At 51.8% G+C, this 57,671-nt stretch carries 50 protein-coding genes, 1 tRNA gene and 1 other RNA gene (2 of these 52 cut by a window edge); 33 read left to right on the top strand and 19 right to left on the bottom strand.

Features of this window, described 5'->3' with window-relative positions; all coding sequences use genetic code 11:
- The 8 genes from K7H08_RS01655 to betI all read right to left on the bottom strand — a co-directional run.
- Positions 1–163, bottom strand: the 5' portion of a protein-coding gene (locus tag K7H08_RS01655) for a carbohydrate ABC transporter permease (protein WP_038484944.1). 734 nt of this gene lie to the left of the window's left edge; 163 of the gene's 897 nt are visible here — the first part of the coding sequence; the start codon lies at positions 161–163; its stop codon lies beyond the left edge, outside the window.
- A gap of 1 nt (position 164) precedes the next feature.
- Complete coding sequence (locus K7H08_RS01650; protein ID WP_231657043.1) at positions 165–1,052, bottom strand: carbohydrate ABC transporter permease; 888 nt, start codon at positions 1,050–1,052, stop codon at positions 165–167.
- Positions 1,049–2,146 carry an ABC transporter ATP-binding protein gene (locus tag K7H08_RS01645; RefSeq protein ID WP_231657042.1) on the bottom strand — a complete coding sequence of 366 codons (1,098 nt, stop codon included), beginning with the start codon at positions 2,144–2,146 and terminating at the stop codon, positions 1,049–1,051. The genes K7H08_RS01650 and K7H08_RS01645 overlap by 4 nt, the downstream gene beginning before the upstream one ends.
- Complete coding sequence (locus tag K7H08_RS01640; RefSeq protein WP_038484939.1) at positions 2,139–3,236, bottom strand: ABC transporter ATP-binding protein; 1,098 nt, start codon at positions 3,234–3,236, stop codon at positions 2,139–2,141. The genes K7H08_RS01645 and K7H08_RS01640 overlap by 8 nt, the downstream gene beginning before the upstream one ends.
- 445 nt (positions 3,237–3,681) lie before the next feature.
- On the bottom strand, positions 3,682–6,168 hold the full coding sequence (locus K7H08_RS01635; RefSeq protein WP_231657041.1) for an acyl-CoA dehydrogenase: 2,487 nt from the start codon (positions 6,166–6,168) through the stop codon (positions 3,682–3,684).
- 198 nt (positions 6,169–6,366) lie between these two features.
- Positions 6,367–8,043, bottom strand: a complete 1,677-nt coding sequence (gene betA / locus K7H08_RS01630; protein ID WP_231657040.1) for a choline dehydrogenase — start codon at positions 8,041–8,043, stop codon at positions 6,367–6,369.
- 99 nt (positions 8,044–8,142) lie between these two features.
- A complete protein-coding gene (gene betB / locus K7H08_RS01625) occupies positions 8,143–9,612 on the bottom strand; it encodes a betaine-aldehyde dehydrogenase (RefSeq protein WP_231657039.1) in 1,470 nt (489 codons plus the stop codon).
- Between the two features lie 10 nt (positions 9,613–9,622).
- Positions 9,623–10,246, bottom strand: a complete 624-nt coding sequence (gene betI, locus K7H08_RS01620) for a transcriptional regulator BetI (protein ID WP_193059614.1) — start codon at positions 10,244–10,246, stop codon at positions 9,623–9,625.
- A 191-nt stretch (positions 10,247–10,437) separates the two neighbouring features.
- Between betI and K7H08_RS01615 the strand changes: the two genes are divergently transcribed.
- The 5 genes from K7H08_RS01615 (at position 10,438) to K7H08_RS01595 (ending at position 13,020) form a co-directional block, all read left to right on the top strand.
- Complete coding sequence (locus K7H08_RS01615; RefSeq protein ID WP_231657038.1) at positions 10,438–11,370, top strand: choline ABC transporter substrate-binding protein; 933 nt, start codon at positions 10,438–10,440, stop codon at positions 11,368–11,370.
- Between the two features lie 103 nt (positions 11,371–11,473).
- Positions 11,474–11,550, top strand: a tRNA-Met gene (locus K7H08_RS01610).
- Between the two features lie 55 nt (positions 11,551–11,605).
- Positions 11,606–11,702, top strand: an RNA gene (ffs, locus tag K7H08_RS01605) — signal recognition particle sRNA small type.
- A 219-nt stretch (positions 11,703–11,921) separates the two neighbouring features.
- On the top strand, positions 11,922–12,347 hold the full coding sequence (locus tag K7H08_RS01600) for a cation transporting ATPase C-terminal domain-containing protein (RefSeq protein ID WP_231657037.1): 426 nt from the start codon (positions 11,922–11,924) through the stop codon (positions 12,345–12,347).
- Positions 12,348–12,381: 34 nt separating this feature from the next.
- Positions 12,382–13,020, top strand: a complete 639-nt coding sequence (locus tag K7H08_RS01595; protein WP_231657036.1) for a DUF2238 domain-containing protein — start codon at positions 12,382–12,384, stop codon at positions 13,018–13,020.
- A 60-nt stretch (positions 13,021–13,080) separates the two neighbouring features.
- On the opposite strand, the gene K7H08_RS01590 is transcribed toward K7H08_RS01595, so the two are convergent.
- Together K7H08_RS01590 and K7H08_RS01585 are read right to left on the bottom strand one after the other, a co-directional pair.
- Positions 13,081–13,425, bottom strand: coding sequence for a TraR/DksA family transcriptional regulator (locus K7H08_RS01590; RefSeq protein ID WP_198349617.1), 345 nt, complete (start codon positions 13,423–13,425; stop codon positions 13,081–13,083).
- A 166-nt stretch (positions 13,426–13,591) separates the two neighbouring features.
- A complete protein-coding gene (locus tag K7H08_RS01585) occupies positions 13,592–14,053 on the bottom strand; it encodes a hypothetical protein (RefSeq protein ID WP_231657035.1) in 462 nt (153 codons plus the stop codon).
- A gap of 550 nt (positions 14,054–14,603) precedes the next feature.
- On the opposite strand from K7H08_RS01585, the gene K7H08_RS18450 reads away from it, so the two are divergent.
- From K7H08_RS18450 to K7H08_RS01565, 4 genes are all read left to right on the top strand, one after another.
- Entirely contained in the window at positions 14,604–15,545 is a 942-nt protein-coding gene (locus tag K7H08_RS18450) for a DnaJ C-terminal domain-containing protein (RefSeq protein WP_231657034.1), read from the top strand.
- Between the two features lie 3 nt (positions 15,546–15,548).
- A complete protein-coding gene (locus K7H08_RS01575) occupies positions 15,549–15,878 on the top strand; it encodes a chaperone modulator CbpM (protein ID WP_231657033.1) in 330 nt (109 codons plus the stop codon).
- A 185-nt stretch (positions 15,879–16,063) separates the two neighbouring features.
- Entirely contained in the window at positions 16,064–16,504 is a 441-nt protein-coding gene (trxC, locus tag K7H08_RS01570; protein ID WP_231657032.1) for a thioredoxin TrxC, read from the top strand.
- 628 nt (positions 16,505–17,132) lie between these two features.
- Positions 17,133–17,561: a DUF488 domain-containing protein gene (locus K7H08_RS01565; RefSeq protein WP_198349621.1), complete on the top strand. Its 429-nt coding sequence runs from the start codon at positions 17,133–17,135 to the stop codon at positions 17,559–17,561.
- An 83-nt stretch (positions 17,562–17,644) separates the two neighbouring features.
- Here the strand turns inward: K7H08_RS01565 and K7H08_RS01560 are convergent, their stop codons facing one another.
- The 6 genes from K7H08_RS01560 to K7H08_RS01535 form a co-directional block, all read right to left on the bottom strand.
- The gene (locus K7H08_RS01560; protein ID WP_231657031.1) at positions 17,645–18,211 is read right to left on the bottom strand and encodes a YIP1 family protein; all 567 of its coding nucleotides are present in this window, start codon (positions 18,209–18,211) and stop codon (positions 17,645–17,647) included.
- 207 nt (positions 18,212–18,418) lie between these two features.
- Positions 18,419–19,912: an MFS transporter gene (locus K7H08_RS01555; protein WP_095603056.1), complete on the bottom strand. Its 1,494-nt coding sequence runs from the start codon at positions 19,910–19,912 to the stop codon at positions 18,419–18,421.
- A 56-nt stretch (positions 19,913–19,968) separates the two neighbouring features.
- Positions 19,969–20,427: a universal stress protein gene (locus K7H08_RS01550; protein WP_231657030.1), complete on the bottom strand. Its 459-nt coding sequence runs from the start codon at positions 20,425–20,427 to the stop codon at positions 19,969–19,971.
- A 92-nt stretch (positions 20,428–20,519) separates the two neighbouring features.
- Positions 20,520–22,112, bottom strand: coding sequence for an antiporter (locus tag K7H08_RS01545; protein ID WP_231657029.1), 1,593 nt, complete (start codon positions 22,110–22,112; stop codon positions 20,520–20,522).
- A gap of 238 nt (positions 22,113–22,350) precedes the next feature.
- Positions 22,351–23,019: a two-component system response regulator NarL gene (narL, locus tag K7H08_RS01540; RefSeq protein WP_089674621.1), complete on the bottom strand. Its 669-nt coding sequence runs from the start codon at positions 23,017–23,019 to the stop codon at positions 22,351–22,353.
- Positions 23,019–24,917 carry a type IV pili methyl-accepting chemotaxis transducer N-terminal domain-containing protein gene (locus tag K7H08_RS01535; RefSeq protein WP_231657028.1) on the bottom strand — a complete coding sequence of 633 codons (1,899 nt, stop codon included), beginning with the start codon at positions 24,915–24,917 and terminating at the stop codon, positions 23,019–23,021. The genes narL and K7H08_RS01535 overlap by 1 nt, the downstream gene beginning before the upstream one ends.
- Positions 24,918–25,094: 177 nt before the next feature.
- On the opposite strand from K7H08_RS01535, the gene K7H08_RS01530 reads away from it, so the two are divergent.
- From K7H08_RS01530 to K7H08_RS01520, 3 genes are all read left to right on the top strand, one after another.
- On the top strand, positions 25,095–25,664 hold the full coding sequence (locus tag K7H08_RS01530; protein WP_231657027.1) for a hypothetical protein: 570 nt from the start codon (positions 25,095–25,097) through the stop codon (positions 25,662–25,664).
- An 82-nt stretch (positions 25,665–25,746) separates the two neighbouring features.
- Positions 25,747–26,169, top strand: a complete 423-nt coding sequence (locus tag K7H08_RS01525; protein ID WP_231657026.1) for a ribonucleotide reductase subunit alpha — start codon at positions 25,747–25,749, stop codon at positions 26,167–26,169.
- 11 nt (positions 26,170–26,180) lie between these two features.
- On the top strand, positions 26,181–26,567 hold the full coding sequence (locus K7H08_RS01520) for a SirB2 family protein (protein WP_231657025.1): 387 nt from the start codon (positions 26,181–26,183) through the stop codon (positions 26,565–26,567).
- Positions 26,568–26,640: 73 nt separating this feature from the next.
- On the opposite strand, the gene K7H08_RS01515 is transcribed toward K7H08_RS01520, so the two are convergent.
- Together K7H08_RS01515 and hmpA are read right to left on the bottom strand one after the other, a co-directional pair.
- Entirely contained in the window at positions 26,641–26,991 is a 351-nt protein-coding gene (locus tag K7H08_RS01515) for a DUF488 domain-containing protein (protein WP_231657024.1), read from the bottom strand.
- 116 nt (positions 26,992–27,107) lie between these two features.
- Positions 27,108–28,280, bottom strand: a complete 1,173-nt coding sequence (gene hmpA, locus K7H08_RS01510; RefSeq protein WP_231657023.1) for an NO-inducible flavohemoprotein — start codon at positions 28,278–28,280, stop codon at positions 27,108–27,110.
- A 158-nt stretch (positions 28,281–28,438) separates the two neighbouring features.
- Between hmpA and K7H08_RS01505 the strand changes: the two genes are divergently transcribed.
- A complete protein-coding gene (locus K7H08_RS01505) occupies positions 28,439–29,650 on the top strand; it encodes an NnrS family protein (RefSeq protein WP_231657022.1) in 1,212 nt (403 codons plus the stop codon).
- A gap of 6 nt (positions 29,651–29,656) precedes the next feature.
- Here the strand turns inward: K7H08_RS01505 and K7H08_RS01500 are convergent, their stop codons facing one another.
- The gene (locus K7H08_RS01500; RefSeq protein ID WP_089038516.1) at positions 29,657–30,103 is read right to left on the bottom strand and encodes an Rrf2 family transcriptional regulator; all 447 of its coding nucleotides are present in this window, start codon (positions 30,101–30,103) and stop codon (positions 29,657–29,659) included.
- Between the two features lie 311 nt (positions 30,104–30,414).
- Between K7H08_RS01500 and K7H08_RS01495 the strand changes: the two genes are divergently transcribed.
- The 20 genes from K7H08_RS01495 to K7H08_RS01400 form a co-directional block, all read left to right on the top strand.
- Positions 30,415–34,212, top strand: coding sequence for a nitrate reductase subunit alpha (locus tag K7H08_RS01495; RefSeq protein WP_231657021.1), 3,798 nt, complete (start codon positions 30,415–30,417; stop codon positions 34,210–34,212).
- Entirely contained in the window at positions 34,209–35,771 is a 1,563-nt protein-coding gene (narH, locus tag K7H08_RS01490; protein WP_089038514.1) for a nitrate reductase subunit beta, read from the top strand. The genes K7H08_RS01495 and narH overlap by 4 nt, the downstream gene beginning before the upstream one ends.
- The gene (narJ, locus tag K7H08_RS01485) at positions 35,764–36,576 is read left to right on the top strand and encodes a nitrate reductase molybdenum cofactor assembly chaperone (protein WP_231657020.1); all 813 of its coding nucleotides are present in this window, start codon (positions 35,764–35,766) and stop codon (positions 36,574–36,576) included. The genes narH and narJ overlap by 8 nt, the downstream gene beginning before the upstream one ends.
- 13 nt (positions 36,577–36,589) lie before the next feature.
- Positions 36,590–37,282: a respiratory nitrate reductase subunit gamma gene (gene narI / locus K7H08_RS01480; protein ID WP_231657019.1), complete on the top strand. Its 693-nt coding sequence runs from the start codon at positions 36,590–36,592 to the stop codon at positions 37,280–37,282.
- 40 nt (positions 37,283–37,322) lie between these two features.
- Positions 37,323–38,144 (top strand): peptidylprolyl isomerase, encoded by an 822-nt coding sequence (locus tag K7H08_RS01475; RefSeq protein ID WP_231657018.1) that lies wholly within the window; start codon positions 37,323–37,325, stop codon positions 38,142–38,144.
- A gap of 35 nt (positions 38,145–38,179) precedes the next feature.
- Positions 38,180–38,758 (top strand): molybdenum cofactor biosynthesis protein B, encoded by a 579-nt coding sequence (gene moaB / locus K7H08_RS01470; RefSeq protein WP_231657017.1) that lies wholly within the window; start codon positions 38,180–38,182, stop codon positions 38,756–38,758.
- Entirely contained in the window at positions 38,755–40,017 is a 1,263-nt protein-coding gene (locus tag K7H08_RS01465) for a molybdopterin molybdotransferase MoeA (RefSeq protein WP_231657016.1), read from the top strand. The genes moaB and K7H08_RS01465 overlap by 4 nt, the downstream gene beginning before the upstream one ends.
- A gap of 115 nt (positions 40,018–40,132) precedes the next feature.
- Positions 40,133–41,122 (top strand): GTP 3',8-cyclase MoaA, encoded by a 990-nt coding sequence (gene moaA / locus K7H08_RS01460; protein WP_231657015.1) that lies wholly within the window; start codon positions 40,133–40,135, stop codon positions 41,120–41,122.
- A 397-nt stretch (positions 41,123–41,519) separates the two neighbouring features.
- A complete protein-coding gene (menA, locus tag K7H08_RS01455; protein WP_231657014.1) occupies positions 41,520–42,416 on the top strand; it encodes a 1,4-dihydroxy-2-naphthoate octaprenyltransferase in 897 nt (298 codons plus the stop codon).
- Between the two features lie 500 nt (positions 42,417–42,916).
- Entirely contained in the window at positions 42,917–44,149 is a 1,233-nt protein-coding gene (locus tag K7H08_RS01450; protein ID WP_231657013.1) for an O-antigen ligase family protein, read from the top strand.
- A gap of 150 nt (positions 44,150–44,299) precedes the next feature.
- On the top strand, positions 44,300–44,752 hold the full coding sequence (locus tag K7H08_RS01445; protein ID WP_095603041.1) for a low molecular weight protein-tyrosine-phosphatase: 453 nt from the start codon (positions 44,300–44,302) through the stop codon (positions 44,750–44,752).
- Between the two features lie 631 nt (positions 44,753–45,383).
- Entirely contained in the window at positions 45,384–46,535 is a 1,152-nt protein-coding gene (locus K7H08_RS01440) for a polysaccharide export protein (protein WP_231657012.1), read from the top strand.
- Between the two features lie 42 nt (positions 46,536–46,577).
- Positions 46,578–48,836 carry a polysaccharide biosynthesis tyrosine autokinase gene (locus K7H08_RS01435; protein WP_038484855.1) on the top strand — a complete coding sequence of 753 codons (2,259 nt, stop codon included), beginning with the start codon at positions 46,578–46,580 and terminating at the stop codon, positions 48,834–48,836.
- Positions 48,837–48,842: 6 nt separating this feature from the next.
- Positions 48,843–50,660, top strand: coding sequence for an ABC transporter ATP-binding protein (locus K7H08_RS01430; protein ID WP_231657011.1), 1,818 nt, complete (start codon positions 48,843–48,845; stop codon positions 50,658–50,660).
- A gap of 38 nt (positions 50,661–50,698) precedes the next feature.
- Positions 50,699–51,838, top strand: coding sequence for a hypothetical protein (locus K7H08_RS01425; protein WP_231657010.1), 1,140 nt, complete (start codon positions 50,699–50,701; stop codon positions 51,836–51,838).
- A gap of 73 nt (positions 51,839–51,911) precedes the next feature.
- On the top strand, positions 51,912–53,921 hold the full coding sequence (locus K7H08_RS01420; protein ID WP_231657009.1) for a polysaccharide biosynthesis protein: 2,010 nt from the start codon (positions 51,912–51,914) through the stop codon (positions 53,919–53,921).
- Position 53,922: 1 nt separating this feature from the next.
- Positions 53,923–54,771, top strand: a complete 849-nt coding sequence (locus tag K7H08_RS01415; protein ID WP_038484846.1) for a hypothetical protein — start codon at positions 53,923–53,925, stop codon at positions 54,769–54,771.
- 197 nt (positions 54,772–54,968) lie between these two features.
- Positions 54,969–56,162: a hypothetical protein gene (locus K7H08_RS01410; RefSeq protein ID WP_231657008.1), complete on the top strand. Its 1,194-nt coding sequence runs from the start codon at positions 54,969–54,971 to the stop codon at positions 56,160–56,162.
- 53 nt (positions 56,163–56,215) lie between these two features.
- A complete protein-coding gene (locus K7H08_RS01405) occupies positions 56,216–57,298 on the top strand; it encodes an NAD-dependent epimerase (RefSeq protein ID WP_231657007.1) in 1,083 nt (360 codons plus the stop codon).
- 51 nt (positions 57,299–57,349) lie between these two features.
- A protein-coding gene (locus K7H08_RS01400) for a UDP-glucose dehydrogenase family protein (protein WP_231657006.1) crosses the window boundary here: on the top strand, positions 57,350–57,671 show its start. Its footprint extends 1,061 nt past the window's final position; the window shows 322 of its 1,383 coding nt (coding positions 1–322); its start codon is at positions 57,350–57,352; its stop codon lies beyond the right edge, outside the window.

Genomic DNA, 57,671 nt, shown 5'->3' with positions numbered 1-57,671 from the left:
GCCAATAAAGGGGCAGTATCAGCAGCACGATATAGGTGCCAAGCAGAAGCCGCTTTCTCAGCCGAGAGCGTGAGTGGCGCTTGCGTCGCTCAGCTGCTGGCACCTTACTGAAAATAGTGTTGTATTTTTCACCCTGCTGGGTATTTTCAAGTTGGTAAGACATCTTACACGCCTCCCTGTGAATTCTTGTCTTTCTGCAGATGCATGATGGTGGTATAGAACACCCAGCTGACTAACAGAATGACGAGGAAGTAGATGATCGAGAAGGCGGCGGAAGGCCCCAGATCCTGCTGGCCGATAGCCATGGTGGCAAGCGATTGGGTTAGGAACGTGGTTGAACTACCAGGTCCACCTCCGGTTAACACAAAGGGCTCGGCGTAGATCATGAAGGAGTGCATGAAGCGCAGCAGTACGGCGATGACCAGAACGTTAGTTAGCTTCGGTAGCTGAATATAGCGAAACACTGCCCACTTAGAAGCACGGTCAATCCTTGCCGCTTGATAGTAGGCTTCAGGAATAGAGCGCAGCCCGCTATAGCAGAGCATTGCGACAAGCGGCGTCCAGTGCCAAACATCCATTAAAATAATGGTCGCCCAGGCGTCACCAGCATTACGGGTAATATTGTAATTAATGCCTAGCTCGCGCAGCCCCCAGCCCATTAGCCCAATATCGCTACGGGTAAAGATTTGCCAGATACTGCCAACGACGTTCCAAGGAATTAGCAGGGGCAGGGTAATCAGAATTAGTACGGCGGACGCCTGCCAGCCCTGTTTTGGCATAATCAGCGCTATTCCTATTCCCAGTGGGATCTGGATAGCCAGAATGATCAATGAAAACAGTATCTGCCGACCAAATGCAGCTTGCAGCGCTGAATCGTTGAGCATAGTGCGAAACCACTCGGTGCCGGTAAAGAAGCTAGCGTTGGGGCCTAGCACGTCCTGTACCGAGTAGTTGACCACTGTCATCAAGGGGATAATGGCGGAAAACGCCACGAGCACTAACATTGGTAGAACTAATAGCCAAGCGCGGTTGTTATAGACTTTATTATTCATGAGGTAACCTCCACCCGGTATTCGTCCACAAACAGCCCTAACTGATCATGGTCAAAGGTGAGATAAATATCGTCTCCGAATTCAGGGTGACCTTCCGGCAAGCGTGCCTTGAACGCCTGACCACCCAACTCAAAGGTAACAATTGAGTAGGTGCCTAGATCTTGGACTTGCCGTTTACGAGCGGGCAGGGCACCTTCACGTTTGCTGGCATGCACGGTTACAAACTCGGGGCGAATGCCGATTTTTATATTCGAACTTTTGGTATTGGCAATGGCGTCAACAAACGCCTGCGGTATGGGGAGCGGTATATCAGCAAAGATGACTTCCCCCGCATGGTGGTGTACATCCAGAATGTTCATACCGGGGCTGCCAATAAAGTAGCCAACAAAGGTATGCGCAGGGGTTTCAAAGAGTTCTTGAGGAGTGCCGAACTGAACCACCTGACCTTCATACATCACAGCGATTTTGTCGGCAAAAGTTGCCGCTTCCAGCTGGTCATGGGTGACGTAAATCATGGTGATATTGAAGCGCTGGTGTATCTCCTTCAGCTTACGGCGTAATTTCCACTTGAGCTGAGGGTCGATAACCGTTAACGGCTCGTCAAATAGAATTGCCGAGACATCATCGCGCACCAAGCCGCGACCCATTGAAACCTTCTGCTTCTCATCGGCGGTCAGCCCTTTGGCTTTACGCTTGAGCAGTGGGGTTAACTCCAGAATCTCGGCGACTTCCTCTACCTTTGGCGTGATGCGGTGACCTGGAATGTTGATGTTACGCAATGGAAAGGCGAGGTTATCAAACACCGTCATGGTGTCGTAGATCACCGGGAACTGAAAAACCTGAGCGATATTACGTTCCTCAGGCGGCAACTCGTTAACTCGCTGGCCATCAAACAGCACATCCCCTTCGGAAGGTTCGAGCAGCCCGGAAATAATGTTCAGCAGGGTGGATTTGCCACACCCCGATGGCCCCAGCAGGGCATAAGCGCCGCCTTGGTGCCAGATATGTTCCATCTGGCGAATCGCGTAATCTTCAGGTGATGTCGGGTTAGCGCTATAAGTATGCGCGAGAGCCTTTAGTATGATCTCAGCCATGTTGATGCACTCCCCGTGTTTCCGGCGTATGAACAATAGAACCCTGCTGATCGAAGACAAACAGCTTGTGGGTAGGGAAGTAGATCTTTATGCGCTGATTGACTTTAGGTGTATGAATACCAAGCAAATGGAGTACTAAAGAAAATAGGTTGTGCCGCACGTGGAGGAAGGTTTCCGAACCGCTGATTTCAGCCACTTCAACTTCAACTTCAAGCTCTAGATCATCTGCTGCATTAGGCTGTAGGCTGACATGAGAGGCACGGACTCCAAATCGGTATGCTCCCGCGGGTAGGTTACGTAGCGCGACATCGCAGGGGAAATGGATATCCTGGTCGAAGGTGATTTCATTGGCAGTAAGATGCCCAGGCACAATATTGATAGGCGGTTCTGAAAACATCTCAGCGCTTAGGATGCCGTTAGGCTCGCGATAAATTTGCTCGGTTGGGCCATATTGCAGCAGCTTGCCTTCATGCAATACGGCAGTGTTGCCGCCTAACGCTAGCGCTTCGTTGGGCTCGGTGGTGGCATAAACGGCAATGCAGTTTCGCGCCTTGAATAGCCCGCGAAGTTCATCGCGCAACGCTTCACGCAGTTTATAGTCAAGATTGACCAACGGTTCATCAAACAGGATCAGGTCCGCATCCTTAACCAAAGCGCGGCCCATGGCGGTACGCTGCTGTTGCCCACCAGAAAGCTCAAGCGGCAAGCGGTCCAGCAAGTGGTCAATCCCCAGCATGGCGGCAGTTTCACGCACACGCTTGTCGATTTCCTGCTTGGATGCCTTAGCCAGTTTAAGTGGTGACGCTATATTGTCGTAAACGTTAAGGCTTGGGTAATTGATGAATTGCTGATACACCATGGAGACATTGCGCTTGCGGACGGATACGCCCGTGACATCCTTGCCATCCATGTAGATTCGCCCCCGGGTAGGTTGCTCCAAACCCGCCATTAATCGCATGAGCGTTGTTTTACCTGCCAGGGTTCGCCCTAGCAGCACATTGAAAGAACCCGGCTCCAGCTCGAGGTCCACCCCACTGATATGGGATTCACCACCGACGATGTGGTCGATATTTTGCAGATGTAAGGACATGCCGATCTCGCTAACGTCATTGTTATAGATAAATGTTATTGGTAGAGGTCTTGCGTTGATCGCTATTGATGAAAGTGAAGCAATACTCGCTTATTCGAGATGTTAGCCTTGGCTGTTTGCACTTTATTGTCAGCCAACTATCAAGCGGACTTCCATTTACTTTATTTTCAATAACGAAAGGCTAGTTGATCATTTGCGAACTTGCAACGACTTTTGTAGCTGTTTGTATTCGCTTTTAGGCGTATATCGCTGCTGCTCCGGCGGTGGGGGAGTGCTGGATGCCGGTTGTTTTGGTGAGAAATTGGCATTAAAACGAGGTGTTTAGAGAAGGAAAGCAGCCGCTGAGTGAGATAAGCGAATGTTCGTTTGTTTCGTTTTTGAAAATATACGTAAAAAAACCGGCCTGGAGAGGCCGGTTAGGATCGCTAGTTAAAGCGAGAAAGGACTACTTAACGCTGGTTTCTGCTTGCTGCGGCGTGGCCACAGGCGCTGCATTGTGATTAATCAACGTCGATTTATCATTAGCAAACGCGTCATAGGCGAAATCATCAACCGTCAGCATCTCGAGTACTTCCGCCTCGAAAGTGCGCATAAACTGTGCGTCGTCTTCTTTGATAATCCCTTTGTCCAGTGCGGCTTCAATGCGTGCTTCAGGGTGTAGTGCCGTTTGTGGCAGCTCACCTTTGGCATAGGCTTTGTTCACCGTACGGTAGAGGGTTTCGGCACGGTCATAATCCACCAGCAGCGCGTTGTAGCGCGCAAGCGGGTTAGACTCTGCGCCATCATCTTTATCCCATGTATTGGAAAGTAGCTTGCTGCGCAGGGCGCTATGTGTGGATACGCGCTGTGCGATATCGCGAGCCAAGTCGTCATGCGGTTTATTCCAGCGGCGGCCGGTCGGCATTATGATAACTTTCAATGCCTTGCCTAACGCGCGGTTCGGTAGGTTATCGAAAATTTCAACGAACGCCTGTTCGGCACGGTTTAGCAAGAACCGCAGGCTATAGTGTAGCAGCGCTTCTTCACCCTCTACTTGGTCACCGGTGTGCCACTGCTTCAGTACCATGGAAGCTAGATACAGATTAGACAGAACATCACCCAAGCGTGCTGACAGCATTTCGCGCTTCTTGAGTTCAGAGCCAAGGCTGGCCATGGCGGCGTCGGCACATAGGCCAAAGCCTGCTGAAATGCGTGCAATATCCTGGGCGTAGGTAGCCGCAGGGCCACTAAAAGGTACATTTGCTTTGCCCAAGCCAAACCCAAGCGTAAAGGCACGAGCAGCATTGCCGAAAATCAGCCCTGCGTGACCAAAGAAGGCTTTGTCGAAGGCTTTAACGTCGTTGGCGTCTTTAGCGGCTAGCTCGTCCAGTACATAGGGATGGCAGCGAATCGCACCTTGACCAAAGATCATCAGGTTGCGGGTCATAATGTTGGCGCCTTCCACGGTAATTGCCACCGGGTTAGCACTGTAGCCAATGCCTAGGTAGTTGCGTGGGCCAAGGGTAACGGCTTTACCACCGTGAACATCCATTGCGTCACTAAGCAGCACGCGCTGGAACTCGGTCAATTGGCTCTTCAAGATGGCTGAAGGAACGGCGGGTTTTTCGCCATGATCGATCAGGTTGGCGGTTTGATAAACCGTAGCAGCAGAGATGTAAGCCAGCGAGGCCATGCGTGCTAACGGTTCCTGTACGCCTTCCATTTCAGCGACGGGTACGTTGAACTGACGACGTACGCGGGTAAAACCACCGCTCCAGCCTAGCGCGTAGCGGGCGGTGCCGGTCGCACCAGAAGGTAAGGTAATGCAGCGACCAATCGAGAGGCACTCGACCAGCATGCGCCAGCCTTGGCCGATCATGTCTGGGCCACCAATAATGGTATCCAGCGGCACAAACACGTCGTTACCTTTAATCGGGCCGTTCATAAACGGGCTGCCGATAGGGTGGTGACGGCGGCCGATGTCCATACCCTGAGTATCCCGGGGAATGAGTGCAAGGGTAATACCGCGGTCTTCTTCGTCACCGAGCAATTTTTCTGGATCGAAAAGACGGAAGGCTAGGCCTACCACGGTGGCGATGGGAGCCAGGGTAATCCAGCGTTTTTCGAAGTTAAGGCGTAAGCCAAGCACTTCTTCGCCATTGATAACTTGCTTGCAGACAACGCCTGTATCCGGTAACGACGTGGCATCAGAGCCAGCACGCGGGCCGGTTAGGCCGAAGCAGGGGATTTCGCGGCCATCAGCAAGACGCGGCAAGTAGTGATCTTTCTGTTGTTGAGTGCCGTATTTAAGCAGCAGTTCGCCCGGGCCGAGTGAGTTCGGTACGCCAACGGTGACCATCAGCGTCTCATTAGCGGAGAGCTTCTGCAGCACCATGGACTGTGCCTTAGCTGAGAATCCGAGGCCGCCGTATTCCTTCGGAATAATCATGCCGAAGAAGCCTTCTTTCTTTAGATAATCCCACAGTTGTTGGGGGAGGTCAGCGCGTTCTTGGGCGATATCCCAGGCGTTACACATGCCAGCTGCTTTCGCACACTGATTATCCAGAAACGCTTGTTCTGCCTCGCTCAGGCCGTCGTCTTTATAGTTAAGTAACGACTCCCATTGAGGTTTGCCAGAGAAGAGCTCGCCATCCCAGGAGACGCTGCCCGCTTCTAATGCCGTGCGCTCCGTATCGGACACTTTCGGCGCTACCTTTTTGAAGGTGGCGAAAATGCGCGGCGTCAGCCACTTGCTGCGCAATGCTGGTAGACCAGCAATTGCAACGGCGGCAGCCGCAATCAATAGCAGCGTGCCAATAACGCTTGCGCCAAGCACTAAGCCTACTAAGCCCAGTACGCCAAGCAGGGCGAGTGCTGGCGTAGCGCCTGCTTCGCGGCGCATCACCACGAGCAAGCCTGCAACGGCAAGCACAATGAGTAGTAAGGTGAGCATGGATGTTTCTCCGTGGGTGGTTAATTGTGGACGTATTTAAACGTATGTTTGAATATTGTCAGAGTCACCTATATCAGTGCAAGCATTTCACTCTTATACATTCGCTATAGTCTCTTTACTGTAGCGTAAATAGGCCATAAAAAAACGCCATGGCGAGTGGCCATGGCGTTGAGCGTGTTGCATGCAGGTGTGAGTGAGCTACGAAGCCTGTTTGGCGGGTGCGCCGTGAGCGACGTAATAATCCACGTTGGCGCGTGGCAAAGGTTCACGTCCACGGATGCAGTCAGCAATTTTCTCCGCCAGCATAATAGTAGGCGCGTTTAGGTTGCCGGTAGGGATCACCGGGAACAGCGAAGCATCGACAACGCGCAGGCCTTCGAGCCCATGTACGCGGCCTTGGCTATCGGTCACTGCCATCTCACCTTCGCCCATGCGGCAACTGCCACACGGGTGATAAGCCGTTTCAGCGTGTTGCTTGACGAAGTTATCGAGTTCTTCATCGCTTTGTACGCTAGGGCCGGGGGAAATTTCACGGCCACGGTACTTATCAAACGCTGGTTGCGCGATGATGTCGCGGGTTAAGCGAATCGCATCGCGGAACTCTTGCCAATCTTTCTCTTTGGCCATGTAGTTAAACAAGATGCTGGGTGCCGCGTGTGGGTCTTTCGAGGTTAAGCGAATTCGTCCACGGCTTTCCGAGCGCATCGAGCCAACGTGGGCCTGGAAGCCATGTGCCTGAACAGCGCTTTTACCGTTGTAACTGATCGCGATGGGCAGGAAGTGGTACTGCAGGTTTGGCCACTCTTCCTCATCATTGCTACGAATAAAACCGCAGGATTCAAACTGGTTGCTGGCGCCAACGCCAGTACCTTTAAATAACCACTCGGCACCAATTTTTGGCTGGTTGTACCATTTCAGCGCCGGATACAGCGAAATAGGCTCTTTGCATTCGTACTGAATGTACATCTCAAGGTGGTCCTGGAGATTTTCGCCTACGCCGGGTAGCTCATGGACGACTGAAATGCCTAATTCCCGAAGCCATTCGGGGTTGCCTACGCCAGAGCGCTGAAGAATCTGTGGTGAGGCAATGGCACCGCCACACAGCAGTACTTCCCGGCGAGCGTGGGCCTTGCGTGGCTGACCTTTTTGCTCGTAACGCACGCCAACGGCACGTTTGCCATCAAATTCAATCACATCAGTGACTGCGTGGGTTTCAATGGTCAGGTTACTGCGCTGCTTGGCAGTGTCCAGGTAGCCGCGTGCAGTCGATGCACGGCGCCCCTTGGGCGTGACGAAACGGTCCATAGGGCCAAAGCCCTCTTGCTGGTAGCCGTTAACATCCTCGGTTTCTGGATAGCCCGCTTGCTTCCCCGCTTCGATAAACGTGCGGTAAAGCGGATTATTGCCAGCTTTCGGCGTGGTCACGCTGACCGGGCCGTCGCCGCCGTGGTAATCATTAGGGCCAATGTCGCGGGTTTCGCACTTTTTGAAATAGGGCAGGCAACTGAGGTAATCCCACTCTTCCAAGCCGGGTTGCTTGGCCCAGTTATCGTAATCCAGGGCGTTGCCGCGGATATAGCACATGCCATTGATCAGTGAAGAGCCGCCCAGGCCTTTGCCTCGGCCACACTCCATACGGCGGCCATCCATATAGGGTTCGGGATCGGTTTCAAATGCCCAGTTGTAGCGTTTGCCTTGTAGCGGGTAGGCCAGTGCGGCAGGCATTTGGGTGCGAAAATCGAAACGGTAATCGGGGCCGCCTGCTTCAAGCAGCAAAACGCTGACGTCACTGTCTTCGGTGAGGCGGGTAGCTAGTACATTGCCGGCCGAGCCTGCACCGATAATGATGTAATCAAATTCGCGTGATTGAGACATGCTTTTACCTTGGAGGAGCCGAATGATGGGTAATGAGCCGGTAGGCATAAAAGAGATACTTCTCTTCGATATACCTACCGGGAGCGTCCATTACTTCGCTTAGAACACCGACCCAAACGGCCCCATCTCGATCTGTACTGACTTGGTCTGGGTGTAGTGATTGAGCGTCTCGACGCCGTTCTCACGGCCAATGCCCGACTCTTTGTAACCACCTACAGGCATCTCAGAAGGAGACTCGCCCCAAGTGTTGATCCAGCAAATGCCGGCTTCCAACTGGTGAATAACTCGGTGAGCACGGTTTAAGCTTTCGCTAAACACACCCGCTGCTAGACCGTATTTGGTGTCATTAGCGCGACGAATAACGTCATCTTCGCCTTCAAAGGCGAGTACGGACATTACTGGGCCAAAAATCTCTTCTTTTACGACGCGCATATCGTCAGTGCAATCGGTGAAAATGGTGGGCGCAGCCCAAGCGCCATTCGCCCAGTCACCGCTATTCCACTCATCGCCACCTGCCAATACTCGCGCGCCTTGCTCTTTGCCCAGGGCAATATAGGAAAGCACTTTTTGCTGATGTTCAAAGCTTACTAGCGGGCCGAAGTTAACGCTTGGGTCCATCGGGTTACCCGCTTTGATACGCTGAACGCGTTCAACCAGCTTCGCCTCAAAGGCGTCTTTGACGCTGCGCTCCACGAACACGCGAGTGCCGTTAGTGCAAATCTGGCCGCTGGAGTAGAAGTTGGCCATCATGGCGGCATCGGCAGCACGATCTAAATCAGCATCGGCAAACACGATCAGCGGAGACTTACCACCTAGTTCCATAGTGACGTCTTTCAGCGTAGAGCCACCCGCAGCGGCCATCACTTTTTTGCCCGTGCCGACTTCGCCAGTAAACGATACCTTGGCGATACCTGGGTGCTCAGTCAGCATCGCGCCAACGCGGCCATCGCCTTGAACGACATTGAAAACACCGTTAGGCAGGCCTGCTTCAGTGAAAATTTCAGCCAGCTTGATAGCGGTTAGCGGCGTTACTTCACTGGGCTTGAAGACAATGGCGTTGCCCGCCGCCAGCGCAGGTGCGGCTTTCCAGCAGGCAATTTGAATGGGGTAGTTCCAGGCTCCAATGGCGCCAATGACGCCGAGTGGCTCGCGACGGGTATACACAAAGGAGCTATCACGTAGCGGAATCTGGCTGCCTTCTATAGCGGGGGCAAGGCCTGCGTAGTACTCCAAAGCATCGGCACCCGTCACAATATCGACACTGGCGGTTTCACTAATAGGCTTGCCGGTATTTTGAGTTTCCAACTCGGCAAGCTCATCGTTTCGTTCTCTTAACAGTGCAACAGCGCGCAGCAGAACACGTGAGCGCTCCATGCCCGTCATCGAAGCCCATTGACGCTGCCCGCGTTGGGCGGCTTCTACAGCGCTATCAACATCAGCTTGGCTTGCCTGACCAATCGTGGCAAGCAGGCTGCCATCGTAGGGGTTTGAAACGGTAAATGTCTCGCCTGAAGTGGCGTCTACCGGACGACCATCAATATAAAGTGGCTGAATATCTTGAGCGGCCATGTTGGTCTCCTTACTGTGTGTCTGCAGTGGATGCACGTTGCTGGCATCCATGATGAATAAGCAATTGGTCGAGATAGGTGTGCGCAAGATGTCGCGCTTCAGCGGCATCGAGCCCTTCTGGTGTAAGTGCACCACGCAGCCATAGACCATCAATCATCGCGGCTAGGCCACGGGCGGCATTGCGAGCGTCTGCGCGGGGCATGACGCGCTGGAATTGATGACATAAATTGGCATACAAACGGCGATCGTTGACATTCTGAAGCCGCTGAAGCACAGGCTTATGCATGCTGCTAGCCCAAAAGGCGAGCCATGTTTTGGCGGCAGGACCGGTCACCTGGGTGCGATCAAAGTTACCTTCGATGATGGCGCCAATATGGGCACGGGGGGAGTCGTCTTCTAACGCACGGCGGCGTGCTGCAACGGCGTCACTAAGATCGGTTAAGATCTGCCGCATCGTTGCTTCCAGCAGGCCATCCTTGCCGCCAAAGTAGTGACTAATAATGCCCGCCGAAACACCAGCATGACGGGCAATTCGCATGACGGTTGCTTCTGCTAAACCAACTTCGTCAATGGCCGCCATGGTAGCCTTAATTAACTGCTGGCGGCGTATCGGTTCCATTCCCACCTTAGGCACAGCTATCTCCTACTGACGTTGAATGCCCATTGGCTCCTGTCCTTGAAAACCAGGAGTAGGCATGATTACCTGACCATGATGACATTTTTTTATTGAACGTTCAATCAATAAAAGCCTGCGTTGTTTTCTCGTCTCTACGACTGTTACGTATAGGGCGTGTTCATATAAAACCGATAATGGGGAAGATCAATATGAAACGGACATACACACGAAGCCTAAGTACATTATTACTGACTGCCTGTTTACCGGCAGCTGCCTATGCTAATGAGTGTAGTAGTGTTCGCTTTGCAGAAGTGGGTTGGACTGATATTACAGCAACGACAGCATTGGCTAGTGAAGTACTGGAAGCACTTGGTTATGAAACGCGAGTCGATACTGTCTCGGTGCCGATTGCTTATGCGGGCATGGGTAATAATGATTTTGACGTCTTTTTAGGCAACTGGATGCCGTCGATGGCCTCTATCAGCGACCCCTATGTGGAGCGTGGCGAGGTTGAGCGCTTAGTGGTCAACCTTGAGGGAGCTAAGTACACCCTGGCAGTGCCCCAATATGTCTATGATGCGGGTGTGACCTCCGTTAATGATCTGGCAGAGCATGCTGATCAGTTTGAGCAGCGTTTACACGGCATTGAAGCTGGCAATGATGGTAACGAGCTGATTGAGCAAATGATTGATGATAACGCCTATGGGCTAGGTGATTGGCAAGTCGTCGATTCGAGCGAGGCGGGTATGCTGGCTGAGCTTCGCGCGAGGGTGCCCAATGAAAAATGGATGGTGTTTTTAGGCTGGGAACCGCATCCAATGAACACTAATTTTGATATGGCGTATTTATCTGATGCTGGCGACTATTTTGGCCCTAACCTGGGGGGCGCAACCGTACATACCAATACTCGTGCGGGGTTTGTTGAAGCGTGCCCTAATGTCGGTGAATTGCTAAAAAATATGACATTCACCCTGGAAATGGAAAACCAACTGATGAGTGCCATTATGGACGATGGGGTAGACCCGCGAGAGGCAGCACGCAGTTACCTCAATGAAAACGATGATGTGCTAGCAGCATGGCTCGAAGGGGTGACTACTCGAACTGGCGAAGAAGCACTGCCAGCAGTCCAAGCAGCTTTATAAGCACACTATGCACTTAACAGGGTAGTTGAATGAAAGGCAGGTCGTTTTTGGCTTGCCTTTCATAGTTAAGATAGGCATAATCTGCACCCGTTGATGAGGGAAAGGCTACGTAGCTCAGCTGGTTAGAGCACATCACTCATAATGATGGGGTCCCCTGTTCAAATCAGGGCGTAGCCACCACATCAGCATTAGTACACTCACTTAGAAATATCAGAGTGTACCGTTATGGTGGCCCCTTAGGTCCTCCCGCAACGCTAAACTGCAAACCCCGCCAGGCCCGGAAGGGAGCAACGGTAGTGGTGGCTGCGTGTGCCGGGATGTGGCTTTTGGGGCCGCCTCCATTTCTGTCGTTCTCACCTAAATCTAGCATAACTTCTTTTGTAGTAGTTCTACGAAAAGCTGCGATGTTCTGTATTGTTGTAAGCCTCCTCATATCTTCCTTCTAAATAAACCTCGCTGCGTTCGGAACTCTTTTACTACATCTCTTCAATAGGCATCTTCTGCAGCATTGATTCAGCAAGAAGCATCGTAATCCGCGCGTTTCGGCTTTAGTGGCAAACCTGCCAGCCAGCAGGGACGGAAGCTTAGCGCTATTCAATCTGGGGATGACGTCGGCGGCGCTGGGTATTTTCTTTTACTCACTTAGCCGAGGTGATGAGCTTGTACTGGCCCGCACTCTGGTGGTCAATGTCATCGTGGTATTAGAGATTTTTTATCTATTTAACGTGCGTTACCTACACATGAGTTCATTTAACTTGCTTGGCGTGCTGAGGAACTCCACTGTGTTGATAGCGATCACAGTAGTCTTTATTTCTCAACTTGCTTTCACGTATCTGCCGATCATGCATAGTCTATTCGATACTCGGCCACTAGATTTTATGGATGGTTTATTAGTGATTAGCATGGGAATCGCTATGATGTGTGTGCTGGAGACCGAAAAATACCTAGTTCGAAGGGGTGGTTGGTTCGACCATTGAGTAGGGAGAGAATAGTGTGCCGAAGAGTGATCAAATGAAGCCTCAGCGCTTAAAGCGTGACCCTTATCTTCTCTGGCTCTTCTTTGGCTTTGTGTTCATATGGACATGGTTAGCGCTTGGGCCCCATTATCGGTCTGATTGGTTACTTGAGAATATATTGGTGTTTATGGCAGTGCCTGTGTTGGGGTGGATCTGGTATTGGCGGAATATCTCACGTCTAGCGTGGAGTTGTATTTTTCTCTTCCTGGTATTCCATGAAATCGGTGCTCATTACACTTATTCCGAGGTGCCATATGATCTATGGTGGCAAGAACTGTTTGGTTTCTCTTTAGATCATTGCCTTGGCTTCGAGCGTAATCAGTATGATCGATGGGTGCATTTTCTCTATGGTTTATTAATACTGCCACTTGTGGCAGAGCTGATGGAAAGGCTTTTCCCCTTAGATTCCTTTCTGCGATGGCTTATTCCGGTGATGATTATTATGTCCCATTCCTCACTCTATGAACTTATCGAATGGTTTTCAGCAGAAGTATTTGGCGAAGAGTTAGGCCAAGCCTATCTGGGGGCACAGGGAGATATCTGGGATGCTCAAAAAGATATGGCACTGGCACTTATGGGAGCACTATTAGCCTGTGTGGTTTATTTTATGAAACGGCGATTTGAAAAAAACTAATCAATTCAACCATTATTTGCTAACTTAAGTAATCGCAAGTATCGATCATAAAGCTAACACTTACTTGTATATAATACTGCAGTCTTTGCAGCGTGTAGCATAGGGCAGTGCTTTCAGGCGCTCAGGCGCAATTAAACCGCCACATTCCTCGCAGTAATCACCCAGTTGCGCCTCAATACGTGCTAAGGCGAGTTCTATCTGGGTCAGCTCCGACGTAGCTTCATTTTCAAGTTGGTCAACCACTTCGTCGTTCTGAACTTGCGTTGCCTGCTCTTCAAGGTCTTTCTCCAGGGCACCACTGATTCGATGCTGATGCTCTTTGTAGCGCTGCAGCCTCTCTTGAAGTTCTGTCCTTAGGCCTTCTAGTAGGGCCTTTCTGGCTCGTGTACTGTCTTGTATGGCCATATAGCCCCCAGCGGTACAAGTTAGTAATTAATTCATAATAGATCAATTTGGAAACATGGCTCTTGATATTGTTCACTCTTGATGTACATAGCTACCTGGGGCATCCGCGAGAGAGGGGTAGGTCTTAGACCCGACGTTGGGCGATTTAGCAAACGGCCCTGAGCGTTCAGCTAGCCATGCTAGCCACGCAGGCCACCATGAACCAGGCTGGCACAATCAGCAAAGGCATCGAGTGAACCTTATCAGTGGCAGGTGAGTACTGGATCAGCTCAATCAAATGGTTGAGGTATACGACCTTGCCTGGTGTCACTGCGAGGTCACGCCCAACTACAAAATTTTCGGACCCCTCCGGCTTCTTACCAAGAGTATGATTCTGAATATCTTCCCACCAGTGCTGTATTCCATAGAGTAAGTTTGCACCGCCGTTATTCAAGGTTTTCCTGATGACGACAGGGTTGGTCAGCAGGTAATTTGAAGGCGACAGCACATCAAGCCATTGGCGCGCACCAAACTCAACCGCCTGTTCTTGATGAGGTGATAGCCCACGTAGACCGATTGTAGCGTTATACCACCACTGCTGTTGGAGTAAAAAACTTTGGTAAAGCAAGTTGTAGGGAAGAGTCGCCAAGCAGGGTCTCGAAAACGTCGGTCTTGAGGTAATGGCTCTATACAGGGTTCAGCGTCAGGGTCGAGTGTTGAATGGCTTGCCCAAGAAATTAAGCGTAGCTGTTTTCTCATGGCTTTATGCACAAGGTGAGTCTGAGTCCCAGGCGAAATACCAAGGGTCAAGCCCGCCAACGAAGCACGCACAAGCCTGTCTTGGCTTTCGTGCTGAGTATCGTTGAAAAACATGCGCATGTGGCCTCAAGTGGTATTATTTTTCTAACTATATCTATTTAATTATATTGATTTTAAAAACATTTTTCCATATTTATAGTCAACATTAATCAATAATTTTTTTGAATTTTTAAATAAATTGAGCTATCTCAATTTTATCGCTGTTTAAGGCTTTTTTACTATTTTAAATTGCTTCTCGTCTGAAAAATCAGGCTAGACTTATCTATAAGATGTTCCCTTGACCCACCGCAATAAACTGCTGAAGCCAAATAAAATACAACTACCAATCTTCTTAGTATGAACGGGGTCTTTTATACGGTTCTTTGCTGGAGCTTTCATAAGTGGAATTTAAGGATTACTACCAAGTGTTGGGGGTATCGAAGACTGCGACGGCCGAGGAGATCAAGAAGGCTTACCGTCAGTTGGCGCGTAAGTTTCATCCCGATGTCAGTAAAGAACCCGATGCTGAACAACGCATGCAAGAGGTTAACGAGGCTAAGGCGGTGCTATCCGATCCTGAGAAGCGTCTCGCCTATGACCAGTTGGCACAGCAGTATCGATCGGGGCAGGATTTCCAGCCATCTCCTGAGTGGGATGCGGGCTTTGAATTCAGTGGGCGTGGATTCGAGGAGGCTGATCTCAGTGAGTTCAGTGATTTCTTTGCCAACCTGTTTGGTCAAGGCGGCCGGACTAGGCAAAAGGGACGCAGCTATCAAATGCGTGGCGAAGACCGTCATGCCAAGATTAATGTCGACTTGAAAGATGCTTTCCACGGCGCTAACCGTACGATCATCCTGCAAGTGCCGCAAGTTGATTCTCAGGGGCGTGTGGCCTCTCGGGAGCACACCCTCAGTGTTCAGATACCCAAAGGTATCAAGGCAGGCCAACATATTCGCCTTATAGGGCAGGGCAGCCCTGGCGTTGGAGGGGGCCCATCAGGTGACCTCTATTTAGAGATTCACTTCACGCTAGACTCACAATATCGGGTCGATGGGCGGGATGTGTATCAAACGGTGCCGATAACTCCTTGGGAAGCAGCTTTAGGGGCGAGCATCGAAACGACAACACCTTCAGGAATGGTGAGATTCAAAGTACCAGCTGGATCTCAAACCGGTCGTAAGCTGCGCCTCAAGGGGCGTGGTATTCCAGGGCAGGAGCCGGGTGATCTTTATATGGAACTTGAAGTGGTGCTACCTCCGGCTGATACCGATAAAGCACGAGAATTATATAAAACCATGGCACGTGAATTCGCTTTTGATCCGCGCCAACGAAAGGGAGGCTAGCGCATGGCACAGCAGCATACCGTTAGCGGCGAATTGATTGACGAGGTGACCCTTACGCTTGAAGATCTGGCTCGCGCCTGTTCGGTGAAACCTGATTGGATCATAGAACGCATTGAGAGCGGTTTGTTAGCCGATGGTTCGCACTATGTAGCGAACTGGCGTTTTACCAGCCACGACCTGACCCGTGCTCGACGAATGTGTCAGTTGGAACGTGACTTTGAGGCAGTGCCCGAGCTAGCAGCCCTGGCGGCTGACCTGATAGAGGAGAACCAGCGTTTAAAGAGCAGATTGCGAGCTGCTGGGCTCATTGATGACGCCGATGGCCCTAGCTGACCTTTCCCCTAGACCTAGATTAGTATCACTGGTTTTTTATGCGTGCTCTTTCCAATACTCCTTGCACCCAGTTTCTGCGGCCAAGGGGTTTGGGGGGTTGTCGAATCAAAGGAAGGGGTTCGATGACCCTTTGTTTTTGTTGTTGGATTCGCGCTGGTTTACGTGCAATTAGAAGGAGTCCTGCCATGTACATAGTCTGCTCGTCCTGTGGTACTACCAATCGGATACCCGCCGAACGTCTTTACGATGCACCTATTTGTGGGCGATGCAAAGCTATATTGATGGCCGCCGAGCCTGTTGCCCTTAGCGATGCATTATTACCTAAATTTATCTCAGTTACAGAACTACCTGTGCTCGTTGACTTCTGGGCCACTTGGTGTGGGCCATGTAAGGCGATGGCGCCCCATTTCGCCGCCACCGCCCAACAGATGCCAGAGGTACGGTTTGTCAAAGTGGAAAGCGACGCTGCACCAGAAGCCTGCGCGATCTACAATATCCGTAGTATCCCAACACTGATCTTGTTTTATAAGGGCGTGGAGGTTGCGCGCCTCACTGGTGTAGTGTCTGCAGCTGAGCTTAAAACGTGGATTCAGCAGCAACTGAGTAAAGAAAGAAAGGGTCGTTAATCCTGTAGGGCAGATGAGGACAGTGTTGGAATTGATTTAATATTGCTATGTATCATCAAAATTTGCGAATTGGCCAGCAAGTAATGACTTTCTTTCCACAACTAACACCGTTAAATTTATAAGATTTTCAGTTAACGTTGGTTAATGGACGTCTTGAATGACATAACCTATTTTTATAGAAAATTAACGAAATAGGGTGTCACGTATAGGCGTAAGCTCCATCATTCCTATGTCAATAATTCCTATAGACGCGTCAGCGCGAAACATAGCTACAGCGTGCTACTTATTGAATTTTTCGATTCAGTTTGATGCTGGTTTTATTTTGAGTATTTTGATGCTGCTATATCTTATGGAGCGAAGCCTAGTTTTTTATGTTTTTAAATATTTAAAATTAATTTATATGTTGATTTCTATTTTCTCTTAGACGATTTTTTCTATGTCGCCATCTTCGTTTGGATTAAATCAAGTTTTTGAAATGGTTGTTAATTAATAATTATTGATAAATAAGTTGCAGGGGGTTAAAAGTGTCGATTGATAGCAAGTGTTATATGATGTTAGGTCTATATTGCTGCTATGCTATAAATTGCTCGTTTAAGTTATGGGCTCGCTGGCAGAGGGTATATAGCCGATGTCTTATGAAATCATGCTCAAGCAAATATATGCGCCGATAGAGGCTTGTGACGGTACTCGTGTATTGGCTGATTTATGGCCTGGAAGCCTATCACGTCGTTTGCTTGCTCTAGATGAATGGTACCCGGAGATAGCACCTGCATCTCAACTATGCCGTCAGTATCGTCAGCAAAAAATCAGTAAACCACTCTTTCTTGAGCGATACAGGAGTGAGCTGAAGGCGTGCCCTGATAAGCTACTGCCTTTAATGAGATTCGCACGCGCGGGGCGAGTGACCCTGCTCACTGCCGCTCGTCAAATTGACGATTCCCACCTTTCGGTAATAAAAGAACTGACGCTATTAGCGCTTGCAGAGGAAGACGCAAGTGATCGTGAATTTTGCTCCTCTCCCTGCCTAGCGCACACTTTACCCACTTCCCAGCGTTAGGCCATTTGCTTAACGCGTCATCATTCGGCTTGATGATGATGGGATTAGTGCCCCTGTAGGCCAGTGCACCTAATATTCATGGCTTAATAAGCCCAGATAACAGCAAACAAAATACCCCATCCCAGAGCACTGGCAGCCATAATTGTGTAAGTGGCTGAGATAGTAGCAACATCAACTTCTTGCTGCGTACAGAGTGCTTGTAAACCGTGATAAATCAAGCTGCAAGAGATGCCCAGCCCGCTGAGTATAATCACGACATTAAAAAATAAGTTGGGTACCAGGAGTGCCAACGACGAGGCAAATAAAGGCAATGGAGCAAACCCGGCAAGCAAATAGGCATCTTGATAGCTGATAGATAGCTCTTCAGTTCCATTGACTACAGCGTAGATTACCCACCCGATCACAAAAAAACTCACTATCTCTGCAAGGAAAATAATGGAGGTGATAAAACGCCACTCTCGGCCAGCAAAACCAGTCATAAATGTATCGCCGTAATGGCTGCCCGCATAATAGAGCAGTATTGGCGGCAAGAGCGACATAGGTAAAACTACCCGCCACGCTAGTAAAGGAATGGAGGGGCAGGAAGTCTGTAACTCTTTCCAGCCTTCACGATGGTTGAAGGGTAATTTGAGAAAAGTGAGTGCTCGCACTTCAGGACTCCCTTGGAGGTGTAATTTCAATGATTAGGTGCTCTAAATTAGCGAGTTAGCCATAGTTGAGTATGTGGTAAACAGCGTTGGGAAAACGACTAAAAAATTAAGTGTGCTGTGTGGCATTTCGGTTAGTTGCTGAACAATAGAGGCACTGTCCGAATCCAATCGACGCGAACAGTACCGTGCTACAGATGATGCTAACGTTTAGTGCTTGGCACTCTGTAGAGCCTGTTCTTCGATGTCTCTATCAACAGAAGAGACGTAGTACTCGTCATCGAAAGCGCCTTCTGGCTCCTTGAGCCACACCAAGCAGATAACCCAACTGATGAAAGCGCCGGTGGCGATGATGTAGAAGAACTGCGATGGAGTGACAAACGTAAAGATGGTTAGGTAAACCACCGCGCCAACATTGCCGTAAGCGCCGGCCATTCCGGATATCTGCCCAGTGATGCGGCGCTTGATGGAGGGAATGATACCGAAGGTTGCTCCCTCAGCCCCTTGCACGAAAATCGAGGTGCCGATGGTCACCGCAATGGCCAGAATCAGTGGCCAACTTGAATTGAGCAAAGCCATCAGTAAGAACCCAACGCTAATGCCAAACATGTAGCACAGCATTACAAAACGCCGGTTGCCCATGCGGTCGGAAACCATGCCGCCCATGGGGCGCGCCACCAGATTGACGAACGCGAATGACGCAGCAATCAGGCCAGCGGTAGCGGCATTCAGGCCCCAAGTCTCCTCAAAGAACATGGGCAGCATCGATACCACTGCGAGTTCAGCGCCAAAGTTGGCAAAATAGGTGCTGTTAAGCGCCGCCACACTGTTGAACGAGTACTTATCATCCTCCGGTACACCCTTACGCAGGATCGGTAGGTTGACTCGCAGTATCTGGACAATTTGATAGATGACGATAGCGATAATGGCTAGGTAAGCGATGGTCGCACCGGTAACAGATAAGTAGCCCATATACTGAATACGCCAGACCAGAATGGCGAGTACGCCAACCAGTGGGATCGTCCAGATGATTAGCTTGATCATATCGCCCCAGGAACTCACTTCCATGGCAGCGGATTTGCGTGGCTTACGGTGAGCCTGAGCATCCGGGCCATCGGTAATCGCGAACCAGTAGTAAATACCGTAAGCGGCCATAACAATAGCACTCTGGGCGATTGCCCAGCGCCAGCCATCGGCGCCGCCGTACAAGCTTAGAGCGATGGTCGGCAGCGACATGGCCGCGACGGCGGAGCCGAAGTTACCCCAGCCAGCGTAGAAGCCTTCGGCGAAGCCGATGTCCTTGGGCTTGAACCACAGCGCCGTCATGTGGATACCGACCACGAAGCTGGCGCCAATCGAGCTCAGTACCAGGCGTGCCACTAGTAGCTGCGTCATGCTGTTACCGAAAGCAAACGCCAGCGCCGGTAGCGACATAGTGACCATGAGCACCGAGAACACCCGTCGCGGGCCGAATCGATCCAGTGCCATACCAACGATGATACGCGCGGGAATCGTTAAGGCGACGTTGCAGATGGCGAACAGCTTGAGATCATCCGTGGTTAGCCAGTCGACGCTCTTGAGCATGCTCGACGCGAGCGGCGCCATGTTGAACCACACGTAAAAGGTAATAAAGAAGGCAATCCAGGTCAGGTGCAAGGCCCGAATTTCGGGGCTGCGAAACTTGAATACAGCGGAAACTTTCATGGTCGTATCGTCCTGTGTCCCAAATGTGGTCTATGCCAAAGGGAGGGAAAGGCTACTCAAGGGCTGGGTAGGATCAATAAGGGACACTCGGCGCGCCGGGCCAGGAACGAGCTGACGCTGCCAAAAGTCATGTAGTCGAGTTCATCAACAAAATAAGTCAAAGACTTGGCGATGATGCCGCCGTCCGGCTGATGGCTATGGCGGGCAATCACCAGTAGGTCTGGCGAGAGTTTGCGAGTGGCCTGAAGCAGCATCTTGCGTGCGTCACCCTCGGCAAGAAGCTGCTCGGCTTGGAAGCCCTCGCCGATAGCGAACGCCATACCCTCCTGAAGGTGCTGTTTAACCTCATCGTGCTCCTGCTGAAAAAGCACCTCGTTGTTATCGGTAGCGTCGAGTGGGTTTTCCACCACGCCGACCAGTATCAGCAGAGGTTGGTTACAGCGGAACATATTGACGACCTGAGCAAGAGCCAGCTTGGCGTTTCGCGAACCGTCATAGGCGATCATGATTTTCATGGTGTCCTCCCGCAGTGGGGTAGGGGATCAAGACCCGGAGCTTGGCTCCGGGCGTAAAGAAGCAAGCCCTATTTAGGGGTTCTAAACGTAGCTCAGGGGTTCTTTACGTAGGCACTTTTGCGTAGATAGAACCACCAGTTGATGACCAGGCAGATGGTGTAGAAGACCGCAAAGCCATACATGGCAAGTTCTGGTGTGCCGGCCTGGATTTGCTCGCCCATTACCCGCGGGGCGATGAAGGCGCCATAGGCAGCGACGGCAGAGGTCCAGCCAAGAACCGGGCCTTTCTGCTGCTGGTCGAAAATAACCCCGATGCTGCGGAAGGTAGAGCCGTTGCCGATACCACTGGCAGCGAATAACACGATGAATAGCAGCAGGAATAGCCAAAAGAATTGATTAGGATCAGTGGCGTTATAGGCCTGCATCATTACGTAGCCAGTGGCGACAGAGGCGACCACCATGATCGCAGAGATTATTTGGGTAACGATGGAGCCGCCCACTTTGTCGGAGATCCATCCGCCCAGCGGACGGATCAGAGCGCCCACGAAGGGGCCTATCCAGGCCCAGGTTAAAGCGCTGGGCGCCTCTGGGTTGGCCACGCGAATCAGCGTGCCATCGGCAGTGGCTTCCATCATGTTGCCGAAGATGACGTTGATAGAGAGCGGCAGGGCTGCAGAGAAGCCAATAAAGGAGCCGAAGGTCAGGATATAGAGAATGGTCATTGACCAAGTGTGCTTATTGGAAAATATCGCGAATTGCTTCTGGATATTGGGCTTGATATCGCCAGGAATCAGGCGCAACAACACCAGGGTTAGAACAATGGTTAGCGGCAAGGCAATCCACATATTAAGCCAGCCTAGAGCCAACATGCCGATAACCGCGGTCACCATGCCGACGCCGTAGAGGCCTAATATTTTGCTGAAAGCCGCCAGCGGCGAACCAGGGTTGGGCGTAATAGTGCGGAGATTATTCATGCCAAACCAACCGGCGAACGCTAATGGGATCAGAAATACAAGCCAGATAAAGCCAGCATTCTGGATCCAGGTATCAGTCCCTGCTTCGATCCGGCCGATCAACGTACCGCTAGCGCTTTGCAATTCCATTGGCGAACCGGCTATAGCGCCGAAAATTCCGACGGTCATTACCAGTGGGATGACAATCTGCATGGTAGTGACGCCGAAATTACCGAGGCCTGCATTCATGCCCAGGGCGTAACCTTGCTGTTTGCTGGGATAAAAAGTGGAAATGTTGCTCATTGAACAAGCGAAGTTACCGCCACCGATACCGGACAGTAGCGCCAACGCCTGGAATACCCAAAACGGCGTGCCTGGGTTCATCAAGGCGATACCAGTGCCAGCAGCGGGGATCATCAATAGCGCGGTGGTCAGGAAGATAGTGTTACGCCCGCCAGCGATGCGGATCATGAACGATGCTGGGATGCGCAGTGTGGCACCTGCTAGACCGGCAAGCGCCGTCAGTGAAAATAGCTGGTTAACCGTGAACGAAAAACCCAGGTTCTGCATTTGGGTGGTAATCATTCCCCACATCATCCAGACAGCGAATCCCATCAGCAGGCTGGGGATGGATATCCATAGATTGCGGTTGGCAATGTGCTTGCCTTCCTGTTCCCAGAATTGGGCGTCTTCGACATCCCACTTCTCAATGTCGGCATTTCTCTTGCTCATGGCGATTTCCCCTTGGCATCGAACCTTTCTGCATCTAGCAGTTAGAAAGCAACATACGCTGGAGGAAGACATTGGGAAATAGGTGAAAATGACATTAAAAACAGCGACATACCTCTTGAGAGGTAGTCGCTGAAAAGCCTCGATTCGTTGATTTTAAAGAGAAAAAATCGACAGGGGGTAAAGGCGGGTCAGGGCAGAAGTACTCTGTGAGTCTTTGGAGGTAACCACACAGAATCGACTAGTGATCGATACCTTCTTGGACTGCCCAGACGGCGGCTTCGACACGGGAGCGTAAGTTGAGCTTTTTGAGCAGATGCTTGACGTGAACCTTGACCGTGCCTTCGGTAATATCCAGCTTGCGCGCGATGAGCTTGTTGGAGAGTCCGCTAGCAAGCTGTTGTAGAATTTCGCGTTCACGCTGCGTCAGACTATGAATATCCGGAGTGGTGGGGGCATTGCGCTGATTACGCAGCGCTTCAGCGAGTAGGGCGGTTAGACTTTCGCTGATGACCATGCGTCCCAAAGCAGCTTGACGCAGCTGGCGCACCATGTCTTCAGGCTCCATATCCTTTAGCAGATAACCGTCGGCACCGTTGCGCAGCGCCGCGACCACATCATCCTCATGGTCGGAAACAGTGAACATCACCACACGGCCGCTATAGTTGGCTTCCCGTAGGCGGCGCAAGGCTTCTAAGCCATTAACGCCCGGCATGTTTAAATCCAGTAAAACCAAGTCAGGCTCCAGTTTGAGAGCCAGTGCAATGCCCTCTTCAGGGTCGCCCGTCTCGCCAACCAGTTCAAGATCGTCCTCTAGTTCAAGCAACTGGGCGACGCCACGCCTCAGTAGCGGGTGGTCATCAATAATCATTAGAGTGGCGGGTGTATCGTTGGCAGTGGTCAGCGTCATTAAGAAGCCCCTGTACCTAAGTGAGAGTCTGAGGCAGCCGTAACAGGCTGCTGCTGAATTAAGCGTGCAGTCAACGGGGTGAAGGCTATCTCAATGCTGGCTCCCCCAGCGGGGCGATTGGTGATACTCAGCTCCCCGTTCAGGGTAGTGGTTCGGTCGCGAATGATCACCAAACCGTAGTGCATAGGCGGCGAGCTATCGTCTTCCAGGCCGATACCATCATCCTCAATACGCACTAACAGGCGAGCATCGGCGAAATGCACAGTGACCCCAGCCCAGTGGGCTTGGGCGTGCTTGTGGGTATTAGCCAGCGCCTCGCGAATGATCTGCAGCACGTGAATTTCTTCATTGGGATTAAGTAGGTAAGGCGGCACATCGTAGTCAAGCTCAACCGTTATCTCCATGCGCTGGCTAAACTCTTCGATGGTTTGGCGTAAGGCAAATTGCAGCCCTGGCCCCTCTAGTTTGAGCCGGAAGGTAGTAAGCAGTTCACGCAGTTGACGATAGGCGCTGTTTAAACCGGTACGCAGCTCGTCGAATACCGCAGACTGCATCTCTCGAGAGGCTTCTTTTTGCTGCATACGTTCGAGTCGCGCCACCTGCATCTTTAGATAAGAGAGCGATTGGGCTAGCGAGTCGTGAAGTTCGCGGGCAATGATGGTTCGCTCGTTGATCAGCGTGACGTGCTGCTGCTCCTCGATACGCCGCTGCAGGTACACCGCCGTGGCCAACTGGTCGGCTAACATGGTGAGCAACCGACGGGTGCTATCGTTGAGCCGCTCCTGGTGATACCACACTTCCAGGGTGCCAAGCAGCGTGTCGCCGACGCTGATAGGTAGCAGTAAACATTGGGACTGGTTATTGGACACCATCTCCAAGGGGCGGGGATCAATCAGGCAGGCGTGGCACTCCTGGTCACGGCAATACTCTGGCCGGGTACGTGAGTGGGTTTCCAAAACCGGCATTTCCCGTTGGTCGAAAGGATCGTTGAGGGAAAGCCGAATCGGCCCGATATCCAGCAGGTTTTCCAGTTCGCGCAGCATAGGTGCTGCGCTAGAGCAAAGGTCGTTACCGCCGCCATACAGTGAACGGCTGGCATCATGCATTACTCGCAGCGCCTGATTGCTGCGCTCAAGCTCCTGTTTCTTGCGCGATACCTTGTCTTCCAATGCGGCGTAGCTGGTTGCCAGCTCGGCAGACATCTTATTAAAGGTGTGGCCCAGCAAAGCCAGCTCATCACTGCCGCGTAGCTCTGAGCGTGGCTTGAAATTACGTTGCGCCGCCTCGCGGGCAAGCACCATCAACTGGCGCAGCGGCACTACCAGGTTATGGCGAACATCGTAAAGGGCTATCGAAACCACGATAGCGATCAGCACCAGAAAAAGCAGTTGCATCATCCCCAGTAGCCGCACCTTAGCCTCGGTGCTCTGCTCCAGATAGGTCACTAGCACTTCAATGTCACTGACCATCTCAACGATCATCATTTCTAGCGTAGCGAGGTCTAGCGCCGTGGCAGTGGCCGGAGCCTCTAGTGCCGGGCGAAGCGAGTGCTGCCAGTAGTTCTGAAGTTTTTCCAGTTGACGGCGGCGCTCATGACGATCATCAATGGGGATCGTTTGTTGTAGCGTTGTGCCATACAAGCGTTGATCGAAGCTCGAAATCAGTCCTTCGAGCTGTTCTGCGCTTGTCTCCTCTGGAGCATACTCCAGGCGTTGCAAGGCTCCCATAATCTGATAGGCATTCATGCGTAATGAGCCAGCGACATTAATGGCAGCCGCATCGCCACGGCTGCTGTTAGACATTGTCATGGTCAGGGTGATACTGATGAGTGCCATCCCGCTAATGGCAAGCAGGGACGCAATGATGCGAGCAACCAGGGAGCGCTGAAGTAATTTCATGGCATTTCCGATAGCGCGAAAGAGGTAAGCGAGTGTGGCACTGTCTGCATTTCGATACGAGGGCTATTCCTTTGGGGTTATCCAGCCTACCTCCGATGCCTTTTTGACCTATGCCCAGTATTTACCGACAATTCTGGCATGTCTTCCGATGTCTTTATACCCTCGCTGGGAAACGCCATGCCATCATCTGTGCCGCCTCCCACGTTGGAGACATCAATAAAGTCAGTGAATGGTTATCAGTCGCTGGTAGCCATGCTGCTAATGCCGCTAGCAAGCGCTTTAGCGGTGGCTAGCTGGACACTTTATGCCCTGCTTGCAAAGCAGCCTGTCTATGTGTTGGTACCGTTTATGAGTGGTGTGCTGTTGGCGTGGCCGGCCTGGTATATCGCCAAACGGGGCGACACCTGCCGCTTGATGCAATGGTTATTACTGGGGCTAGCGTTGGCGCTGGGCGGATTTGGGATGGCTAGCCAGCCGTGGGAGTTTTTGTTGGTGGGGGCTGGGCTTGGACTGGGAGGGGCGGTGATTACCACCGGCATCGCCCACGCCAAAGGCTGGATGCCTGGCCGTGGGGTGTGTCTTTGTATCGCCCTTTGTGTGGCTTTAGCGGCAGGGGTCGGGCTTTCCCAGCGAATAGCACCGCTGGTAGTTCAAGCCTATGGTTGGCGCGCGGCGCCACTTAGCCTACTGATCCCTCTGTTTATGGTAATGCTGCTGCTGTGGCTTTTCGTAGCATCACCCGAGTAATGCCGCCTATGAGTCTCACCTGTTCATTCTTACCTACTCTCTCTCCTTCTGATTCTAAACTACTAGCGATAAGGCTCACTTTATGACCACAGTTGTTATGACCACCGGTTTTATGACTATAGCGACGTTTGCCGATTTACTGCAGGAAGCACGTAAACAACCTAATCCCCAGCGCCTGCTGTTTGTGTTCGTTCGCGCAGAACTGCCCGATTTCCCCGATGCTGAACAGCGCCGTCGCTTCGAGCAGGGTGAAGGGGGTGTATTGGTGCCGGTAGTATGCGTAGATAAGTCGACGCAGGAACTGAGCAGTATGGCGGCGTTGGTCGAGGAGTCACGCCGTACCGAGATCGAATGGGGTTTAGTCTTCACTGCTGCCATGGACGACCCAAAAGATGATGCCGAGGTTGAACGCCAGCTTCAGCGTATGATGGAGTCGCTGCAAATGGGTAATATCACCGCCTATCTTGCCTTCGATCATCACGGCAATGCGGTTAACGTCGGCTAGGGACGGTTACCATGGAGCACTATTTCCTCATCAAGCACCTGCACATGACGGCCGCTGCGCTGAGCATCACGCTCTTCGTAGTGCGTGCCTGGTGGTCGGTGCAGGAAAGTCCGCGACTCAACGCCCGTTGGGTCAAGATATTGCCTCATCTTATTGATACGGCTCTGTTGGGACTGGGGGTGACTTTGATGGTATTGCTTTCCGTATGGCCCTGGCAGCTTCCTTGGCTTGGCGCCAAGTTACTGGCGCTGCTGGCCTATATCGGTATTGGCACCATTGCGATTAAACGTGGGGCGACGCCAGCGGTGCGAGCCCTAGCCGCGGTAGCGGCAGTGGCTATCTTTGCCTATATGGTGGGGGCCGCTATTCATCACAGCCCGCTTTCCTGGTTGGCCTGAAGCGCGGTCACTTTGGCTACTTACTGCTTTCTTTAGTGAGCGCTATAACTCCTCTAGGCATAGGTCGGACCGATTATTTCAGCATTCTTAAGTACTGGCGAAGTACTTCGGCATTGTTGTGGCGCTCCTCCTTGGAGGCGAACACGAGAGTGACTCTCGCTTTCCTGGCACGTTGTGCAAGGTCCCGAAGAGTCTCGCGATAGGACGTTAATTCTTTGAGATAGCGTCGGCGGAAGTCATTCCAATCGAGTGAGTCAGTATGAAACGCTTTGCGAAGCTCGCTGCTCGGTGCAATTTCCTTACGCCACTCATTAATTTTAGCATCCTCCTTGGACACCCCGCGGGGCCAGATACCATCGACGAGAACACGATAACCATCCTTGTTGTGTGGTGAGTCGTAGGCACGCTTTAATTCGATTTCCATAGCCACCTCCGTATTACTTTGGCCTCTGTTTAAGCCTAGTAAAGTTGAGCAGGGGTTCATAGGACCCCCTGCCTTTAATAGGTAGCCAAGAACTAGGTGGCCCTTACCGGCCATTATTAAGCTGCGTCGAGTGGGCGGGAGGGGCCAAAGTGCTCAAAGTGTCGACGATCTTCGTCAACCCCCAGTTCGGACAAAGCGCTGTTAATCGCTGTCATAAACCCTTGAGGGCCGACGAAATAGCAGCGCGCCTTAAGATCAGGCAGGTAGTGAGCTAATAAGCTGCGGTCGATACGACCAATATGTTCGGCTTCGTTGCCACGCTCATGAATGCGGACAGCCTTAAGGCGTTGAGGATACTCGCTTTTCAGCGTCTCTAATTCACCTTTAAAGGCCTGATGTTCGGCATCCAGGGCAGCGTGTAGATAGATAACTTGCCGCCCAAGGGACAGGGCATGGCGTGCCATGGGGAGCAGGGGCGTTTGCCCAACGCCGCCGCTGGCAAGCAGCAGAGGCTCGTCACCTTCAATCAGCGTGAGGTCACCTGCTGGTGGTAATAGTTCCAAGGTGTCGCCGGGTTGTAAGACATCGTGGAAGTGGCGGCTGACTTGGCCCTGTTCTTCGCGTTTGATCGAGATTCGATAGCTTTGACCATTCGGCGTGTCTGAGAGGCTGTAATGCCGATAAGCCAGCTCGCCATTAATGGTTAGACGTACACCGATATACTGCCCCGGCTCATGGTCAGCCACACGATCACCATCCTCGGGCTCAAGGATAAAAGAGCGAATTAAAGCACTTTCCTGCTGGGTACTGGCAATCTTGAAACGGCGTGTGCCACGCCATCCGCCAGGGCGCTGTTCAAACTCACGATAGCGCTGATCTTCCAGGTCAATTAACAGGGCGGCAAGCTCGTTATATAGAGCGCCCCATGCGTCGGCGATTTCCGGGGTGACAGCTTCACCCAGCACTTCGCCAATGGCCGCCAGTAGGCATTCACCGACAATAGGGTACTGCTCGGGAAGAATGCCTAGCGAGACGTGTTTACTGACCACGACATCCAAAGTAGCACGCGCCTGAGCTGGATTACTGCGTAGTTGCACATAGGCCAACACGGCGTTGGCGAGAGCACGAGGCTGGCCGCCGCTTTGCTGATGAACTTCATTAAAGAGGGGTTTGACCTCTGGATAACGGGTAAACATCAGCGGATAGAAGCGTTGGGTAATCGCATTTAGGTGTTCGGCCACGATGGGAGCTGTCGCGTTGATCAGCTTTTCCTGCTCATGTGTTAGCACTATTACTACCTCGGTATATTAAGATGTATTCAAAATGCATCTTAACGATACGGGTCTACAAAAGCTAGCCATAAGATGTATTTTTGATGCATGTCATGGTCTTTGTTGATGTCTAGGCGCACACTCATATTTCCAAGTAAATTAGTCGGGATTACGCCATGCCAACGATCACCTCATCCCAGCCTGTTTCTAAGCTTAAGCATTTACCCTTAATGCGCTTGGCTTTTAGGCCTTTCTTTCTGCTGGCCGCGCTGTTTAGTGTGGCGTCCCTCTTGGTGTGGTTGGCCTTCTGGCACGGCACTATTTTGCTGCGACCTTATGGCGGTCTGGTTTACTGGCATCAGCATGAAATGTTGTTTGGCTTTGCCGCGGCGGTGGTAGCGGGATTTTTACTAACCGCTGTGCGTAACTGGACAGGATTGCCGAGTTTAAACGGCGGGCCGCTGCTGGGTCTGGTGGTGCTATGGCTATTAGGTCGGGGGCTGATGGCTTTCCCCATGGGGCTGCCGGAGTGGCTGCTGCTGGCGGTTGACCTAGCGTTTCTGCCAATTGTCGCTATTGTTATGGCGCGTCTAGTTATCACCGCAAAGCGTTGGCGCAACTTGATCTTTGTACCTGTGCTGTTGCTGTTTGCCACGGCTAACCTGGCGATGCACTTAGGGGTGGTGCAAGGTGACGCCGAGCTGATCCGCCAAGCCGCCTACTTAGCCGTACTGTTAATCACACTGATGATGACCGTAGTGGGCGGACGCGTGATTGCCATGTTCACTGCCAATCGTTTGGGCCGCACCAAACCTGAACCTATTGCTTTGCTCGAAGGAGTGACGCTGTTGAGTACGGCTGGCGTAGTCGTGCTGCAGCTGGTCATCATGTTGGGGGTTGCCATTCCTACTTTATTAATTGGGGGAGTGATGCTCTTAGCAGCGTTGGCCAACACTGTTCGCATGGCGCGTTGGGGTGGGTTGCATAGCTGGCGTGAACCTTTACTTTGGGGGCTCCATGGTAGTTACGCCTGCATTCCGCTAGGGCTTGTCATGTGGGTCTTGGCACTCATGGGGCTGATGCGCGTTGAACTTGCCGTGCACGCTCTGACCATTGGTGGCATGGGCACCATGATGCTGGCCATGATGGCCAGGGTTTCGCTAGGTCATACGGGCCGCCCCATACGCACATTGCCTGGTATTGGTGTGGCGCTGGGCTTAATGCTAATAGCCGCCTTGGTGCGCTCACCCGTCTTGGCGTTATTTCCTCAGATTACCCACTGGACCTATACGCTGAGCATCATCTTCTGGTGCTTAGCCTACGCAATATTTCTCGCGCACTACACTTGGCCGCTGATGCAGGCGCGAGTCGACGGTCAGGATGGCTAGGGAGTGCTATGCGCTGACGGTAGGAATGCGCATAAGTTGCGCCAGTTGAGATTGTTGACTGCCCAGCAGGTCGGCCAATGTGTAGTGGTCGAGTACACTTAGAAATGCTGACAGTGCATCATTAAGAATCGGTTGAAGGCGACATGCCGGCGTAATGATGCAAGCGTTGTCGCTATGAAAGCACTCCACTAACGCCATGTCATGCTCCATCTCGCGTACTAGCTCGCCTAACCCAATGGTGGCGGGGTCCCGTGTCAGCAGTAAGCCGCCATTCTTGCCACGAATGGCGGTAACGTAGTTCTTTTGACTTAGCTCTTGAACGATTTTCATCAAATGATTGCGTGAGATATTAAAGGTCTCGGCAATCTCGTGAATGGTAGAGCGCTCCTCTCCCTTGGTAGCAAGAAAGATTAATACGCGTATCGAATAATCAGTGAATCGGGTGAGGTGCATGGAGTGCGTTTTGCTCCGAGAGTAATCCGGCTATAAAAAGCATGTTGTATGAATGTTCAGTGAGTTGCAATGTAAACGTAGTTGAAGGCCTGCGAGCATATTCCGCTCCGCTACAACAAGCATTCAAGCACGGTGTAATTTCAACAGCGCCAACCGTCTATTCCTTTACGTTGGCCGCTCTATCACCTTGGGGGTAGATAGGGTGTATATGGAGGTAATCACGCAGTAATTCCCTTGTCGATCACGCAGAATCCACTCCATGGAGCCCGCCTGGCGGGTACGCAAATTTCCGAGGAGCCTGGAGATCGACCATGAGTCACTTCATAGATCGGCTGAATTTCTTCCGCAAGTCCCGTGAGCCTTTTGCCAACGAACACGGTGAACTACGCAGCGAATCCCGCCAGTGGGAAGATAGTTATCGTGCCCGCTGGCAGCACGACAAAGTAGTACGCAGTACCCACGGGGTGAACTGCACCGGCTCCTGTAGCTGGAAGATCTACGTCAAAAACGGTTTAGTTACCTGGGAAACCCAGCAGACTGACTACCCCCGTACCCGTCCCGACCTGCCTAACCATGAGCCGCGTGGCTGCCCCCGCGGCGCCAGCTACTCCTGGTATCTGTACAGCGCTAACCGCCTCAAGTACCCGTTGATTCGTAAGCCGTTGCTGGCGCTATGGCGCGAAGCGCTCAAGGCTAATCCAGACCCGGTCGACGCCTGGGCGTCTATTGTTGAAGACCCTGCCAAAACTAAACAGTACAAGCGTGCCCGCGGCATGGGCGGCTTCGTTCGCGGTAACTGGGATGAGCTCAACGAGCTGGTCGCTGCCTCTAACGTTTACACCGCTAAGCAGTACGGCCCTGATCGTATCCTTGGCTTTTCGCCGATTCCTGCCATGTCGATGGTCAGCTACGCCGCGGGTAGCCGCTACCTGTCGCTGATAGGCGGCGTCTGCATGAGCTTCTACGACTGGTACTGTGACTTGCCGCCGGCCTCGCCAATGACCTGGGGTGAGCAGACCGACGTACCTGAATCCGCTGACTGGTACAACTCCGGCTATATTATCGCCTGGGGCTCTAATGTGCCTCAAACGCGTACCCCGGATGCCCACTTCTTTACCGAAGTACGTTACAAGGGCACTAAGACGGTCTCGATCACTCCGGATTATGCCGAAGTCTCCAAGCTGACCGACGAGTGGCTTTCCGCCAAGCAGGGCACCGATGCCGCCCTGGCGATGGCCATGGGTCACGTCATTCTCAAAGAGTTCCACCTCGATAACCCGAGTGCTTACTTCACGGACTATGTGCGCCGCTATACCGACATGCCGTTCCTGGTGGAACTGGAAGCGCGTGAAGATGGCAGCTTCGCACCGGGTCGCCAACTGCGAGCCAGTGATTTTGATGCTGCCCTGGGCCAGGAAAACAATCCCGAGTGGAAAACCGTCGCCTGGGACGAAACCCGCGACCAGTTGGTGGTGCCGCGCGGTTCCATCGGTTTCCGCTGGGGCGAAACCGGTGATGAAGTGGGCAAGTGGAATCTGGAGTCGCTGGACGCCGCAGGCACCGAGATCAAGCCGTTGCTCAGTTTGGTCAACCACCACGATAGCGTCGCGCGCGTTGCGTTTCCTTACTTTGGTGGTATCGAACACGAACACTTTGAGCACGTAAAAGGAGCCGGTGTTGGCGCCGCCGATGACCTACTGTTCCACAATTTGCCCGCCAAACGCTTAAAGAGAGCCGATGGCAGCGAAATGCTGGCGGTCACCGTTTTTGATCTGATGTGTGCCAACTACGGTATCGACCGTGGCTTTGTTGGCGACGGCGAAGATGATGGCGCGACCTCGTTTGATCAGATTCGCCCCTATACCCCCGCGTGGCAGGAGAAAATCACCGGTGTCCCTGCAGAGCAGTGCACCCGCATTGCCCGTGAATTTGCCGATAACGCCCATAAAACCAACGGCCGTAGCATGATCATCGTTGGTGCCGGTATGAACCACTGGTACCACATGGACATGAACTACCGCGGCCTGATTAACATGCTGGTCATGTGTGGCTGTATCGGTCAGAGCGGTGGCGGCTGGGCCCACTATGTTGGTCAGGAAAAACTGCGTCCGCAGACTGGCTGGACGCCTTTGGCCTTTGGCCTCGACTGGCAGCGCCCGCCGCGCCATATGAACTCTACTTCCTTCTTCTATAGTCACTCCTCCCAGTGGCGCTACGAGAAGCTTGAGATTAAAGAAATTCTTTCGCCGTTGGCCAAGGCCGAGGATTACCCCGGTAGCCTGATTGACTTTAACGTGCGTGCTGAGCGCATGGGCTGGCTGCCGTCAGCACCACAACTGGACACTAACCCGCTACGCCTAGCGAAAAAAGCCGAAGCCGCGAGTATGTCGACAGCCGATTATGCGGTTCAGCAGCTCAAGAGCGGTGAACTGCGCTTTGCCGCGGAAGACCCGGATGCGCCAGAGAACTTCCCACGCAATATGTTCATCTGGCGCTCCAACCTGCTGGGTAGCTCCGGTAAGGGCCATGAGTACATGCTCAAGTACCTGCTGGGTACTCGCCACGGTATTCAGGGTAAAGATCTGGGCGACTTCGGCGGCCAGAAGCCCGAAGAAGTGGTATGGCGTGACGAGGCGCCGGAAGGCAAGCTCGACCTGCTGGTGACGCTGGATTTCCGTATGTCCACCACCTGCCTTTACTCGGATATCGTGCTGCCTACAGCGACCTGGTATGAGAAGGACGACCTTAACACTTCTGACATGCACCCCTTTATTCACCCCTTGACTGCCGCCACCGACCCTGCCTGGGAATCGCGTAGCGACTGGGATATTTACAAGGGTATTGCCAAGGCGTTTTCCAAAGTGTGTGTAGGCCACCTGGGCGAAGAGACCGACCTGGTCACGCTGCCGATGCAGCACGACTCGCCAGGAGAATTAGCCCAGCCGGCGGTGATGGATTGGAAGAAGGGCGAATGCGCGCCGATTCCCGGCAAGACCATGCCGTCGCTGATTGAGGTCAAACGCAACTATCCCGAAACCTATGAGCGCTTCACCTCCGTAGGGCCGTTGCTGGAAAGCATCGGTAACGGCGGCAAGGGCATCGGTTGGAATACCGATGCGGAAGTCGAGCTGCTGGGCAAACTCAACCATCGCAAGCTGGATGGCCCGCATAAAGGGCGCCCGTTGATCGACAGCGCCATCGATGCCGCCGAGATGATTCTCACCCTGGCACCGGAAACCAATGGCGCCGTGGCAGTAAAAGCGTGGGATGCGCTTTCCAAGATTACCGGGCGTGATCACACGCATTTGGCTAAGCCTAAGCACGAAGAGAAAATTCGCTTCCGCGATATCGTCGCTCAGCCACGCAAGATTATCTCCAGCCCGACCTGGTCCGGCCTTGAGGATGAGCATGTCTCCTATAACGCCGGTTACACCAACGTTCACGAGCTGATTCCATGGCGCACCGTGAGTGGTCGTCAGCAGTTCTATCAGGATCATGCCTGGATGCGCGCATTCGGTGAAAGCCTGCTGGTCTATCGTCCGCCCATCGATACCAAGGCGGCCAAAGGCTTCCAGCTTCCCGCCGACAACGGCTTCAAGAGCAAGGCGCTGAACTTTCTTACGCCGCACCAGAAGTGGGGTATCCACTCCACTTACTCGGACAACCTGCTGATGTTGACGCTTAACCGAGGCGGCCCGGTGGTGTGGCTCTCTGAGGCGGACGCGGCTGAGATCGATATCGAGGACAACGACTGGATCGAGGTCTACAACGCCAACGGCTCGATTGCCGCGCGGGCAGTGGTCAGCCAGCGGGTCAAAGCGGGCATGGTGATGATGTACCACGCCCAGGAGCGCAACGTGAACGTGCCTGGCTCTGAGATCAGCGGTACGCGGGGCGGTATTCACAACTCGGTCACCCGTGTCTGCCCCAAGCCAACCCACATGATCGGCGGCTACGCGCAGCTCTCTTACAGTTTTAATTATTACGGCACCGTCGGCTCAAATCGCGATGAGTTCGTGTTAGTGCGCAAGATGAAACACGTTGACTGGCTGGATGGTGAAGGCAATGACAGTGTTCAAAAGAACAGTGCTCAGGAGGCCGTGAAATGAAAATTCGTTCCCAGGTAGGCATGGTTCTCAACCTTGATAAGTGTATCGGTTGCCACACCTGTTCGGTGACCTGCAAAAATGTCTGGACCAGTCGCGAAGGTATGGAGTACGCCTGGTTCAACAATGTCGAGACCAAGCCCGGTATCGGCTATCCCAAAGAGTGGGAGAACCAGGCCAAGTGGAAGGGCGGCTGGATGCGCCGTAACGATGGTCGGATTGAGCCGCGTATTGGTGGCAAATGGCGGGTGCTGGCGAACATTTTCGCCAACCCCGACTTGCCCGAGATGGATGACTACTATGAGCCGTTCACGTTCGACTACCAACACCTGCATACTGCCAAGATCGGCGAGCACCAGCCGGTGGCACGTCCGCGCTCGCTGATTTCCGGTCAGCGTATGAAAAAGATCGAGTGGGGCCCCAACTGGGAAGAGATTCTTGGCACCGAGTTCGCCAAGCGGCGCAAAGACGCCAACTTCGACAAGGTGCAGGCAGATATCTACGGCCAGTTCGAAAACACCTTCATGATGTATTTGCCGCGGCTGTGCGAGCACTGCTTGAACCCCACCTGTGTAGCGGCTTGCCCCAGCGGTGCGATCTACAAGCGGGAAGAGGACGGCATCGTTCTAATCGACCAGGACAAGTGCCGTGGCTGGCGTATGTGTATCTCCGGCTGCCCCTACAAGAAGATCTACTACAACTGGAAAAGCGGTAAGTCCGAGAAGTGTATCTTCTGTTATCCGCGTATCGAGGCCGGCCAGCCGACCATCTGCTCCGAGACCTGTGTGGGCCGCATTCGCTATCTCGGCGTGCTGCTGTATGACGCTGATCGCATCGAGGAAGTGGCAAGCTCGCCGGATGAGCGTGACCTCTACCATCGCCAGTGCGAGATTTTCCTAGATCCCAACGATCCGGAAGTGATTGCCCAGGCCAAGCGGGATGGCATCCAGGATAACGTCATCAAAGCCGCCCAGGCCTCTCCGGTCTACAAGATGGCTATCGACTGGGGGTTGGCGCTGCCACTGCACCCGGAATACCGCACGCTGCCGATGGTGTGGTACGTGCCGCCGCTGTCGCCGATTCAGTCCGCCGCTGAGGCGGGGCATGTGGAGTTTGACGGCATCCTGCCCAAGATTGAATCACTGCGTATCCCGGTGAAGTACTTGGCTAACCTGTTGACTGCTGGTGAAGAGGAGCCCGTGGTGTTGGCACTCAAGCGCTTAATGGCGATGCGGGTCTATATGCGCGGCAAGCACGTAGAGGGTTCACCCAACGCCGACGTGCTCGATGCCGTGGGGCTGAGCGTCGCTCAGGTAGAGGAGATGTACCGCTACCTAGCCATTGCCAACTATGAGGATCGTTTTGTGATCCCCACCAGCCATCGGGAAATGGCCACCGAAGCCTTCCCGGAACGGGGCGGATGCGGCTTTACCTTTGGTGATGGTTGCCACGGTGAGAGCCAGCCCAACCTGTTCAATGGCCGTAAGCAGACCAGCGTGTTGGTGAAACCGGTAGAGGTCTTCGACCCGCAGCCACAACTTGAGGAGTCTCGTCATGACTGAAGCCGCTATCCAATCGCCGACCCCGGTAGAGCCGTCGTTCGAACCGCCACAAGGGATGCGTAGCCTACGCGTACTGGCCCGCTTGCTCGATTACCCGACCGAGGAACTGCAGGATGCCAGCGGCGAGCTCATCGAAATTCTCAATGCCGAGCGCCGCCTGGGGGCGGCTCTCAAATCGTCGCTAATGGAGTGGTGTCAGCGTCTCCAAGAGGGCGACCTGCTTGAGCTGCAGGCCGAGTACGTCGCCATGTTCGATAAGGGGCGAGCTACGTCGCTGCTGCTATTCGAGCACGTTCACGGTGAATCCCGTGACCGTGGTCAGGCCATGGTGGATCTTATGGCCGAATACAGCGCGGCCGGTTTTGAACTGGATGCCCGTGAACTGCCCGATCATCTACCGGTATTTCTTGAATACCTTTCAATGTGCGACGACGCCGAAATTGGCCGCTGGCTGGGCGAAATACGCCATATCCTGGCGTTGCTGACGGCACGGCTGGAGGAGCGGGGAGCGGATCACGCCCTGGTACCGTTGTCACTATTGGCGTTAATCGGCGCCGAGGGAGATGTCGAGGAGCATCGGCCCCAGGTCAAAAAAGAAGCGCCGGACAACACCCCCGAAGCACTAGACGCTGTATGGGAAGAAGAAGCGGTGCGTTTCTCAGCGACCTCTGATGAAGACTGTGCGCTGCAGTCTGCTGAAGGTCGCCGCTTGGCTGAGCGCAAGCACACCGTTCAAAGCCAGCCGGTACGCATTATGCCTGCTCCGTCTTTAAATGCCTCTTCCGCTCCTTCCGCCGATCGTTAATAGGAGAATCACCATGTATGACGCGATTGCGCATTACTTAACCCATCTGATCTACGGTTACTACCCCTATCTCGCGGGCACGGTGTTTCTGCTTGGCAGCCTGCTCCGTTTTGATCATGGTCAGTACACTTGGAAGACCGGTTCTAGCCAGATGCTCTCTTCAAAGAACATGCGCCTGGGCAGCAACCTGTTTCATATCGGTATTATCGTCATCTTCTTCGGTCACTTGGTGGGCATGCTCACACCGCACTGGGTTTATGAGCCGTTCCTGCACGCCGGTACTAAACAGCTAGTGGCTATCGTGGTGGGCGGTATTGCCGGTGCCATGTGCGTGGTGGGCGGCGCCATGTTGCTCTATCGTCGTTTGGCCAACCCGCGCGTAAAGGCGTCGTCGAGCATGATGGACACCTTGATCCTGGGCTTGATCGTCTTACAAGCGTGCCTGGGTATGGTGACCATCATCTTCTCGTTGGGCCATATGGACGGCGAGATGATGCTGACACTCTCCAGCTGGGCGCAGTCGATTGTGTTCTTCAGCGGCGGTGCGGCGGATTACATGCAGGAAGTGTCGTGGATCTACAAACTGCATATCTTTATCGGCTTAACCATCATCCTGTTGTTCCCCTTTACCCGCTTGGTGCATGTTTGGAGCGCGCCGTTTGGCTATGTGACCCGGCGTTATCAGCTTGTCCGCCGCCGCAGCTAAAAACTGGCTTGTGCTCGGCCAGGCCTAGAGGAGAAATAATATGCAGATGATTGATATCGAACAGTTACCTGGGGGCGTTGCTGCGCCTCCGGTACGTGTCGGCGACACCCCTATCGATGAAGCAACGATTGCGTTGGAAATGCAGTATCACCCCGCCGAAACGGCGGGAGAGGCCCAGCTTCAGGCCGCCCGTGCGTTGGTGGTCAGAGAGCTGCTTCGCCAGCGTGCTAGCGTCCTGGGCCTACTATCGACACAGGACGTTAGCGAGGCACAGGAAGATGCGGCGATTGCTGCTTTGCTCGAACAGGAGCTTGAGGTGCCCGAACCGGGTGAAGCAGATTGCCAGCGCTTTTTTGACACCCACCGCGAGCGCTTTAGCGAACCAGTGCAGTTACGCGTTCGGCATATCCTGCTCGCGGCCGCACCCGATGACTCCCAGGGGCGCGACGACGCTTACCAGCTTGGCGAAAAGCTACTCGAACAGCTTAATCAGATACCCGAGCGTTTTGCCGAATTTGCGCAACACCACTCCGCGTGCCCTTCAAAAGAGCTGGATGGTGATTTGGGTTGGCTATTGTCGGGGCAAACCGTTCCAGAGTTGGACCGCGCTTTGCAGCGCCTGCCCCGAGGCCTCTATGAGCGCCCTTTGGCATCCCGCTATGGTTGGCACGTGGTCAGTATTGACGAACGAAAAGAAGGCCGGGCGTTACCTTTCGATCAAGTGATTGACCGGGTGCGCCATAGCCTACGGGAACAGGCAACTCGGCGCGCGCTGCGTCACTATTTGCTGATGTTAGAGAGCGAAATAGGCGTCGAAGGAATTGTTCTGGATGACGATGCTGGCGGCAGCTTGATGCAATAGCTTGAAGCAATAGGAAAGCTAATAGGAGAGGCTTGATGTCCCATGTTCCCGTAGATGCACTTTTCACTCCGCTTGGTATCGCGGTGTTAACCGTTTCCGATACGCGTGGATTCGATCAAGATGGCAGTGGCGACTTACTCGCCGCGCATCTTATTGAAAGCGGCCATAACTTAATGGAGCGGCGCATCGTGCCTGATGATATTTATCAGGTTCGTGCTGTGGTTTCGGAGTGGATTGCGCGTAACGAAATTCAGACGATCCTGGTGAATGGCGGTACGGGCTTCACTGCTCGCGATACCACACCTGAGGCGTTAGTTCCTCTTTTTGACAAAGCAATTGAGGGGTATGGCGAGCTGTTTCGTTACTACTCTCTGCAAACGATTGGCACGTCGACTATTCAATCTCGGGCGGTGGCGGGGGTTGCCAACCAGACGCTGTTATTTGCGATGCCCGGTTCGCCAAAAGCATGTGAATTGGCGTGGGAAAAAATCATCTCATTGCAGTTGGACTCCCGCACTCGGCCCTGCAACTTTGTAGCAATGGTGTTGCCTTCTGCTCCTGCTTGTAGTGGACGTCAAGTAGAAACGACGTCGCATGTTTCGGAGTGCTTATGAACTGTCAATGCGCAGAAATAGTCACGCCCGGCTTGTTAAATTTATTTGATGCACGCCAACGAGTTATCGACGCAGCCACGCCGATTAATGCCGTAGAAAACGTCTCCCTTGAACAGTCGGCGGGGCGAGTGCTGGCAGAAATGGTGGTTGCACCTCTCGATATGCCAGGTGTGGATAATAGCGCTATGGATGGTTACGCGCTGTGTCTGGCTGATTACCAAGCGGCACCTCGCGGTGCAGGCCTACCCATTCTTCAACGCGTGCCAGCTGGTGCAGGTGTCATGCTGCTACCCGAAGGGGGCTGCGCGCGTATTTTCACCGGCGCGCCGGTACCCATAGGGGCGGATATTGTGGTGCCTCAAGAGCGGGTGACACTTGATCAGCGTGGGCATATACACCTCGAGGGTAGCTTGGTGCTAGGCGCTAATATTCGCTGTCAAGGCGAGGAGACCCGCATGGGAACCCAGCTACTCGCTGCGGGTAAGTTTCTTGACGCAGCGTCGATTGCGCTTCTGGCAAGCCACGGGATCAATATCGTTGCCGTCCAGCGGCGCCTAAGGGTGGCATTGCTCTCAACCGGCGATGAGCTGATTGCTCCAGGCACGGTGCGATCTCCGGGACAGGTATACGACAGCAATCGCGCCATGCTTAACGTACTGCTCACACAAGCACAGTGCGATGTACTGGATCTGGGCGTCATCGCTGATTCGCCGCAATCATTGCACCAGGCCTTTGAGCACGCACAAACCATTGCAGATGTGGTGATATGCACCGGTGGCGTTTCGGTAGGCGAGGAGGATCACGTTCGTCCGGTGATCGAGCAGCGTGGTGGGCTACATTTTCATGGTGTTGCGATGAAACCCGGAAAGCCCTTTGCATTCGGTTATCTAGGCGGGGAGCCTTCCACTTGCGCACCGTTAATGGCGCTGCCAGGTAATCCCGTGGCATCCCTGGTGGGCTGGCAACTGCTGGCGCTGCCGTTTATTCATGCTATGCAGGGTCGACATTTAGCTTCGCTACAGTGTTTTCCAGTAACAGCGGGCTTCTCTCAGCGTGGGCCCAAAGGGCGCTGCGAGCTATTACGGGTAGTGTTGGATTGGTCACAGGGGAGTCCCGTGGCGCAGTTAGCGGGCGGACAGGGCTCGCATATGCTTGGTGCGGCTAGCCAAGCTGATGGTTATTTAATGATTAACGCCGAAACCGATGTGGCAGAAGGGGAGGCGTATCACTACTACCCCATCAATCAGTTCGTCGCTTGAATCACTTTTTCAGTCGTGACCACTGACCTCGTTAGTTTTTTATAGGAGAGGGTATGTCTTCACATCACAAGCCACACATACAGCTGGTTAGTTCTCAAGTAGAGGAGCCCTCACTATGAGCGTCTTGGTCGATGGGTTTGGCCGTACAGTGCGTTACCTACGTATATCGGTAACTGATCGTTGTGATTATCGCTGTGTGTATTGCATGGCCGAGGAGATGACCTTCCTGCCCCGAGCCCAATTGCTGACCCTTGAGGAAATAGCCGCGCTTTCGCAGGCATTCGTCGAGCTGGGCGTGGAAAAAATCCGTCTAACTGGCGGTGAGCCGCTGGTACGCCAGGGCGTGCTAACGCTAGTGCAAAAACTCGCTGAATTGGAGGGCCTGCGCGAGCTGGCTATGACCACCAACGGCTCAGGGCTGGTCAAACATGCCGATGCTTTGCGGCAAGGCGGGCTACATCGGCTCAATATTAGCCTCGACTCGCTCAAGCCCGAGCGTTTTAAAGCATTAACCCGAACAGGTGACTTAAACCAAGTGATCGCGGGTATCCGTGCCGCACGTCGCGCTGGTTTTCAGTCGATTAAGCTCAACGCCGTATTGCTTAAGGGGCGTAATGATGACGAAATTATCGACTTGGTAAACTTTGCCCGGGATGAACAAGTCGATATCAGCTTTATCGAGGAAATGCCGCTAGGCGCTATCAGCGAGCATAACCGTGGTGAAACCTTTCTTTCCACCGATGCGGTACGCGAGACCATAGAAAACCACTATCAACTCCTACCCACTACCGAGACCACCCTAGGGCCATCCCGTTATTATCGTATGGCAGACAGCCAGTCACGCATTGGCTTTATCTCTCCCCATAGCCACAATTTCTGTGCTGCCTGTAATCGTGTTCGAGTGACGGCGGAAGGGCGGCTACTCCTCTGTTTGGGCAATGAGCATTCGGTAGATTTACGTGCCGTAATGCGACGTTATCCGGGGGAGATCCAGCGCCTAAAAGCAGCCATTGTGGGGGCGATGACGAAAAAGCCTGAGCGGCACCACTTTACGACCGATGGTGAGGTTCAGGTTTTGCGATTTATGAATGCAACTGGCGGTTAGTACAGCGTTGCCGAAAGCAACTTTTACTTCAAACTGTACCTGCTTGATAGAGTCTAAGAAGTGATCTAAGTATATTTTTAATATGAGGAGCTTCGGTGAAGGTGATTTTAAGATAGCCACTGAATCGGCCCTCCTTGAGTTGGCATAAATTTCCTCTTGATTTCATCCGTTTTGGCAGTGGTTCTGCGAAAGGATGCTTTGTCGTGTCCCGCCGTTAACTCTGTCTGCTTCGCATAAAAAATTGCCACCAATTTGTCTTTAATGGCGAGCCTTTGTATGCGCTAACATTTGTCCTAACGGGAAGCGAAGCAGTACCTTTGTTAAATTAATCGACTAGGACGGGGTTAGAATCGCTGCTATGCCCCAGGAATGATCAATAACCCAAAGAAGACAATTAATGACGCGTACTAAGCCATTTCAAGGTGAGTTTTCCAGCAACAAACTGACCATTTGGATTCAAACACTTCGCCCGCGTACTTTGCCTGCAGCGGTAGGCCCCATTTTGTTAGGGCAGGCGTTAGTCCTACCAAGCCATTTCTCCTGGCTCACCGCGTTCTTATGCTTGGTTAGTGCATTAGCGCTACAGCTTGCGGTTAATTTGGCCAATGATCTTTTTGATGGGCTTTCGGGCGTCGATCAGCACGATCGTCTAGGGCCAGCACGTGCACTCCAGTCTGGCTTGTTAGGAGTTAGTGAGCTGCGGGTAGGACTGCTGCTAATGCTAGGCATTGCCTTGGTAACGGGTGTATGGCTAGCCTTCTTTGGGCATTGGTTATTGTGGGTGTTTGGTGGGCTAGCGCTGCTTGGTGTGCTGGGTTACAGCGGTGGAAGGAGTCCCTATGCCAATCTGGGATTAGGAGAAGTGGCCGTCTGGCTGTTTTTTGGCCCAGTGGCCGTGTTAGGTAGCCTGCTGGCCCAACAAAGCCCAGTAAACGAAAGAGCCATCATCAGCGCATTGCTAATGGGGCTACCCGTGGCTGCCATTTTGGTCGTTAATAATCTTCGTGACCGCTTTACTGATGCGCGGGCTGGTAAACGAACACTAGCAGTGCGGCTCGGACCACGAGCCACTCGATGGCTTTTTAGCTTCTTAACGCTCGGCCCCTGGATGGTATCTCTGCCTTTCACAACAGAAGTTTGGCGCTGGGGGGTATGGAGCTGCCTGGGCTTAATAGGCGTAGGATTAAATGTAGTGTTTTGGCAGCGAGATGGGGCGGCACTCAATCCAGTATTGGGAAAGACAGCGCTCTATTCTTTAGCGATAGCCGTCTGGTTGATTCTACGTTTTGCGTAAGCAACAACACATGCGGATCAATAATTGCTGCTGTTCTCTTTTCTTTTAGTGCGTTTTTATTCACTGCAAAGAGGAGGTAAAGGGGAGAAGAGGCCGCTAGTAGCAAGTTCCCAGCAAGAATTTTCATCGCGCTTGGGTTCTTGTTGCCTGCAGATAATTGGCTTTTTAATCGTGTGTGGCTGATGTTGTTAAGCCTTATTGATTAATGTGCCGGCTCATTATTCGCAAGCTATCGTCAGCTTGTTTTATTATCGATAAGGTTAAGCTGATCAATAGTGTTCTTTTAATTGGGAACTCCCCCTACAATCTATATCGGTGCCTAGGTTTTACGCACAATAGATTTTACGCGTAATTTATTGAGTAGTTTTGATAGATCCAAATTGCTAGCAATGCTGTGCAAGTAAATAATACAAACTGTGTGCGCGTATTTAAAAGGCTATCGGGCTTGCGTAAACAAGCTAGAGATTGCTTCCCGGTGACACTGACAAGGCAGATGCTTTATGCAGGCTATCGCAATCACCACATTCCCGCTGTTGGTGCCTTTAGGCTATTGGCTAGGGCTGGTGGTTACTCTTATAGGGGGAAGCCTTGCTTGGAGAAAAACACCAAATTGGCGCTGTATAGAGCATACGAGTGGGCGTGATGATCATCTTTTATTAATGTTGATCGTCGGGCTGGGTGTGGTCGATATTTTGATTGGCGTATGGCATGACAGCTTGTGTCAGGCCTTGCCATTAGTAGGAGCCGCTTGGCTAGCTGCGCTGGTTGTGTTGATGATTGGCGCTGTTAAACCACGGCCAGCAGGATGGTGGGCGGGGCTGGCATTAAGCGGGTTGGGAGCGGGTGGATGGGCTGCGTGGCAAAAATTTGGGGTTGGATTGACGCGCGCGACAGGGCACCCACCGTTACACTCCATTTTCTTCGGTAATTTTGCGTTATTGAGTGCGCTGTTATGTCTGGCTGGTTTGAGCTGGGCCTGGCATCAGAGAACGTTACGTTTTGGTTGGTTGTTACTGTTACTGGGGGGCGCAGCAGGAGGCGTAATGGCATCGGCACTTTCCGGTACGCGAGGTGGTTGGTTAGCCCTGCCATTAGCGGTAGGGGTGTTTTACTACAGTTATGCGCATCAGTGGCAAGCAGCATGGCGTTGGTTGGGTATCTGTTGTGTCGTGGCAGTGCTGGTGGTGGCGTACGTCATCCCGCAAAGCGGAGTGGAAAGGCGGGTGAATAAGGCGGTAGCTGACGTGCACCACTATATTGAGGGAACGGATGTTGGCTCTATCGGAGCGCGTCTGGAAATGTATCGCGGTGCCTTGTGGTTAATAGGTGAGCATCCGTTCATGGGCTACGGACATGAAGGCTATCAGCCCGCAATGCAAAGGCTAGAAGCTGAAGGGGTTCTAAGCCCAAAGTTAGGCAATTACTGGCATGCGCACAATGATCTACTGGATGCCTGGGTGAGGCGAGGACTGCTTGGCATGTTAGTAGTGCTGGGGCTTTACCTTGTGCCTTTATGGCATTTTTTCCCAGGTTTGCGCAGTGAAAATCCAGTGCATAAATCCTTTTCTGTCGCTGGAGTACTGTTGACAGTCGCCTTTATAAGCTTTGGTTTGAGCTACTCTTTTTTCGCTTACCCTGCAGGTATAGCCGTATATGCTAGCTGGCTGGTTTTCCTGTGGGTTCAGATTCCCGAGACACTTCCGCAGAAGAGTCGCTATGGATACGCTAATTAATGCGTTGGCTGCAACAATAGTGATACCCCATGGCTTTGATGACTATCACCTTTGTATCGAATGCGGGGTCGGCTTGCTGTCGGGTGTATGCATTAAGCACGCTATTTGAAGACTAGACGCTCCGCTTCTTGTTAAGGAAATAAGTAGCTTATGTTCAAGCATATTTTGGTGGTTTGTACAGGTAACATCTGCCGTAGCCCTGTCGCTGAAGCAATCCTCAGGCAGCAACTCCCTAACTGCCAAGTCAGTTCAGCTGGCTTAGGTGCCTTGCAAGGTGAGCCCGTATCATCGTTTGCGCAGCAATTGGCTGAATCGGATGGTCTGGATGTTACTCACCATCGTGCACGCCAACTGACAGTGCCAATGATTCAAAAAGCCGACCTTATTTTAGTGATGACGGAAGGCCAACGTCGTGCTCTAGGTGAGCAAGCACCACATGCATTGGGTAAGACGCTGTTACTTGGACGCTGGCTGAATGACGGTGAAGGGCAAGACATCCCTGATCCGTATAGAAAGACGCTAGATGTCTTTGAGCATGTGCATACGCTGTTAAAGGATGCGAGCTTTTTGTGGGTAGACAAGCTTCCAAAAACGCTACGTTGATACCGGTCATTTTGAGCAGGGCCCCCTAATCTGCGACAGGTGGCCTTCTAGATTTCTCCCTCTGAGACTTTCCTTCCTCTCTTTCGCTGAGTCTTCACTGAAGCAGTGAGCGGCTATTAATAGCCAGATTGATTTCTAATTAAGAATTTACGCACATAAAGACCCAACCTAAGTTAATCCTATGTTTGTAACGTTTATGTTACATGAAAAATTGGCTTTCAGAGAGCACCTGTTTTCTTTATATAGGTACTGTAAAAATCTAATGACAATATTGTTAAATATTATTCATATTTTTTAATATATTGATTTTTGGTAATTATTATTTGAAATAATACCAGTTCTCCTTTTTTTCCTTCCCTGGAAACCTAGAGTTTCTCCTGTTTTTGCTACCGCTTAAGCATGTCTCCCTGCTCAAAAAAGTAGTAGTTATTTCACCCCCTGGTATTTATGTAAATAAAGTTATTCTTTTTGTATTCTTATGTAACATTAAAAATAATTACCAAGTGGGTAGTTCTGTCTCATGGCGATAGCGAATTGATGTCGCCTGGGCTGTGTTCGATAAGGCTCTGGGAAATGCCTGATCAAAATCCTCGGGCGGTAGCGTGGCTAGACAAAAACAAAGGGAGCAACCATGAATAATTTCAATGAAGTAGAAAGAGTGGAATCTAGAAGAGGTCCAGTTCGACTAGTCCACTATCTCGTATTGATCCTGCTCCTGGGAGTCCTCAGTGGCTGCGCTATGGCCCCTGGTGGCCATATTGATCAGGACAACCTTGAGCAATCACTAGATGGACGAGTGGACGTGGAGCAGATCACTCCAGATTTAGTGAATGCGATGTTTGAAAGGGATGTTTCTTCTCGAGTTCCATCTCCCGCATTGAATCCAGTGGTGCCGGGGTATGAGTACCGGGTGGGGCCTGGCGATATTTTAAGTGTGATTGTCTATGACCATCCAGAACTGACCATCCCCGCAGGTTCTGAGCGCTCAGCAGCAGAAACCGGAAACCGGATACGGCCCAATGGCACCATGTTTTATCCATACGTGGGGCGTGTAAGGGTTGAGGGAATGACGCTTGATGAAGTGCGTAACCTTATTACTCGGCGTCTAGCCAATGTGATCAATGAGCCGCAAGTGGAAGTTGGCATCGCGGCGTTTAACTCCCAGAAAGTCTATATCAGTGGTGCTGTCGAAAACCCTGGCACATTACCACTGACCATTGTACCGATGACAATCCTGGATGCCATCAGTGCAGTAGGCGGGGCGCGGGAAAATGCCGACTGGCGAAACGTAACGTTGAGTCGTAATGGTGGCGAAGAGCGCATCTCACTTTATGCAATGATGCGTCAGGGGGATATGACGCAGAATCGTTTGCTGCGTGATGGTGACTTGCTTCATGTGCCTACTATGGAGAACCAGAACGTCGTGGTGATGGGGCAGGTAGTACGTCCCGGCACAATCGCTATTGGCAATGAGCGGATCACCTTGACGGATGCATTAGGCAGGGCAGGTGGTGTGAATGAGAGTCGCGCTGAGCCTTCAGGAATTTTTGTAGTACGAGGTAACTCGCCAGGTAGTGAAAAGTTTGCCACTGTTTATCAGTTAGATATCAGGGATGCTACACGGCTATTGCTTGGAACCCGCTTTCCTCTCCAGCCTCAGGATGTGGTGTACGTGACGTCAGCACCATTGGCTCGTTGGAACTCGGTCATTTCTCTGCTGCTGCCATCAGTCAGTCTGCCGGGTAATGTTGTAACGGTAGCCAGTGATGCCAGCGAGCTTTAAGTGGCTATTTTGAATAGCATTTCTGAATAGCGAGGCATGACCATGAACTACTTTCCTCATCCACCTTCATCATCAGCTAGCCCCCAGGAGAGTGATGACCTTAATTTGCGCAAGCTGGTCGACACACTATCTGACCATCGTTGGTTTATCGTAACGATAACGGGGCTTTTTCTCCTGGCAGGATATTTTTATGCCAGTTCTCAGCCACGTATCTATCAGGCTGACGCGTTGGTTCAGATAGAGAGCCGAGGGGCGAACTTGGCGTTTATGGAGTCATTGGGTGAGCAACAGCCAGGTAACCCTACCGCCGCAGAGCTCGAAATATTGCGATCACGTATGGTGTTGGGAGAAACAGCTGAACGGCAAGACCTGGCGATTAAGGTTGAACCGCGTCGATTGCCGGTCATTGGAGACTTTCTTGTCAATCATGGGGTTAGTCAGGATTTAATCGAAAGCCTAACCCCGGCCTTTATGCGCGAATGGTTAGGAATGGGAGAAGAGAGTCGCTGGCAAAATCCTTATGTGTGGGCCAACGAGTCTGTGCGTGTCTCACGCTTTTCTGTGCCCGATGAACATGTCGGAAGCGAGCACCTGCTGCGCATAAAGGAAGAGGGTAACTTTGAGTTATGGCTAGAAGATGAGCGAGTGCTTATCGGTAACGTTGGGGAAACCGTTCAAGATGAGGGGGTAGGTTATCGTCTTTTTATTAGCCAGGCAGCTGCCCATCCTGGTGCTGAATTCAGCTTGACGCGTATGTCGTCTCTTAATGCGATAAAAGACCTTGAGAGTCGTTTTGAGGTGATGCCGAGAGGTATTGAATCAGGTGTCTATGAACTTATGCTTAGTGGTGCGGATCGCAGTAAGATCCAGCCGACACTTGACACCCTAACAGGGGTTTTTCTAACTCAGAATGTGCAGCGTCATTCAGAAGAAGCAGAGAAACAAATCGCCTTTCTTGGCGAGCAAATTCCCCAAGTTAGGGACCAGCTATCTAATGCGGAGGGAATGCTCAATGACTATCGGGCGCAGCGTGACTCAGTCGACTTAACATTCGAGACGCAAAATCTTCTCACCCGTGTGGTAGATGTAGAAAATCAACTCAGCGAGTTGGCTATGAGGGAGGCCGACTTAGCTGAGCGGTACCGCCCCTCGCATCCCAACTATCAAACCTTGTTAAGGCAGCGCTCTCAACTCGTAGAGGAGCGTGACCGTCTCAATGCCCAGGTCAATGAATTGCCTGAAACTCAACAAGAAGTGCTTCGCCTGACTCGGGACAGTCAGGTCAATCAGCAAGTGTATGTTCAACTGCTCAATCAACTTCAAGAGATGCGTTTGGTTAAAGCCGGTACGGTGGGTAACGTACGCATCCTTGATGCCGCTATTCTAAATCCGGGCACTATCGCACCGCGCATTCCATTGATAACGGCTGTCAGTGCACTGATAGGCGCGTTGCTGGCCACGATGCTGGTGGTCGTGCGGTTGTTACTGAGTCGCGCGATTAAGTCACCCGAGCAACTGGAAGAGTTGGGGTTGCCTGTCTATGCAACGCTGCCAGATTCTGGCGGGCAAACAGGGCTTACCGAGCGAATTCGTCCGCGCCATTCTAAAAAGGTTCAGGAAGTTTTCCGAGGCTTGCTGGCGATTAAAAAACCCGCCGAAATTGCGGTGGAAGCGTTGCGTGGTCTGCGAACTAGCCTCTATTTTGCGATGCTCGAATCGGACAATAACCGCTTGATGATTACCGGTGCGAGCCCAGGGGTTGGCAAGAGCTTTGTCGCCGCCAATTTAGCCGCTGTCTGTGCCCAGGCGGGGCAAAGAGTTCTATTGATTGATGCCGATATGCGTCGTGGACATCTGCATCATGCGTTTCACAGCAAGGGCGTTAAAGGCCTTTCAGAGTTGTTAGCACGACGAATCGATGCAGAAGAAGCTGTTCGCCATAGCGACTTAGAAGGGTTGGATTATGTTGCCAGGGGCAGTGTGCCGCCTAATCCATCGGAGTTGTTAATGCAGCAAAGTTTCCACGATTTCCTGGAAGCCATGAGCCAGTGCTATGACTTAGTGATCGTAGATACGCCGCCGATACTGGCGGTAACCGATGCAACGGTGGTGGGTAAGCTGGCGGGAACCAGTTTGATGGTAGTCCGCTTCGACAGCCATCCTCCTGGAGAAATTAAGGCTGCTAAACGCCGTCTGGAGAGCGCTGGCGTGAATATTAAAGGTGCAATCCTAAACGGCGTTAAGAAAACGACCAACAGCCGTCATGGCTACTATGGCAGCTACCTCTATGCTTACCGGTGATCCAAGATGCTGAAGCAATTACGCGAACTCTACTCGTTATTGACGCAGCAACAGCGGCGTCAATTATTGAGGCTCCAGGTGCTGATTATCGGTATGGCGTTGGCACAAATTGCTGGGGTCATTGCTATTGGGCCGTTTATGGCGGTTGTGGGAGATATGAATAAGCTCCAGGGCGATGGTTGGCTTGCTGTGGCGTATAGCGTTACCGGTATGCAAAGCCCCAAGGCTTTCTTAAGTTTATTGGGTGCCATGGTACTCGGCGTTCTGTTGATGGCGGCCCTGCTGTCTATCTATACGTCGTGGCGGCTGGCGCTTTACAGCGCCCGTGTGGGGGCAGAACTGTCAAGTCGCCTCTACCGCTATTACCTGCACCAGCCTTGGTTGTTTCATTCCAATCAAAATACCAGTGCTCTGACCACTAAGGTATCTGCGGAAGTCCAGCGTGTATCTCTCAAGATCATCAATCCTGTTATGGAGCTTAATGCTAAGTTGATCATGCTATCACTGATGACCTTAGCCATTTTTCTCTATAACCCCTTGGTGGCGATAATTGGTGTAGTGGTCTTTTTTGGGACTTATTTACTGCTTTACCAAACGGTTAGGCGTTTTTTAATCATTAACGGAAGACGAATTTCTAAAGCTCAATCCAAGCGTTTTAAATTGATGAGTGAAGGATTCGGTGGCATTAAGGATCTGCTTTTACTACATCGCCAGACAAGTTTTACCACACGCTTTGATGATGCCTGCAATTCTATCGCGCGTGGTGAAGGAGTGACGCAGGGGCTAAGTGAAGCCCCACGTTATGCCATTGAACTGGTAGCTTTTGGTTCGGTTATTGTGTTGGTGCTTTATCTGCTTAACCTTTATGAGGGTAATCTTGGGGCAATTTTGCCAGCACTCTCTATTTATGCGCTGGCAGGCTTTAAAATGCTGCCTGGTTTTCAAAAGATATACACCTCACTTACAAAAATTCGCGGCAACTTAGCCGCTTATAACGCCATTCGTGATGACTTGATCGCCAGCCGTGATGAGACTAAAAACGGCGATATCGCCATTAATGAAACTCAGTCAGCAGCTTCAATAACGCCTTGGGTACCTCAGCAAGAGATAAAAATCCAGGATGTGGTCTTCGACTATCCAGGAACGCGGGCCTTGGCGCTTGATCGGCTCACGCTAACGATCCCCGTCAACCAGATGGTGGGGCTAGTGGGAACCTCTGGTAGTGGCAAGAGCACGGCGGTGGATTTATTACTCGGCTTGATTGAGCCCCAGCAAGGTCAAGTACTGATTGATGGTGTTCCCTTAACGCATGAGAATTTACGCCAATGGCAGGCGGGGGTGGGGTTTGTGCCTCAGCAGATATTTTTGTCCGATGCCAGCATCCTCGAAAACGTCGCCTTTGCTATCGAGCGCAAGGATATTGATGTTGAGAGGGTTAAGGAATCGCTGCGTATGGCGCAACTGGATGATCTGCTTGATAGATTCCCGGAGGGGCTTGAAACACGCATAGGCGAGCGCGGTGTTCAGATATCTGGTGGGCAGCGCCAACGCCTGGGAATCGCTCGCGCCCTTTATCAGCAAGCTAGAGTGCTGGTGTTTGACGAGGCGACGAGTGCGCTGGATGGCATTACCGAGCGCCGTGTAATGGAAGACATCCAGCGATTTTCCGGCCAGATGACCGTCATCATGATTGCCCATCGTCTAGCGACCGTTAAGGGGTGCGACATCATTTATATGCTTGAGAATGGGCAGGTAATTGATGCTGGCACTTACGACGACTTGGCCAGCCGTAACCATACTTTCCAGATGATGGCGAATCTCTAGCCAGGCGTCTCTTCCAAGATAGACAAAAGGGTATCGCCATGAACTTAATCGGCGCACTACTACTGTTTTTGGGTCTTTCATTAAGTAGCCTTTATTTGTTCCCTAGTGGTGGACCGCAGTTGACTGATGTTGTCTTGATAGGTTTCGTCGGCGTGATGTTGGTGATGTCCCTGGGCGACAAACATCTGAAAGTTTCCCCTTTTGCCATATGTTGGGGAATGATGGTGCTGTGGGTGTTGATGGTTTGCCTTAGCTGGACGCTGGTCTTAGGAACGACCAGCTTTTTCAGACCTGCTCAGTTTTTCCTGTTTAATTTCCTGGTGGGCATGGCGTTATTACGTTTTCTTAGCGTATATGGCGAACGCGCTACAGGGCTTATCCGTAACGGTGTAGCAATCGCGCTATTGATCGCGGGTAGTCAGGTGTTGTTGCAGTTAGCTATGGGAGTTAATCGCACAACGGGAAGTTTCAATAACCCTAACCAGCTCGCTTATTTTTCATTATGTGGCGTGGTGGTGTTATTGATGCTTGATGATTTTCATCCGCGGATGAGGCTCTTGGGATTGGCTGGGCTAGCTTCCGGCGTGTTGGGGATTCTAGCAGCGTCATCGCTAGCAGCAATGGGGGGAGGTGTCTTGGTCCTGATTGGATGGGCCATGGCGAATGCCCGCCAAATTAAGCATTTTGCGCGCTTGCTACTGTTACTTCCCTTGCTACTGTTGGGTGTTTTGTTCGCCAATATCAGCTCGGATGGACAAGTGTTGCGCAACTTAGAGGCGCGCTTGGACAGAGCGCCAAGTAAAGTAGACAGCGTCTATGAAGAACGCAAATTTGACCGACTAACGAACTTCCCTGAATACGCCATTTTAGGTGCGGGGGAGGCTGAACGTCAGCGTTTTGCTCCCTACGGTGGGCTTGAAATTCACTCCTCTTTCGTCAACATGTTATTTGCCTACGGGCTGCCAGGCCTAGGGCTTTTCCTATTGACGATCGTTATCGCGCTACGACGAGCGCCGCTGTATGTCTGGGCGGGTGTGGCCGGACCGTTGATCTATTCGACTACCCATAATGGCCTTCGCGCGACGCTATTTTGGTTGGTGCTAGTGTTGTGTTGGCACCTTTACCGACAAGGGGCATTAGCCGCTTCGCATCATCGGCTGATGCCTGACGTGCACTGAAATAACACCATTGCCACTCATGTGGCCAGATAACTCGCACGTAACGCCAGCAAAGAATAATAACGGGGGAATCATGGATAGCTTAATGAAATCGTTGTCGGTGACACCCCGCTGGATAAAACGCAGAGTCCTTGTCTTGCTGGATGGTGTGATTGTAGCGGGTAGTTTACAGCTGGCAACGGTGATTCACGTGGAAAATTTGCAGCCACTAAGAGATGGCTCCCTGTGGATGACGATTGGCCTGTTAGTGCCAACAAGTCTGTTGCTTTTCCATTGGCTCGGGCTATATCGAATAGTGATTCGTTATATGAGCCATGTCACTGTACCGACCGTCGCTATGGTCGTCGTGACGTCAGCGCTATTAGTGGTGCCAGTCAGTTATATGGTTGAACACTCTGTCGGGCTATCCGTCATCGTCATTTATACGCTCCTCCTATTATTAGGTATTGGTAGCCTGCGTTTTTTTATCCGTGAACTGTATCGCTATAGCCAGCGTCGTCAACGCAAGCCAGTAGTGATCTATGGGGCAGGAGCCGCTGGCTGCGAATTGGTCGATGCGCTTCGCCATGGTGGTGAGTATGAGCCGGTGGCTTTCGTAGATGACTGGCGTGGGCTAGAAGGTGCCATGGTCGAAGGGCTGAGGGTACACCAACCGGTTGCGTTAGCCGCCTTGGTGCAAGAGTATCAGGCTGCCATGGTGCTGCTGGCAATTCCTAGTGCTCCGCGTTGGCGACGCCGTGAGATATTACACTGGCTTTCGGGTCTGTCGGTTCCTCTAAAAACAATTCCTGGTAGCGCTGATGTGATTGCCGGGAGAGCAAAAATTAGCGAGCTTCATGACGTGGCGCTAGAGGACTTATTAGGAAGAGAAGCTGTACCCGCCTTCCCTGAGTTGCTGCAGGCTAATATTCGCGATAAGGCGGTTATGGTCACCGGCGCTGGAGGGTCAATTGGTAGTGAGCTATGCCGCCAGATCCTTGCTCAGAATCCCATACGCCTGTTACTGGTCGACAACTGCGAATTTGCCCTATACGCCATTGAGCAGGAGTTAAGGCAGGTAGTTGAAACGACCCATTCACGCTGTGAACTAAAACCACTGCTTATTTCGGTTCAGCATGCGGGTAGCCTCAAAGCAGTATTTGAGAGCTTTCAGGTGCATACCGTTTACCATGCAGCCGCTTACAAGCATGTGCCGATGGTTGAGTTTAATCTTGTCCAGGGGGTCAGTAACAACGTCTTTGGCACCTTAAACCTAGCTCAGGCGGCAATGACAGCCGGTGTCGAAACCTTCGTGGTTATTTCCACCGATAAGGCAGTTCGCCCCACCAATGCGATGGGGGCTTCCAAGCGATTGACCGAACTTATTTGCCAAGCTTTCGCTCATGCGCAGTCAAATACACGTTTTTGCATGGTGCGTTTTGGAAATGTGTTGGGATCAAGTGGCTCTGTTGTGCCGTTGTTTCGCAAACAGATTGAGCAGGGCGGCCCTATCAAAGTTACCCACCCGGAAATCACCCGTTATTTCATGACAATTCCCGAAGCCGCTCAGCTGGTTATCCAGGCTGGCGCGATGGGCGAAGGTGGTGAGGTATTTGTTCTCGACATGGGTGAACCGGTTCGTATTCTGGATTTGGCAATGAATATGGTTAGGCTTTCAGGGCTTGAAGTGAGAGATGCCGAACACCCTGAAGGTGATATTGAGATTGTTTATTCCGGTTTGCGCCCAGGAGAAAAGTTATACGAAGAGCTGTTAATCGGCGATGACGTCAGGCGGACTCGTCACGATCGGATAATGACTTCAAAAGAGCGCTTCTGGGAATGGCCAAGGCTTGAAACCTTTTTAAAAGAATTGGAACAGGCTTTTATCGAGACCGACCATTTGCGTATCCGTCAACTTTTACAGTCGGCCCCATTAGATTATCACCCCTTAGGCGACATAGCGGACCTAGTCTGGGCAGCGCGTCAGGCTTCGCCCCTTGAGCCACAGGGCCAACGCTTAACTACGAATCCATTCTTAACGTCTATGAACCGACTCGATCCAGTTCTTAACCAAGCACTTAATCCCGCCACCAAGGAAAGCTAAAATGCTGATCGACTCATTGTCTATCAAAGTGTGGATGCTCCGAAAGGCCGAGCGTGCGGGGTTACACATCCAGTCGATGAAACATTTTCAGCCAGTGGATGCTCGTAGGCATATGAGCAATCCTCTTGAGTTAAATTATCTTTATCCTGGCAGAGAGCTGCTCCTTGACGCGCCTATGGAGTGGGGGTTTGGCTTGTTCAATCTCAGTGGTCATCGGCGCTTTCTAAATGATGTGATGCAGGAAGCATTTGATAATCCTGGCAGGGAGCGCGATTTGCTCCGTGAAGCCCTGCGTGTTTTCTATGCTGACTGGCAGCCAGCCAATGCTGCCGAATTTCTGGGAGTTTCTTCTGGTCAAGTGGGTGAACTAGTCGATGTACCTCCGTGGCAGGCTTGCTCGCCATGGGATTCCCACAATGCAGTAGAAAAGAGTGTCAAACGCCAGCGAACTGAATTACGTGAAAATACCCGAATATTAGGCAAACGCCTGGACATTAATGCGGGTTGGAAGTTCTGTGGACCCGTCAGCGAAGATAAGCTTGAAGTTGAGGTTGAGCGTTTGGCTCGGGTACTTGAATCGATTCGCCGTCAGGGGATCTGTCGCCATGACGGCACTGATGGAGATATCCGGGCGAACGTTTTGACGCACTCAGATGGGCGCTGGCGCTGGGTTGTACATGGTGGTCAGCATCGCTACGCGGTGATCAGTGCGTTAGGAGCGCTGCGGGCTACTATTCGGGTGGAGCGTTTTATTCGGCGTGAAGACGTTGCCCTTTGGCCTACAGTGACCTCAGGTTTATTTAGCCAAGAAGCAGCCCTCAAAATATTCGATAACTACTTTGCCGATTAATATATAAAATTATTTTTTAATAAAACCACTCTGTCTAAGGCGTTTTTGTCTCTTCCTAAATTGTTTTTTTTAATTTCTCTCTTTAGTGATTTTTTTTCATTTTAAATTATTTTTTAATGATTTTTATAAGAGGCCTTATAAATCCTCTTGTTAGCTTTTTACGACACTCCCTTTAGTTCTAAAGGAGAAAGGCTACGATGAATAAACAACATAATATTGAGGAAAATGAGTGGTTAACTGGCGTTGCCGTTTTTCTAATTAGGGAGCGTGGGCTTGCATATTTAGATGTCTTACGTAGCCTGCTTGATCGCTACGGTTTCAATATTTTGAGCGAACTAGCAATTCATGAAGATCAACGGCAAACGTTGGCAAAGTGGATTGATAGTAGTGAACAGGAGCCTGTGGATTGGCCTGGTAATGGCGGTCTGCCAGCTTATTTTTTGGCGGTGCACGATGTGCATCCTGTGATGGAGCAACCTTCTTCGAGGGAGACACCAGGACGAACCGATAATGTACGGCTGCTTACTGTAGAAACAGTGCTAACTCAAAAAGTCAACGATGGGCGCAGTGGTCAAGAACACGTCAGTCCACTGTATTTGTCTTGTAGCACTACTCAGGCACTTGAATACCTAAAGAAAATAGTTCCACAGCAGATCGGTAAAATACGTGCGACAGCTCAGCGCTATAACATGGAGTTTCGCACCCCTTATCCAGTGCTAGCCGACGTGAGTAAGCAGGTATGTCGAGCCAAAGTAGAGCTGGTGGATTTTCACGGCACGGAAGCAATTTGCAAAACCTTTCGCCCGGGGCGTGAGCGGTATTTAGAGCGTGAAGTAAAAGCCCGTGAGCTAGGCGCTTCATTACCTGAAGTATCGCGATTGCTAGAGGTGGGGCCTCATTACCTAGTGTTTGAGCGCTATTCCAATCGTATGGAGCGTATCCTTTCTCCCCGTGCACCGTTCTCACCACATGGGTTACTACCTCTCTGGACAATTGAGCGTGTCCGAGCGGTTATCTTGCATTATCGACGTCTTGGCTATGAGTGCATTGACCTTAATCCGCAAGACCTGATTTATGACCCTTGCCAAGGCCTCAAAATTATCGATTTCGAATTTCTTCAGCCTGGCACCGACGAGATAGAAAGTCTGAAGGGCAATTATGCTTGGTATGACGTGCCATCACGTTTCAAGGGGGATTTGCCAATTTCGGTTCATCAAGGCTCCTATCATGAGCGCTGGTTCCCCTATACCGGGCTACCCCGAACCCTATGTTTGAACAAGCTTCCGAGACCGGTACTTACCATGGTGCGCTCGGCGGCACTAGTGCCTTTAACGTTAGACGGTTTAAGGCGAGTGAGTTGGCAACATATTCAGCGCCTTGTACGTAACTGATCTATCTCCCTTCCTTCCTCTTGCTCACGGTTGTCTCGTCATGGAGTCACTGTATGAAGATTCTAGTAACCGGCCATGCTGGATTCATTGGCTTTCACACTGCTAAACGTCTGCTAGAGCGGGGGGATAGTGTTGTCGGGTTTGATAACGTTAATGACTATTACGACCCTGCTATAAAAGAAGCGCGTCTCAAAATACTTGAACAGACGGCAGCTGAGACAGGAAATAACTACCTCTCAATTCGTGCCAACTTAGCTAATCAGCAAGCGGTGGCAACGTGCTTTGAAGAGCACCATTTTGATCGCGTCATTCATCTTGCTGCCCAAGCTGGCGTGCGCTACTCACTGGAAAATCCGCTTAGTTATGTGGAAAGTAACTTAATTGGCTTTACCAATATATTAGAAGCGTGTCGCTACGCTAAGGTTGCGCACCTGACTTACGCCAGCACCAGCAGCGTATACGGTGCCAATACGCTAATGCCATTTTCCGAGCACAAGGGCGCCAATCATCCGTTGCAATTTTATGCGGCCACCAAGAAAGCTAACGAAATGATGGCTCATAGTTATAGTCATCTGTTTGGACTGCCGACGACTGGCCTAAGGTTTTTTACTGTCTATGGGCCATGGGGTCGCCCAGACATGGCACTTTTTAAATTTACCAAGCACATTCTGGCTGATGAGCCTATTCAGGTTTTTAATTATGGCCACCATACACGCGACTTTACTTATGTAGATGACATTGTAGAAGGCATTATTCGCGCCAGTGACGACATCGCAACCCCGGCTCAAGAGTGGAATAGCGATAGCCCCGATCCTGCTACCAGTAATGCACCGTATCGCCTCTTTAACATAGGTAATAATGATCCGGTAACGATCAGTGTTTATATCGAAGCCATTGAAAAGGCGCTAGGTAAAAAAGCCATCAAAGAAATGCTGCCTCTACAGCCGGGAGATGCGCTAGATACGTATGCGGACTCAGGTGAATTAGAAAGAAGGGTGGGATATAAACCCTCTACACCAATCTTTAAGGGCATTGAAAACTTCATTGCTTGGTATCGCGACTATTACTCATTAAAAAAATATTCACCTACTGACTCCTCTGATGCTGCAAGCGAAGTGTCTGGCTTAATTAAGTGATATGAACTCCTTACTTCTCCCTTAGCACACCCAACCCTAGCAGGAACTCCAATGAACGTTACAGTTTTCGGAACGGGTTATGTTGGCCTGGTTCAAGGTGCAATTTTGTCTGAAGTTGGTCATCACGTTGTTTGCGTAGATGTGGATGCCCATAAGGTTGAACAGCTTAAGATGGGTATCACGCCTATCTATGAACCTGGATTGGAGTCGATAGTAAAAGAGAACCACGCTGCTGGAAGGCTCGATTTTACTACCGATGCGGTTGCCGCGATTAAACATGGTCAGGTTCAATTTGTCGCCGTGGGAACTCCTCCGGATGAAGATGGAAGTGCGGATCTATCCTATGTACTCAACGTGGCGACGACTATCGCTG

Source organism: Halomonas sp. IOP_6 (assembly GCF_021151565.1).
Lineage (GTDB): Bacteria > Pseudomonadota > Gammaproteobacteria > Pseudomonadales > Halomonadaceae > Vreelandella > Vreelandella alkaliphila.
This window is presented reverse-complemented; position numbering and strand designations above follow the sequence as displayed.

Coding starts and splice junctions, on each gene's coding strand:
- K7H08_RS01650 (WP_231657043.1), bottom strand. CDS start 1,052: ATGAATAATAAAGTCTATAACAACCGCGCTTGGCTATTAGTTCTACCA.
- K7H08_RS01645 (WP_231657042.1), bottom strand. CDS start 2,146: ATGGCTGAGATCATACTAAAGGCTCTCGCGCATACTTATAGCGCTAAC.
- K7H08_RS01640 (WP_038484939.1), bottom strand. CDS start 3,236: ATGTCCTTACATCTGCAAAATATCGACCACATCGTCGGTGGTGAATCC.
- K7H08_RS01635 (WP_231657041.1), bottom strand. CDS start 6,168: ATGCTCACCTTACTACTCATTGTGCTTGCCGTTGCAGGCTTGCTCGTG.
- betA (WP_231657040.1), bottom strand. CDS start 8,043: ATGTCTCAATCACGCGAATTTGATTACATCATTATCGGTGCAGGCTCG.
- betB (WP_231657039.1), bottom strand. CDS start 9,612: ATGGCCGCTCAAGATATTCAGCCACTTTATATTGATGGTCGTCCGGTA.
- K7H08_RS01615 (WP_231657038.1), top strand. CDS start 10,438: ATGAAACGGACATACACACGAAGCCTAAGTACATTATTACTGACTGCC.
- K7H08_RS01595 (WP_231657036.1), top strand. CDS start 12,382: ATGAAGCCTCAGCGCTTAAAGCGTGACCCTTATCTTCTCTGGCTCTTC.
- K7H08_RS01590 (WP_198349617.1), bottom strand. CDS start 13,425: ATGGCCATACAAGACAGTACACGAGCCAGAAAGGCCCTACTAGAAGGC.
- K7H08_RS01575 (WP_231657033.1), top strand. CDS start 15,549: ATGGCACAGCAGCATACCGTTAGCGGCGAATTGATTGACGAGGTGACC.
- trxC (WP_231657032.1), top strand. CDS start 16,064: ATGTACATAGTCTGCTCGTCCTGTGGTACTACCAATCGGATACCCGCC.
- K7H08_RS01565 (WP_198349621.1), top strand. CDS start 17,133: ATGTCTTATGAAATCATGCTCAAGCAAATATATGCGCCGATAGAGGCT.
- K7H08_RS01555 (WP_095603056.1), bottom strand. CDS start 19,912: ATGAAAGTTTCCGCTGTATTCAAGTTTCGCAGCCCCGAAATTCGGGCC.
- K7H08_RS01550 (WP_231657030.1), bottom strand. CDS start 20,427: ATGAAAATCATGATCGCCTATGACGGTTCGCGAAACGCCAAGCTGGCT.
- K7H08_RS01545 (WP_231657029.1), bottom strand. CDS start 22,112: ATGAGCAAGAGAAATGCCGACATTGAGAAGTGGGATGTCGAAGACGCC.
- narL (WP_089674621.1), bottom strand. CDS start 23,019: ATGACGCTGACCACTGCCAACGATACACCCGCCACTCTAATGATTATT.
- K7H08_RS01535 (WP_231657028.1), bottom strand. CDS start 24,917: ATGAAATTACTTCAGCGCTCCCTGGTTGCTCGCATCATTGCGTCCCTG.
- K7H08_RS01530 (WP_231657027.1), top strand. CDS start 25,095: ATGCCATCATCTGTGCCGCCTCCCACGTTGGAGACATCAATAAAGTCA.
- K7H08_RS01525 (WP_231657026.1), top strand. CDS start 25,747: ATGACCACAGTTGTTATGACCACCGGTTTTATGACTATAGCGACGTTT.
- K7H08_RS01520 (WP_231657025.1), top strand. CDS start 26,181: ATGGAGCACTATTTCCTCATCAAGCACCTGCACATGACGGCCGCTGCG.
- K7H08_RS01515 (WP_231657024.1), bottom strand. CDS start 26,991: ATGGAAATCGAATTAAAGCGTGCCTACGACTCACCACACAACAAGGAT.
- K7H08_RS01505 (WP_231657022.1), top strand. CDS start 28,439: ATGCCAACGATCACCTCATCCCAGCCTGTTTCTAAGCTTAAGCATTTA.
- K7H08_RS01500 (WP_089038516.1), bottom strand. CDS start 30,103: ATGCACCTCACCCGATTCACTGATTATTCGATACGCGTATTAATCTTT.
- K7H08_RS01495 (WP_231657021.1), top strand. CDS start 30,415: ATGAGTCACTTCATAGATCGGCTGAATTTCTTCCGCAAGTCCCGTGAG.
- narH (WP_089038514.1), top strand. CDS start 34,209: ATGAAAATTCGTTCCCAGGTAGGCATGGTTCTCAACCTTGATAAGTGT.
- narJ (WP_231657020.1), top strand. CDS start 35,764: ATGACTGAAGCCGCTATCCAATCGCCGACCCCGGTAGAGCCGTCGTTC.
- narI (WP_231657019.1), top strand. CDS start 36,590: ATGTATGACGCGATTGCGCATTACTTAACCCATCTGATCTACGGTTAC.
- K7H08_RS01475 (WP_231657018.1), top strand. CDS start 37,323: ATGCAGATGATTGATATCGAACAGTTACCTGGGGGCGTTGCTGCGCCT.
- moaB (WP_231657017.1), top strand. CDS start 38,180: ATGTCCCATGTTCCCGTAGATGCACTTTTCACTCCGCTTGGTATCGCG.
- K7H08_RS01465 (WP_231657016.1), top strand. CDS start 38,755: ATGAACTGTCAATGCGCAGAAATAGTCACGCCCGGCTTGTTAAATTTA.
- moaA (WP_231657015.1), top strand. CDS start 40,133: ATGAGCGTCTTGGTCGATGGGTTTGGCCGTACAGTGCGTTACCTACGT.
- menA (WP_231657014.1), top strand. CDS start 41,520: ATGACGCGTACTAAGCCATTTCAAGGTGAGTTTTCCAGCAACAAACTG.
- K7H08_RS01450 (WP_231657013.1), top strand. CDS start 42,917: ATGCAGGCTATCGCAATCACCACATTCCCGCTGTTGGTGCCTTTAGGC.
- K7H08_RS01445 (WP_095603041.1), top strand. CDS start 44,300: ATGTTCAAGCATATTTTGGTGGTTTGTACAGGTAACATCTGCCGTAGC.
- K7H08_RS01440 (WP_231657012.1), top strand. CDS start 45,384: ATGAATAATTTCAATGAAGTAGAAAGAGTGGAATCTAGAAGAGGTCCA.
- K7H08_RS01435 (WP_038484855.1), top strand. CDS start 46,578: ATGAACTACTTTCCTCATCCACCTTCATCATCAGCTAGCCCCCAGGAG.
- K7H08_RS01430 (WP_231657011.1), top strand. CDS start 48,843: ATGCTGAAGCAATTACGCGAACTCTACTCGTTATTGACGCAGCAACAG.
- K7H08_RS01425 (WP_231657010.1), top strand. CDS start 50,699: ATGAACTTAATCGGCGCACTACTACTGTTTTTGGGTCTTTCATTAAGT.
- K7H08_RS01420 (WP_231657009.1), top strand. CDS start 51,912: ATGGATAGCTTAATGAAATCGTTGTCGGTGACACCCCGCTGGATAAAA.
- K7H08_RS01415 (WP_038484846.1), top strand. CDS start 53,923: ATGCTGATCGACTCATTGTCTATCAAAGTGTGGATGCTCCGAAAGGCC.
- K7H08_RS01410 (WP_231657008.1), top strand. CDS start 54,969: ATGAATAAACAACATAATATTGAGGAAAATGAGTGGTTAACTGGCGTT.
- K7H08_RS01405 (WP_231657007.1), top strand. CDS start 56,216: ATGAAGATTCTAGTAACCGGCCATGCTGGATTCATTGGCTTTCACACT.